This window comes from Nonomuraea harbinensis (assembly GCF_019396385.1).
Lineage (GTDB): Bacteria > Actinomycetota > Actinomycetes > Streptosporangiales > Streptosporangiaceae > Nonomuraea > Nonomuraea ferruginea.
This window is the reverse complement of the sequence record NZ_JAHKRN010000052.1, coordinates 1-56,243: the sequence shown is the minus strand read 5'-3', so window position 1 is coordinate 56,243 and position 56,243 is coordinate 1. Positions and strand designations below refer to the sequence as shown.

Annotated in this window: 55 protein-coding genes (1 of these 55 running past the window's edge); 28 read left to right on the top strand and 27 right to left on the bottom strand. The window is 71.5% G+C overall.

Features of this window, described 5'->3' with window-relative positions:
• On the top strand, nt 1-1,214 hold the 3' end of the coding sequence (locus KME79_RS46670) for a helix-turn-helix transcriptional regulator (RefSeq protein WP_281429602.1). The gene continues 1,771 nt to the left of window position 1, outside the view; only the last 1,214 of its 2,985 coding nucleotides appear in the window; its start codon lies beyond the left edge, outside the window; it ends in the stop codon at nt 1,212-1,214.
• 54 nt (nt 1,215-1,268) lie between these two features.
• Nucleotides 1,269-2,177 carry an alpha/beta fold hydrolase gene (locus KME79_RS36500; protein ID WP_246641017.1) on the top strand — a complete coding sequence of 303 codons (909 nt, stop codon included), beginning with the start codon at nt 1,269-1,271 and terminating at the stop codon, nt 2,175-2,177.
• Between the two features lie 13 nt (nt 2,178-2,190).
• On the opposite strand, the gene KME79_RS36495 is transcribed toward KME79_RS36500, so the two are convergent.
• Entirely contained in the window at nt 2,191-2,775 is a 585-nt protein-coding gene (locus KME79_RS36495; RefSeq protein ID WP_271277287.1) for a TetR/AcrR family transcriptional regulator, read from the bottom strand.
• 61 nt (nt 2,776-2,836) lie between these two features.
• Here KME79_RS36495 and KME79_RS36490 point away from each other — a divergent pair, with 61 nt between their 5' ends.
• Complete coding sequence (locus tag KME79_RS36490) at nt 2,837-4,120, top strand: cytochrome P450 (RefSeq protein ID WP_219549912.1); 1,284 nt, start codon at nt 2,837-2,839, stop codon at nt 4,118-4,120.
• Here the strand turns inward: KME79_RS36490 and KME79_RS47550 are convergent.
• Nucleotides 4,083-4,253 (bottom strand): DUF3073 domain-containing protein, encoded by a 171-nt coding sequence (locus KME79_RS47550; RefSeq protein ID WP_148036040.1) that lies wholly within the window; start codon nt 4,251-4,253, stop codon nt 4,083-4,085. The genes KME79_RS36490 and KME79_RS47550 overlap by 38 nt on opposite strands.
• 89 nt (nt 4,254-4,342) lie before the next feature.
• On the opposite strand from KME79_RS47550, the gene KME79_RS36480 reads away from it, so the two are divergent.
• A complete protein-coding gene (locus KME79_RS36480; RefSeq protein ID WP_148036039.1) occupies nt 4,343-4,675 on the top strand; it encodes an ArsR/SmtB family transcription factor in 333 nt (110 codons plus the stop codon).
• A gap of 42 nt (nt 4,676-4,717) precedes the next feature.
• Nucleotides 4,718-5,596 (top strand): 1,4-dihydroxy-2-naphthoyl-CoA synthase, encoded by an 879-nt coding sequence (locus tag KME79_RS36475; RefSeq protein ID WP_219549910.1) that lies wholly within the window; start codon nt 4,718-4,720, stop codon nt 5,594-5,596.
• Here the strand turns inward: KME79_RS36475 and KME79_RS36470 are convergent, their stop codons facing one another.
• A complete protein-coding gene (locus KME79_RS36470) occupies nt 5,597-7,318 on the bottom strand; it encodes an ABC transporter ATP-binding protein (protein WP_246641016.1) in 1,722 nt (573 codons plus the stop codon).
• Nucleotides 7,319-7,392: 74 nt separating this feature from the next.
• On the opposite strand from KME79_RS36470, the gene KME79_RS36465 reads away from it, so the two are divergent.
• Together KME79_RS36465 and KME79_RS36460 are read left to right on the top strand one after the other, a co-directional pair.
• Nucleotides 7,393-7,947 (top strand): TetR family transcriptional regulator, encoded by a 555-nt coding sequence (locus KME79_RS36465; protein WP_219549908.1) that lies wholly within the window; start codon nt 7,393-7,395, stop codon nt 7,945-7,947.
• A gap of 32 nt (nt 7,948-7,979) precedes the next feature.
• Entirely contained in the window at nt 7,980-8,894 is a 915-nt protein-coding gene (locus tag KME79_RS36460) for an aminoglycoside phosphotransferase family protein (protein WP_219549906.1), read from the top strand.
• Here the strand turns inward: KME79_RS36460 and KME79_RS36455 are convergent.
• Both KME79_RS36455 and KME79_RS36450 read right to left on the bottom strand, forming a co-directional pair.
• A complete protein-coding gene (locus KME79_RS36455; RefSeq protein WP_219549904.1) occupies nt 8,882-9,469 on the bottom strand; it encodes an HPP family protein in 588 nt (195 codons plus the stop codon). The genes KME79_RS36460 and KME79_RS36455 overlap by 13 nt on opposite strands.
• Before the next feature lie 5 nt (nt 9,470-9,474).
• Nucleotides 9,475-10,332, bottom strand: coding sequence for an alpha/beta fold hydrolase (locus tag KME79_RS36450; RefSeq protein WP_219549902.1), 858 nt, complete (start codon nt 10,330-10,332; stop codon nt 9,475-9,477).
• A gap of 93 nt (nt 10,333-10,425) precedes the next feature.
• Here KME79_RS36450 and KME79_RS36445 point away from each other — a divergent pair, with 93 nt between their 5' ends.
• Entirely contained in the window at nt 10,426-10,947 is a 522-nt protein-coding gene (locus tag KME79_RS36445; RefSeq protein WP_219549900.1) for a CGNR zinc finger domain-containing protein, read from the top strand.
• Here KME79_RS36445 and KME79_RS36440 read toward each other — a convergent pair.
• Nucleotides 10,944-11,855: an NADP-dependent oxidoreductase gene (locus KME79_RS36440; protein WP_219549922.1), complete on the bottom strand. Its 912-nt coding sequence runs from the start codon at nt 11,853-11,855 to the stop codon at nt 10,944-10,946. The genes KME79_RS36445 and KME79_RS36440 overlap by 4 nt on opposite strands.
• Before the next feature lie 177 nt (nt 11,856-12,032).
• Here KME79_RS36440 and KME79_RS36435 point away from each other — a divergent pair, with 177 nt between their 5' ends.
• The 3 genes from KME79_RS36435 to KME79_RS36425 are packed head-to-tail and all read left to right on the top strand — an operon-like array spanning nt 12,033 to nt 19,472.
• Nucleotides 12,033-12,572: a YqiJ family protein gene (locus KME79_RS36435; protein ID WP_246641015.1), complete on the top strand. Its 540-nt coding sequence runs from the start codon at nt 12,033-12,035 to the stop codon at nt 12,570-12,572.
• The gene (locus tag KME79_RS36430) at nt 12,573-14,669 is read left to right on the top strand and encodes a flotillin family protein (RefSeq protein WP_219549896.1); all 2,097 of its coding nucleotides are present in this window, start codon (nt 12,573-12,575) and stop codon (nt 14,667-14,669) included.
• Nucleotides 14,670-14,672: 3 nt separating this feature from the next.
• Nucleotides 14,673-19,472: a DNA repair ATPase gene (locus KME79_RS36425; RefSeq protein WP_219549894.1), complete on the top strand. Its 4,800-nt coding sequence runs from the start codon at nt 14,673-14,675 to the stop codon at nt 19,470-19,472.
• Nucleotides 19,473-19,476: 4 nt separating this feature from the next.
• On the opposite strand, the gene KME79_RS36420 is transcribed toward KME79_RS36425, so the two are convergent.
• Nucleotides 19,477-19,923, bottom strand: a complete 447-nt coding sequence (locus KME79_RS36420; protein WP_246641014.1) for a MarR family winged helix-turn-helix transcriptional regulator — start codon at nt 19,921-19,923, stop codon at nt 19,477-19,479.
• Between the two features lie 84 nt (nt 19,924-20,007).
• Between KME79_RS36420 and KME79_RS36415 the strand changes: the two genes are divergently transcribed.
• A complete protein-coding gene (locus tag KME79_RS36415; RefSeq protein ID WP_219549890.1) occupies nt 20,008-21,153 on the top strand; it encodes an FAD-dependent monooxygenase in 1,146 nt (381 codons plus the stop codon).
• Here the strand turns inward: KME79_RS36415 and dapA are convergent.
• Nucleotides 21,115-21,993, bottom strand: a complete 879-nt coding sequence (gene dapA, locus KME79_RS36410; RefSeq protein ID WP_219549888.1) for a 4-hydroxy-tetrahydrodipicolinate synthase — start codon at nt 21,991-21,993, stop codon at nt 21,115-21,117. The genes KME79_RS36415 and dapA overlap by 39 nt on opposite strands.
• A gap of 71 nt (nt 21,994-22,064) precedes the next feature.
• On the opposite strand from dapA, the gene KME79_RS36405 reads away from it, so the two are divergent.
• Nucleotides 22,065-22,934, top strand: coding sequence for a LysR family transcriptional regulator (locus KME79_RS36405; protein ID WP_148036029.1), 870 nt, complete (start codon nt 22,065-22,067; stop codon nt 22,932-22,934).
• Here KME79_RS36405 and KME79_RS36400 read toward each other — a convergent pair.
• Complete coding sequence (locus tag KME79_RS36400) at nt 22,924-23,868, bottom strand: serine hydrolase domain-containing protein (protein WP_246641013.1); 945 nt, start codon at nt 23,866-23,868, stop codon at nt 22,924-22,926. The two genes, KME79_RS36405 and KME79_RS36400, sit on opposite strands and share 11 nt — an antisense overlap.
• A gap of 96 nt (nt 23,869-23,964) precedes the next feature.
• On the opposite strand from KME79_RS36400, the gene KME79_RS36395 reads away from it, so the two are divergent.
• Entirely contained in the window at nt 23,965-24,174 is a 210-nt protein-coding gene (locus tag KME79_RS36395) for a hypothetical protein (RefSeq protein ID WP_219549886.1), read from the top strand.
• Between the two features lie 762 nt (nt 24,175-24,936).
• Here the strand turns inward: KME79_RS36395 and KME79_RS36390 are convergent.
• Nucleotides 24,937-25,890, bottom strand: coding sequence for a hypothetical protein (locus KME79_RS36390; RefSeq protein ID WP_219549884.1), 954 nt, complete (start codon nt 25,888-25,890; stop codon nt 24,937-24,939).
• Between the two features lie 283 nt (nt 25,891-26,173).
• On the opposite strand from KME79_RS36390, the gene KME79_RS36385 reads away from it, so the two are divergent.
• Both KME79_RS36385 and KME79_RS36380 read left to right on the top strand, forming a co-directional pair.
• A complete protein-coding gene (locus KME79_RS36385) occupies nt 26,174-26,527 on the top strand; it encodes a hypothetical protein (RefSeq protein ID WP_148036025.1) in 354 nt (117 codons plus the stop codon).
• A 99-nt stretch (nt 26,528-26,626) separates the two neighbouring features.
• Nucleotides 26,627-27,028 carry a RidA family protein gene (locus KME79_RS36380; RefSeq protein ID WP_219549882.1) on the top strand — a complete coding sequence of 134 codons (402 nt, stop codon included), beginning with the start codon at nt 26,627-26,629 and terminating at the stop codon, nt 27,026-27,028.
• On the opposite strand, the gene KME79_RS36375 is transcribed toward KME79_RS36380, so the two are convergent.
• Both KME79_RS36375 and KME79_RS36370 read right to left on the bottom strand, forming a co-directional pair.
• A complete protein-coding gene (locus KME79_RS36375; protein WP_219549880.1) occupies nt 27,029-28,471 on the bottom strand; it encodes an MFS transporter in 1,443 nt (480 codons plus the stop codon).
• Nucleotides 28,472-28,501: 30 nt separating this feature from the next.
• Nucleotides 28,502-29,152: a class I SAM-dependent methyltransferase gene (locus KME79_RS36370; RefSeq protein WP_246641012.1), complete on the bottom strand. Its 651-nt coding sequence runs from the start codon at nt 29,150-29,152 to the stop codon at nt 28,502-28,504.
• Nucleotides 29,153-29,457: 305 nt separating this feature from the next.
• Here KME79_RS36370 and KME79_RS36365 point away from each other — a divergent pair, with 305 nt between their 5' ends.
• Nucleotides 29,458-30,708 (top strand): LCP family protein, encoded by a 1,251-nt coding sequence (locus tag KME79_RS36365; protein WP_246641011.1) that lies wholly within the window; start codon nt 29,458-29,460, stop codon nt 30,706-30,708.
• Between the two features lie 3 nt (nt 30,709-30,711).
• On the opposite strand, the gene KME79_RS36360 is transcribed toward KME79_RS36365, so the two are convergent.
• Nucleotides 30,712-31,173 carry an ATP-binding protein gene (locus KME79_RS36360; protein WP_219549876.1) on the bottom strand — a complete coding sequence of 154 codons (462 nt, stop codon included), beginning with the start codon at nt 31,171-31,173 and terminating at the stop codon, nt 30,712-30,714.
• 323 nt (nt 31,174-31,496) lie between these two features.
• Here KME79_RS36360 and KME79_RS36355 point away from each other — a divergent pair, with 323 nt between their 5' ends.
• Both KME79_RS36355 and KME79_RS36350 read left to right on the top strand, forming a co-directional pair.
• Nucleotides 31,497-32,426: an ATP-binding protein gene (locus KME79_RS36355; RefSeq protein ID WP_219549874.1), complete on the top strand. Its 930-nt coding sequence runs from the start codon at nt 31,497-31,499 to the stop codon at nt 32,424-32,426.
• An 88-nt stretch (nt 32,427-32,514) separates the two neighbouring features.
• Entirely contained in the window at nt 32,515-32,901 is a 387-nt protein-coding gene (locus KME79_RS36350; protein ID WP_148036017.1) for an SCO5389 family protein, read from the top strand.
• Between the two features lie 28 nt (nt 32,902-32,929).
• Here KME79_RS36350 and KME79_RS36345 read toward each other — a convergent pair whose 3' ends face one another.
• The 3 genes from KME79_RS36345 to KME79_RS36335 are packed head-to-tail and all read right to left on the bottom strand — an operon-like array spanning nt 32,930 to nt 35,557.
• The gene (locus KME79_RS36345) at nt 32,930-33,925 is read right to left on the bottom strand and encodes an LLM class flavin-dependent oxidoreductase (RefSeq protein WP_219549872.1); all 996 of its coding nucleotides are present in this window, start codon (nt 33,923-33,925) and stop codon (nt 32,930-32,932) included.
• A gap of 13 nt (nt 33,926-33,938) precedes the next feature.
• Entirely contained in the window at nt 33,939-34,610 is a 672-nt protein-coding gene (rnhB, locus tag KME79_RS36340) for a ribonuclease HII (protein WP_219549870.1), read from the bottom strand.
• Nucleotides 34,611-34,621: 11 nt separating this feature from the next.
• Nucleotides 34,622-35,557, bottom strand: a complete 936-nt coding sequence (locus KME79_RS36335; protein ID WP_219549868.1) for a LysR family transcriptional regulator — start codon at nt 35,555-35,557, stop codon at nt 34,622-34,624.
• Nucleotides 35,558-35,636: 79 nt separating this feature from the next.
• Here KME79_RS36335 and KME79_RS36330 point away from each other — a divergent pair, with 79 nt between their 5' ends.
• On the top strand, nt 35,637-36,884 hold the full coding sequence (locus KME79_RS36330; RefSeq protein ID WP_219549866.1) for a pyridoxal phosphate-dependent aminotransferase: 1,248 nt from the start codon (nt 35,637-35,639) through the stop codon (nt 36,882-36,884).
• Nucleotides 36,885-37,138: 254 nt separating this feature from the next.
• The gene (locus tag KME79_RS36325) at nt 37,139-40,159 is read left to right on the top strand and encodes an AfsR/SARP family transcriptional regulator (protein ID WP_219549864.1); all 3,021 of its coding nucleotides are present in this window, start codon (nt 37,139-37,141) and stop codon (nt 40,157-40,159) included.
• A 300-nt stretch (nt 40,160-40,459) separates the two neighbouring features.
• On the opposite strand, the gene KME79_RS36320 is transcribed toward KME79_RS36325, so the two are convergent.
• On the bottom strand, nt 40,460-41,857 hold the full coding sequence (locus KME79_RS36320) for a DUF7059 domain-containing protein (RefSeq protein ID WP_219549862.1): 1,398 nt from the start codon (nt 41,855-41,857) through the stop codon (nt 40,460-40,462).
• Between the two features lie 154 nt (nt 41,858-42,011).
• Here KME79_RS36320 and KME79_RS36315 point away from each other — a divergent pair, with 154 nt between their 5' ends.
• A complete protein-coding gene (locus tag KME79_RS36315; protein ID WP_261808992.1) occupies nt 42,012-42,314 on the top strand; it encodes a hypothetical protein in 303 nt (100 codons plus the stop codon).
• Between the two features lie 6 nt (nt 42,315-42,320).
• Here KME79_RS36315 and KME79_RS36310 read toward each other — a convergent pair whose 3' ends face one another.
• Together KME79_RS36310 and KME79_RS36305 are read right to left on the bottom strand one after the other, a co-directional pair.
• Complete coding sequence (locus tag KME79_RS36310) at nt 42,321-42,920, bottom strand: TetR/AcrR family transcriptional regulator (protein WP_219549860.1); 600 nt, start codon at nt 42,918-42,920, stop codon at nt 42,321-42,323.
• Nucleotides 42,917-43,453: a GNAT family N-acetyltransferase gene (locus KME79_RS36305; protein ID WP_148036009.1), complete on the bottom strand. Its 537-nt coding sequence runs from the start codon at nt 43,451-43,453 to the stop codon at nt 42,917-42,919. The genes KME79_RS36310 and KME79_RS36305 overlap by 4 nt, the downstream gene beginning before the upstream one ends.
• Before the next feature lie 60 nt (nt 43,454-43,513).
• On the opposite strand from KME79_RS36305, the gene KME79_RS36300 reads away from it, so the two are divergent.
• The 4 genes from KME79_RS36300 (at nt 43,514) to KME79_RS36285 (ending at nt 46,994) form a co-directional block, all read left to right on the top strand.
• Nucleotides 43,514-43,975 carry a winged helix-turn-helix transcriptional regulator gene (locus KME79_RS36300; protein ID WP_219549858.1) on the top strand — a complete coding sequence of 154 codons (462 nt, stop codon included), beginning with the start codon at nt 43,514-43,516 and terminating at the stop codon, nt 43,973-43,975.
• Nucleotides 43,976-44,017: 42 nt separating this feature from the next.
• The gene (locus tag KME79_RS36295) at nt 44,018-44,803 is read left to right on the top strand and encodes an SURF1 family cytochrome oxidase biogenesis protein (RefSeq protein ID WP_219549856.1); all 786 of its coding nucleotides are present in this window, start codon (nt 44,018-44,020) and stop codon (nt 44,801-44,803) included.
• Nucleotides 44,804-44,813: 10 nt separating this feature from the next.
• Entirely contained in the window at nt 44,814-45,542 is a 729-nt protein-coding gene (locus KME79_RS36290; protein ID WP_219549854.1) for a tyrosine-protein phosphatase, read from the top strand.
• A 252-nt stretch (nt 45,543-45,794) separates the two neighbouring features.
• The gene (locus tag KME79_RS36285) at nt 45,795-46,994 is read left to right on the top strand and encodes an amidohydrolase family protein (RefSeq protein WP_219549852.1); all 1,200 of its coding nucleotides are present in this window, start codon (nt 45,795-45,797) and stop codon (nt 46,992-46,994) included.
• On the opposite strand, the gene KME79_RS36280 is transcribed toward KME79_RS36285, so the two are convergent.
• The 3 genes from KME79_RS36280 to KME79_RS36270 all read right to left on the bottom strand — a co-directional run bounded on the left by KME79_RS36280 (nt 46,991) and on the right by KME79_RS36270 (nt 49,071).
• Nucleotides 46,991-47,350: a YkvA family protein gene (locus KME79_RS36280; RefSeq protein ID WP_219549850.1), complete on the bottom strand. Its 360-nt coding sequence runs from the start codon at nt 47,348-47,350 to the stop codon at nt 46,991-46,993. The genes KME79_RS36285 and KME79_RS36280 overlap by 4 nt on opposite strands.
• A 62-nt stretch (nt 47,351-47,412) precedes the next feature.
• Nucleotides 47,413-48,369: an LLM class F420-dependent oxidoreductase gene (locus tag KME79_RS36275; protein WP_148036003.1), complete on the bottom strand. Its 957-nt coding sequence runs from the start codon at nt 48,367-48,369 to the stop codon at nt 47,413-47,415.
• Between the two features lie 33 nt (nt 48,370-48,402).
• Complete coding sequence (locus KME79_RS36270; protein WP_219549848.1) at nt 48,403-49,071, bottom strand: TetR/AcrR family transcriptional regulator; 669 nt, start codon at nt 49,069-49,071, stop codon at nt 48,403-48,405.
• Nucleotides 49,072-49,355: 284 nt separating this feature from the next.
• On the opposite strand from KME79_RS36270, the gene KME79_RS36265 reads away from it, so the two are divergent.
• A complete protein-coding gene (locus tag KME79_RS36265; RefSeq protein ID WP_148036001.1) occupies nt 49,356-50,078 on the top strand; it encodes a hypothetical protein in 723 nt (240 codons plus the stop codon).
• A gap of 24 nt (nt 50,079-50,102) precedes the next feature.
• Here KME79_RS36265 and KME79_RS36260 read toward each other — a convergent pair whose 3' ends face one another.
• The 5 genes from KME79_RS36260 to KME79_RS36240 form a co-directional block, all read right to left on the bottom strand.
• Complete coding sequence (locus KME79_RS36260) at nt 50,103-51,161, bottom strand: aspartate-semialdehyde dehydrogenase (RefSeq protein ID WP_219549846.1); 1,059 nt, start codon at nt 51,159-51,161, stop codon at nt 50,103-50,105.
• A complete protein-coding gene (locus KME79_RS36255; protein ID WP_148035999.1) occupies nt 51,158-52,432 on the bottom strand; it encodes an aspartate kinase in 1,275 nt (424 codons plus the stop codon). The genes KME79_RS36260 and KME79_RS36255 overlap by 4 nt, the downstream gene beginning before the upstream one ends.
• Before the next feature lie 83 nt (nt 52,433-52,515).
• Nucleotides 52,516-53,046, bottom strand: coding sequence for a DUF5063 domain-containing protein (locus tag KME79_RS36250; RefSeq protein WP_148035998.1), 531 nt, complete (start codon nt 53,044-53,046; stop codon nt 52,516-52,518).
• Nucleotides 53,039-53,638 (bottom strand): recombination mediator RecR, encoded by a 600-nt coding sequence (recR, locus tag KME79_RS36245; RefSeq protein ID WP_148035997.1) that lies wholly within the window; start codon nt 53,636-53,638, stop codon nt 53,039-53,041. Before recR ends, KME79_RS36250 begins: the two co-directional genes overlap by 8 nt.
• 2 nt (nt 53,639-53,640) lie before the next feature.
• The gene (locus KME79_RS36240) at nt 53,641-53,991 is read right to left on the bottom strand and encodes a YbaB/EbfC family nucleoid-associated protein (RefSeq protein WP_187281561.1); all 351 of its coding nucleotides are present in this window, start codon (nt 53,989-53,991) and stop codon (nt 53,641-53,643) included.
• A 340-nt stretch (nt 53,992-54,331) separates the two neighbouring features.
• Between KME79_RS36240 and KME79_RS36235 the strand changes: the two genes are divergently transcribed.
• A complete protein-coding gene (locus KME79_RS36235) occupies nt 54,332-55,771 on the top strand; it encodes a helix-turn-helix domain-containing protein (RefSeq protein WP_187281560.1) in 1,440 nt (479 codons plus the stop codon).
• Nucleotides 55,772-56,243: the final 472 nt, after the last annotated feature.

Sequence of the window (56,243 nt, the reverse complement as noted above, 5' to 3'; positions counted from 1 at the left end):
CGGCGAACTACGTGGGCGACATCCCGGCTCTCGTGGAGATCGGGCGCAGGGCGCTGGCGCATCCGCCGGGGTTCCTGCGGGACGTGGTGGCCGGGATCGGGGCGCGGCTGGACGACGGCGGCGGGGCGGAGCTGCTGCGGGGCGCGCTGGCGAGGACCGGGGAGCTGCGGGAGGCGGCCGAGTTCCTGTGGGCGTCGGCGGCGGCGAGCTATCTGGGCGAGGCGGACGTGTCGGCCGAGCTGGTCGGGCGGGCGGGCCGGGTGGCGCGCGTGTCCGGCATGGTCGGGCAGCTGCCGGTGGTGCTGGAGTTCGTGTCCACGGGCGAGCGGCTCAGGGGCAGGCTGGCCGAGAGCGAGGCCGTCGCCGAGGAAGGGCTGGCGCTGGCCAGGGAGGCCGGATACACCAACAGCGAGGCCGCCCACCTGGCGAACCTGGCCGTGGTGGCGGCGCTGCGCGGCCAGGAGGAGGCCTGCCGGGAGCACGCGAGCCGGGCCCTGGCGATCGCGGTGCCGCACCGGGTGGGGCTGCGCGCGGGCGTGGCCTCGTACGCGCTGGCGATGCTCGATCTGGGGCTGGGCAGGTACGACGCGGCGCATGCCCGTTTCACGGCCCTGGCGGCGGCGGGGCATCCGACGGTGGTGTGGCGGACGGCGCCGGACCGGGTGGAGGCGGCCGTGGCCGCGGGTGAGCCGGAGGCGGCCCGCGAGGCGCTGGACGGACTGGAACGGTGGGCGGCGAACGCCGGCACGCCCGAGTCGCGGGCGTCGCTGCTGCGCTGCCGGGCGCTGGTGGACGGGGACGCGGCGCTGTTCGAGGAGGCGGCGCGGCTGCACGGGGAGCCGTTCGAGGCGGCGCGCACGGCCCTGCTCCACGGCGAGCGGCTGCGCCGTACGCACCGGCCGGGGCAGGCGCGGGGGCGGCTGCGTTCGGCGCTGGAGACGTTCACCCGGTTGCGTGCGGAGCCGTGGGCCCGGCGCGCGAGCGGGGAGCTGCGCACGGCCGGGGAGGCGGCGGGCGACGTGCCGGAGGCCGACCCGGCGGCGGCCCTGACGCCTCAGGAGCTGCGCATCGCGCGCCTGGTGGCCGAGGGGGCGTCGAGCAAGGACGTGGCGGCGCGGTTGTTCCTCAGCCCGCGCACGGTCGAGTATCACCTGTACAAGATCTATCCCAAGCTCGGCATCACCAGTCGTACTGAACTCGCCCGCCTTCTGTAGTGCCCAGTAGTCCTACGGAAGGCACCGGCGCCGGTCGGGGCCAAGCTTGGAGGCATGACAGAGAACCTGATCAACGTGGACGGCGTCGAGCTCTGGACGGAGGAGTTCGGCGACCCCGATCACCCGCCCGTTCTCCTGGTGATGGGGTCGATGTCGCAGGGCGTGCTGTGGCCGGAGGAGTTCGTCGGCAGGCTGGTGGCCGGCGGGCGCAGGGTCATCCGCTACGACCATCGCGACACCGGCAGATCGGGCACCGTCGACTTCGACGCGAACCCGTACACCTGGCTCGACATCAAGGACGACGTGCTGCGCGTGCTCGACGCGTACGGGCTGGAGAGCGCGCACCTGGTGGGCCACTCGGCGGGCGGGCTGCTCGGGCAGCTGGTGGCGGTGGAGCGGCCGGAGCGGGTGCGCACGCTCACCGTGATCGGCTCGTCGCCGCTGGGCGGGCACGAGGGCGAGGTGCTCATGCGGGCGCTCACCGGGCAGCCGCAGCCGGAGGGCAGCCTGCCGCCGCCCAGGCCGGAGTTCACGGCGTTCTACACCGAGGCGATCCAGAGCCCGCCCCCGGCCACCCGGGGCGAGCAGATCGACCGGATGATCGCCGAGGCGCGGGTGCTGAACGGGACGGCGCTGCCGTTCGACGAGGACGCCGAGCGGCGGCTGGCCGAGCGGGTCTTCGAGCGGGCCAGGGACCTGGCGGCGGTGGTCAACCACCGGCGGGCGGCCGCCGCTAACCCCGGCTTCGAGCCCGAGGGCGTGCTCGGCCAGGTCGAGGCGCCGACGCTGGTCATCGAGGGCACGCACGAGCCCGCCAAGCCCGGCCACGGCGCGCTCATCGCCGCGGCCATCCCCGGCGCGGAGCTGCTCATGGTGCGGGACATGGGGCACATGCTGCCTGCTCAGGTCCGCGACGAGGTGGCGGACGCGATCCTGCGACACACGGCCGAGCCCACCGCCTGAGCGCCGGGCCTGGCTAGGTGAGTGCGGAGATCGCGGCGAGGGCGTCGACGATCTGGCGGGAGTCGGGGGTGCTGTCCGGGTCGAGCAGCCATTGGATCATCAGCCCGTCGGAGATCGCGATCAGCACCGAGACCAGGACCTCGGGCGCGACCGGCAGCTCGACGCCCATCTCGGCGGAGGCCCGCCGCAGCATGCCGACCCCCGCCTCGCGGGCGTCGCCGTACGCGGCCGCGAGGCGCTCGCGCAGCGCCTGCTCGCGCAGCGCCGCGGGGTAGCCCTCGACGCAGCCCATCAACGTCGGCCGCATCTCGCCGAACACGTCGACCAGCGCGGCCATGGCGCGTTCGAGCAGCTCGCGGGGCGTGCCGAGGCCGCTGCTGAAGATGGCCTTCTCGACCCGCTCGGTCCACCCCTCGAAGCAGGCGATGATGGCCTCGTTGAGCAGGGCGTCCTTGCCTCCGAAGTGATAACCGATGGAGGCGAGGTTGGTGCCCGACGCCGCGACCAGGTCGCGCGCGGTCGTGCGGGCGTAGCCCTTCTCCTGCAGGCAGCTCACCGCACCGGCGAGCAACCGCTCGCGAACCTCTTTCCGTGACACGGCATCCATGCTATCGATATATACAAGCGTCTATGACATACGTACGTATCGGAGGATTGTGATGCTCCCACCCGGACCGCGACTGCCCGCAGCCGCCCAGACCGCCTGGATCATGCTCGACCCCGCGGGCGCGTTCGACAGGCTGCACCGCGAGTACGGCCCGATCTTCACGGTGCGCTACTTCGGCTTCCCGCCCGAGGTGTACGTCACCACCGCCGAGCTGGCCGAACAGGTCTACCGCACCGACCAGGGCGGCGGCCTGGCCGGCGCCGCGCGGCGCGACTTCCTGGAGCCGATGGTCGGCGCCCACTCGGTGCTGACGCTGGACGGCGACGGCTGGTCACGCCACCGGAAGGCGCTCACCCCGCCGTTAAGAGCCAGGCAGGTGGCCGGCTACCACGACGAGATCGCGGCCATCGCCGCGGAGAAGATCGCGACCTGGCCGCTCGGCGTGCCGATCGCGCTGCGCGACCGCATGCAGGAGATCACCCTGGAAGTGATCATCAGGCTGGTCTTCGGCATCCGCGACGCGGAGCGCCTCGGCCGGCTGCACGCGCTGCTCCCCCGCCTGATCCGGCTCGGCGGCGCGACGTCGGTCGTCATGCTCCCGGCCCGCCTGCGCGAGCGCGCCAAGGGGGTGCCGTTCCTGCCGTACGCGCGCTTCCTGAAGGCACGCGCGGGCGTCGACGCGATCCTGTACGAGGAGATCGCCCGCAGGCGGAGCGCCGGGGCGGACGGCACGGACGTGCTGAGCAGGCTGCTGGAGTCGGGCTTCGACGACCAGGAGATCCGCGACGAGCTGATCACCCTGCTGATCGCCGGTCACGAGACCACGGCGACCAGTCTGGCCTGGGCGTTCGAGCGGCTGCTCCGGCTGCCGCACGTCCTGGAGCGGCTGCCCGACGACGAGCCGTACCTGGACGCGGTGGTGAAGGAGGTGATGCGGGTCAGGCCCGCGGTCTACGAGGCCCCCCGGCTGCTCGACGCCCCGCTCCGGCTGGGTGAGTACGAGATACCGGCCGGATCGTACGCGGGACCGTTCATCCCGCTCGTGCACCGGGACCCGGCGGCTTTCCCTTCACCGGAGGAGTTCAGGCCGGAACGCTTCCTCGATGGTCAGCAGAGCAGGGCCTGGATGCCGTTCGGCGGCGGCCGGCGCTTCTGCGTCGGCGCTCAGCTGGCCCTGCTGGAGATGCGGGTGATCATCAGGGAGGTGTTGCACCGCCTGGATCTCACGGCGCCGGATCCGGCGCCCGAGACCAGGCGGCTCACCAACGTCACCCTGAGTCCCGCACGACTCACCCGCGTTATTGCGCGCGCCCGGTCTCTTGATCGGACGACGTAGCGGGGTGCATGTCGTCACGTCGTTCGTCGGCGCCCAACTCCTCGCGGAGGCGGTCGTAGTCGATGTGATGGCTGGTGTACTTCAGCTGGCGAGCGACCTTCGTCTGCTTCGCCTTGGCTCTTCCTCGGCCCATGGCTCAACTCCCTAGTCCCCGCTGCCCATGCTATCCGACAACGTTACGACTTGAAGAATTATGCAACTGCGCTGGATTAGTCTGTCACTATGCACGTGGAGGTCAACCAGGCCAAGGCGGATTTGTTCCGGACTCTCGGCCACCCCGCTCGCATCAGAGTGTTGGAGCTACTCCAGGAAGGGCCACTTCCCGTCAGGGATCTCCTGGCCCAGATCGACATCGAGGCGTCGAGCCTCTCACAGCAGCTGGCGGTCCTGCGCAGAGCGGGCATCGTGACCGCCATCCGTGAAGGCAGCACCGTGGTCTACACACTGGCCACACCCGAGCTCGCCGACCTGCTGCGGATCGCCCGCCGCATCCTGACCGACATGCTCGCCGACCAGGGCCAGCTGCTCGCCGAGCTCCGGGCGGAGGTCCCCTGACCGGCCCGTGGGCCGGAGCCGCCACCCGGTAGGCTTCGGCCCATGGTCTCCGAGCTGTTCGATCCCAAGGCGTGGCAGGAAGTCGAGGGGTTCGACTTCACCGACATCACCTACCACAGGGCTGTCGACCAGGGCACGGTGCGCATCGCGTTCAACCGCCCGGAGGTGCGCAACGCCTTCCGCCCGCAGACCGTCGACGAGCTCTACCGCGCGTTCGACCATGCCCGGCAGACCACCGACGTCGGGTGCGTGCTGCTGACCGGCAACGGCCCCTCGCCCAAGGACGGCGGCTGGGCCTTCTGCTCCGGCGGCGACCAGCGCATCCGCGGCAAGGACGGCTACCAGTACGCCGACGGCTCGGCCGCGACCGGGCGACTGCACATCCTCGAGGTGCAGCGGCTGATCCGGTTCATGCCCAAGGTGGTCATCTGCGTGGTGCCCGGCTGGGCGGCGGGCGGCGGCCACAGCCTGCACGTGGTGGCCGATCTCACACTCGCCAGCGCCGAGCACGCCCGGTTCAAGCAGACCGACGCCGACGTGGCGAGCTTCGACGGCGGCTTCGGCTCCGCCTATCTCGCGCGCCAGGTGGGCCAGAAGTTCGCCCGCGAGATCTTCTTCCTCGGCGACACCTACAGCGCGGCCGACGCCCACCGGATGGGCATGGTCAACGCGGTCGTGCCGCACGAGGAGCTGGAGGCCACGGCGCTCGACTGGGCCCGCAAGATCAACGCCAAGTCGCCGACCGCGCAGCGGATGCTCAAGTTCTCCTTCAACCTGATCGACGACGGGCTGGTGGGCCAGCAGGTGTTCGCCGGTGAGGCGACCAGGCTGGCCTACATGACCGACGAGGCCGCCGAAGGGCGCGACTCGTTCCTGGAGAAGCGCGACCCCGACTGGTCGCCGTACCCCTATCACTACTGATCACCGGGCCCCGGCCGGCTCGGCGATGCGCAGCGCGGCCACGAACGCGCCGTAGAGCTCGTCGGACGCCAGCAGCTGCTGGTGGGTGCCGCGGGCGCGGATCCGGCCGCCGTCCATCACCACGATCTGGTCGGCGTCGATAACGGTGGACAGCCGGTGCGCGATGGTGACGACGGCGCCTCTGGCGGCCTGGCGGCGCACGCACTCCTGGACCGCGGCCTCGGTGAGTCCGTCGAGCTGCGCGGTGGCCTCGTCCAGCAGGAGCACGTCCGGCGCGCGGAGCAGCGCCCGCGCGAGCGCGATGCGCTGGCGCTCGCCGCCCGACACCTGTCCCGACGACACCGGCCGGTCCAGGTCGGCGAGGTCCAGCCGCACCTCGCGCAGGACCTCGGCGACCTCCTCGGCTGTGGCGGCGGGGTTGGAGAACAGCAGGTTCTCCCGGATCGTGCCCGGCACCAGCGGGGTGTCCTGCTCGACATACGCGAGCCTGGCCCTGATCTCCTCTCTGCTGTACGCGGCGTACGGGCGGCCGTCGAGCAGCAGTTCGCCTTCCCGAGGTTCGAGGAAACCGAGGATCAGTGAGAACAGCGTCGTCTTGCCCGCGCCGGAACCGCCCACGATGGCCAGATGGCCGCGCCTGGGGACGGCCAGCTCGACGTCGCGCACGGCCGGCCCGGCGCCCGGCGCGTACACGGCGGTGACGCCTCGCAGCTCGATCACCGGCCCCGCGGGGTCGCCGCCGGCCGCCGGGGCGAGGGTGCCGGCAGGCTCCGCCGGCATCGCCTCCACCGCCCGGAGCCGCTCGGCCGCGGCGATGCCGGACTGCAGCGCCGTGGTGTTCTGGCTGAGCTCCATGATCGGGTCCATGAGCCCGAACGCGTAGAGCAGGAACGCGATCAGGCTCGACACCTCCATGTGGCCCGCGCCCACCCGCCAGGCGCCGATGCCGAGGATCAGGATGATCGCGAACTGGATGCCGGCCCAGGCGACGGTCCAGGCCGTGGCCTCGGCCCGGACGGCGCGCACGCCCTGCTCCCGTGAGGCGTGCGCCTCGGCCAGGATGCGGTCCGCCTGGCGGTCCTCGGCGCGGCTCGCCTTCACGGTCCGAATGGCCCGCAGGGTGCCCTCCAGCACGCCGCCGAGCCGCCCGACATGCTCCTGCGCCCGTTCCTGCGCCTTCGAGATCGTGGGCATGAGCAGCGCGAACAGCACGATCACCACGAGCACGGCCACCACCGTGACCGCGAGCAGGACCAGGTCGAGCACGCCCATCAGGACGAGCGTGCCGGCCAGCATGACGGTGCCGTTGACCAGGCCGATCACGCTGGAGGTCGCGGCCTCTCTGAGCAGCACGGTGTCGGAGGTCACACGGGTGACCAGCTCACCTGCCGGGTGACGGGTGACGGCGGGCACCGTGGCCCTCAGGAAGCGCCGCACCACCGAGTCGCGCGCCTCCAGGACCACCCGCTCGCCCAGAGAGCCGAGCATGACCCACTGCCAGCGCCCGACCACGATGCCCACCACGAGCAGCGCCAGCAGCGCGCCGACGGGCGCCGCGAGCGAGGCTCCCGTCCCGAGCGCGTCGAGCACCCACTTGGTGATCATCGGCGTGGCGAGGGCCAGCGCCGAGCCCACCAGCGCAAGGAGCAGCCCGGACGCGAGCGTGCGGACGTGCGGCCGGGCGAAGGACCACAGGATGCGCCAAGATTCCGGAACTTTCATACCCATCATGGAACATCAATGTTCCATAATCGGTCAAATGGGTTTCTCTCTGGTGGCCCATGTACCGTAAGCCCATGGACGAGACGGGCACCCGGGCACGCACACGACGCGCCATCCTCGACGCGGCCGTGTCGACCCTCGCCAGAAACCCGTCCGCCTCGCTCGCCGACGTGGCGGCCGCCGCCGGAGTCGGCCGCACGACCGTCCACCGCTACTTCCGCGAGCGCTCCGACCTGCTGAGCGCGATCGGCGCGCACCTCATGGAGCTGGTGGCGACCACCACCGAGCGGGCCCGCCTCGACGACGGCCCCGCCATCGAGGCGCTCGACCGGCTCTGCCAGGAGTACTTCGAGCTGGGCGACGGCTTCCTGTTCGCCTTCGAGAACCCGCAGCTGGCCGACTGGGAGAGCTGGGACTCGGAGACCGAGGCGGATCAGGCGCTGACCCGGCTCATCGAGCGCGGACACGCCGACGGCACCATCGACCCCACGCTGTCGACAGCCTGGGTGGGCAGCCTGCTGTGGGCCATGCTGTACGCGGCCTGGCAGCACACCCGGGAGCAGGGCGTGCCCAAGCACACGGCGCTGCGGCTGTGCCTGCACTCCCTGCGCAAGGCCCTGACCCCGTGAAAACCGGTTGTCCCGGCGGCCAGACTGGTGGCATGGAGATCGTGGTGCCGCCGGCGTTGACCGAGTCGCATGTCAAGTGGGAGGGCGAGGCGGGACGGGCCTGGTCGGCCGGGCTGCCCGCGCTGGCCAGGCGTTATCTGGAGGAGTGGGGGCTGCGCCTCGACGGCGCGTCCATGCACGGCGTGGTCTCCCTGGTGCTGCCCGTGGTGCGGGCCGACGGCACGCCCGCCGCGCTGAAGCTGCAGCCCGTCACCGACGAGAACGCGACCGAGCCCGTGGGCCTGCGCGCCTGGGCCGGCGACGGGTCGGTGCTGCTGCTGGAGCACGACCCGGCCACCGGAACGATGCTGCTGGAGCGGCTGGACGAGAGCCGGTCGCTGTCGGCGGTGGCCGACGACCTGGCGGCGCTGGAGATCCTCGCGGCGCTGCTGGCCCGGTTGGTGGCGCGGCCCGCGCCCGAGGGGCTGCGACGGCTCGGCGACATCGCCGGGCAGATGCTCGCCGACGTGCCCGCGGCGCTGGCGAAGCTCCCCCGGGAGGAGGACCGGTCCTGGCTGCGCCGGTGCGCCGACACGGTGGCCGAGCTGGTCGGCGAGCCCGGCGACCGGCTGCTCCACTGGGACCTGCACTACGACAACGTGCTGGCCGGGGAGCGCGAGCCGTGGCTGGCGATCGACCCGAAGCCGCTGGCCGGCGACCCCGGGTTCGATCTGCTGCCCGCGATCCACAACCGGTGGAGCGAGGTGGTGGCCTCAGGCGACGTGCGCCGCGCGGTGCTGCGCCGCTTCGACCTGATGGTCGAGATCCTGGAGCTGGACCCGGCGCGGGCGGCCGGCTGGACGCTCGGCCGGGTACTGCAGAACTCGCTGTGGGACGTCGAGGACGGCGAGACCCGGCTGCACGACGTCCAGCTCGCCGTCGCCGAGGCGGTGACTCACCGCCAGTAGACCGGGTACCTCGGGCCCGGGAGCACTCTGCCCAGGATCACTCCTCCGGCGATCACCAGCGCGCTGGCGGTCAGCACCGGGTTGAGCAGGTAGACCGGGTCCGGTGCGGTGAGCCCGATCAGCGCCGCCGTGGCCGCGGCGGGCGGGTGCGGGGCGCGCAGCAGGAGCATGGGCCCGATCGACAGGGCGGCGGCCACGGACGCCGTCCACACCGACGGGCCGGCCAGGGCGACGGCTGCCAGGGCGAGCGCCGCCGCGCCGGCGTGCCCGAACGCGATGCTGCGCGGCTGCGCGAACGGCGCCGCCGGGGCCAGCGCCACGATCGCCGCGCTGGCCACGAACGGCAGCGCGAACAGGCCGGGTTCGACGGCTCCGGCGACGGCGGCGAGCAGCAGCAGCCCGGCCAGCGCCGCCACCATGGCGACCACCGCGTCCTTGACCCCGCGGCCCCCGGGCGCCGGGTCAAGAGCGGGCGCCGGTCCAGGAGCGGGCGCCGGTCCAGGATCACGCGCCGGGTGGGGGTCGGGTGCCAGGTGGGGGCCGGGCGTGGTGCGGCGATAGGAGGGGCGGGCCATCGGCGTCAGTCCGACAGGCCGCGGAGGAAATCGCGGGTCAGGGCCGCGATCTGGGTGAGCCTGGTTTCCAGCGGGAAGTGCCCGGCGTCCAGCAGGTGGACGCGGGCGTCCGGCACGTCACGGGCGAAGGCCCGCGCGCCGTCCGGGCCGAAGATCTCGTCGTTGCGGCCCCACACGGCCAGCACCGGCGGGCGGTGCGTGCGCAGATACTCCTGCCACTGCGGATAGAGGGCGACGTTGCCCTCGTAGTCCAGGAAGAGCGCGAGCTGGATGTCGGCGCTGCCCGGCCGGTCCAGCAGCGCCTGGTCGAACAGCGCCTTGTCCGGGTTGACCAGCGTGGTGTCCGGCACGCCGTGGGTGTACTGCCACTGGGTGGCCTCCCAGGTGAAGTACGCCCGCAGCGCCGCCGTATCGGCCTGCGGGTCTGCCCAGGCCTTCTTGAACGGGTCCCAGAACGGGGTCAGCCCTTCCTCGTACGCGTTGCCGTTCTGGGTGACGATGCCGGTGATCCGCTCGGGATGCCGGACGGCGAGCCGGAAGCCGACGGGTGCGCCGTAGTCGTGCACGTAGAGCGCGTAACGCCGCACGCCGATCGTGTCCAGCAGCCGGTCCACCACGTCGGCGAAGCGGTCGAAGGTGTAGCCGAACTCTCCGGCGGCGGGCGCCGAGCTGTGCCCGAAGCCGGGGTAGTCGGGCGCGATCAGGTGGAACTCGTCGCCCAGCTCGCCCATCAGCTCCTGGTAGGCGATGGACGAGGTCGGGAACCCGTGCAGCAGGACGAGCGTGGGCGCGGACGGGTCGCCCGCCTCGCGGTAGAAGACGTCGAGCCCGTCGATCCGGACGGTGCGGTAGCGGATGGTCACGGCGAACCTCTTAACCGTTGAAAGTCTTTTCGGTGGTTAAGTGATAGCATGATGATCTGCAACCGGTCAAATCGACTTCAGAGGTTAATCACTGTGAGACTGCGTCCGCTCAGGACCGAACCCGTGGGGCTGGACCTGGTCGACACCGTGTGGATCGACAACGCCACACAAGTCGACCAGTTCGACGATGTCGACGGCGTGCGGGCCTGGCTGGCGGATCACGATCTGCCAGGCGGCGACGACCCGGAGCGCGCCCGCGACCCGCTGGTCCAGGCCCGCGACGCGATGCGCGCGCTGCTGGAGCGGGGCGAGGCGGCCCCGCTCAACGCGGTGCTGGCCCACGGCGCCCGCCGCCCCCAATTGAGCGGCGCCGAGCCGTACGAGGTCGTCGTCCTGGACGATCCGGCCTGGCACGCGGCCTGGGTGGCGGCCGCCGACCTGGCCCGGGTGCTCGGCGAGCGCCCGGAGCGGGTGCGCAAGTGCGCCAACCCCCGCTGCGTGCTCTGGTTCTACGACGTGAGCAAGAACGGCGGCCGCCGCTGGTGCTCGATGGACGTGTGCGGCAACCGGGCCAAGGTGGGCCGGTTCAACCAGCGGCAGCGCGTCCGTTCCTAGGAGACCGTGATGACGATCTTGCCTGCGCCGTGGCGGGTCTCGATCTCGCGGTGCGCGTCCGCCGCACGCTCCAGCGGGTACGTCCCGCGTACCGGGAACTTGAGCCGGCCCTCGGCGTACAAGGCGGCGTAGCGGGCCAGGCGCTCGGCGCTGCGCGTGCCCCGGGTGACCTTGATGCCCAGCTCGGCGGCCTTGTCGTGCTCGACCAGCGTGAGGATGCGGTCGCGGTCCTTGACCAGCTCCAGCGACACCTCCAGCGCGTCGCCGCCCGCGCCGTCGAGCGCGGCGTCCACGCCGCCGGGGGCGAGGGCGCGCACCCGGTCGGCCAGGCCCGCGCCGTAGGCGACCGGGATGGCGCCGAGGTCGCGCAGGTAGGCGTGGTTCTCCTCGCGGGCGGTGCCGATCACGGTGGCGCCGCGCATCCCGGCGACCTGGACGGCCACCGTGCCGACCGCGCCCGCGGCGGCGTGCACGAGCAGCGTGTCGCCCTCGGTCACGGCGAGCCCGTCGAGGGCCAGCTCGGCCGTCTGCGCTCCGGCGGTCAGCGAGCCGGCCACCTCCCACGGCATCGAGGCCGGCTTGGGGGTCACGTCGCCCGCGTCGACCACCACGTACTCGGCGTAGCAGCGCAGCAGCGAGAACCCGAGCACCTCGGCGCCCGCCGTCACCCCGGTCACCCCCTCCCCCACCTGGTCCACCACGCCGGCGAACTCGTTGCCCGGGATCCGCGGCAGCCCGCCCGTCACCCCCGGCGGGGTCCAGCCGGCCCGGACGGCCGCGTCGAACGGCTGCACCCCGGCGGTCCTCACCCGTACGCGCACCTGGCCGGGGCCGGCCTGCGGAGCCGGCAGCTCCATCACCCGCAGCACCTCGGGGCCGCCGAACTCGGCGAAGGCCGCGGCCCGCATGATCTCGTCGTTCATGCGGCCAGCCTGCTTCCTCAACCGAGGTTGAGGTCAAGCGGGCTAACCGCGCGCAACATATGCCTAACCATTCGGGAACTTTTCGCTTTACTCGTTCTTTATCTGTATATAGTCCGACATGACGAGCACCGGGGGACGGGGCATCGGGTATTGACTGACTTCTTGCGGGTTGCGCTGAGCTTCCCGACGGCCGTTTTCAGCTTCCTTCTGATCGTGGTCGTCGGGTACTGGATCGTCGTGATCACCGGGATTTCCGACCTTGAGGGCGACGCCCCCTGGCTCGGGTTCGGCGGGGTGCCGGCCGGCATCACGATCTCCCTGCTCGTCGCCCTGGCGTGGCTGCTCACGCTGATCGGCAGCCAGTTCGCCGCGGGCCCGCTGCTGTGGGCCGTGCCGGTGCTCGCCCTCGGCGGAGCCTGGCTCGCCACCCGCGTGCTGATCGCCCCCCTGCGGAAGCTGGTGCCGGACGGACCACAGCCCTCACGTGGGGATTTCGTCGGCCGGCGGTGCGTGATCCGCACCGGGCGGGCGACCCCCGACTTCGGCCAGGCCGAGGTCACCGCCGCGGACGGGTCCTCCGCCGTCGTCCAGGTCAGGACGACCGGCCAGGACCGGCTCACCCGCGGCCAGACAGCCCTGATCTTCGAGTACGACGCAGACGGCGAGTTCTTCTGGGTCATGCCTTACGAAAGTGAGCAGTGAATGGATGTGATCTCCACCGGCGTCGGCGTGTTCATCGCCGTCGTCCTTGTGATCCTCATCGGCCTGCTGATTCTCATCAGCCGCCTTTTCCGCAAGGTCGAGCAGGGCAAGGCGCTGATCATCTCGAAGGTCAACAAAGTCGACGTGACCTTCACCGGCGCGGTGGTGCTCCCTGTCGTGCACCGGGCGGAGACGATGGACATCTCGGTGAAGACCATCGAGATCGAACGCACCGGCCGCGAAGGGCTGATCTGCCGCGACAACATCCGGGCCGACATCAAGATCACATTCTTCGTACGGGTGAACAAGACCGCCGAGGACGTCATCAAGGTCGCCCAGGCCATCGGCACCGAGCGGGCCAGCGACGAGAAGACGCTGCAGGAGCTGTTCAACGCGAAGTTCTCCGAGGCGCTCAAGACCGCCGGCAAGCACCTGGACTTCGTGGACCTCTACACCAAGCGCGACGAGTTCCGTGACGAGATCGTCCGGCTCATCGGCACCGACCTCAACGGTTACAGCCTTGAGGACGCGGCCATCGACTACCTGGAGCAGACCGCGCTGCACCAGCTCGACAAGAGCAACATCCTCGACGCGCAGGGCATCCGCAAGATCACCGAGCTGACGGCGATCGAGCACGTGCGCACCAACGAGTTCCAGCGCACCGAGGAGAAGGAGATCACCCGCCAGAACGTGGAGGCCCGCGAGGCCATCCTCGAACTGGAGCGCCGCCAGGCCGACGCCGAGATCAAGCAGAAGCGCGAGATCGAGACGATGAAGGCCCGCGAGGAGGCGGAGACCTACCGGGTGCAGGCGGAGGAGCGGCTGCGCGCCCAGAGCGCCGCCATCAAGACCGACGAGCAGCTCGGCGTGCAGCAGGAGAACCGCAACCGCGAGGTGGCCGTCGCGGAGAAGAACCGCGAGCGCGTCATCGCCATCGAGTCCGAGCGCATCGAGAAGGACCGCCTGCTGGAGGTCATCGCCCGCGAGCGGGAGACCGAGCTGTCGCGCATCGCGAAGGACAAGGAGGTCGAGACCGAGAAGCGGTCGATCGCCGAGGTCATCCGCGAGCGCATCGCCGTCGACAAGACGGTGGCCGAGCAGGAGGAGTCGATCAAGCGGCTGCGCGTGGTCGAGGAGGCCGAGCGGACCCGCCAGTCTGTCATCATCGCCGCCGAGGCCGAGGCGCAGGAGAACCTGGTCAAGGACATCAAGGCGGCCGAGGCCGCCGAGGCCGCGTCGAAGTTCAGGGCCCGCGAGGAGCTGGTGCTGGCCGAGGCCAGGCAGCAGGCCGCCGAGCTGGACGCCCGGGCCAAGATGCGGCTCGCCGAGGGTCTGCAGGCCGAGGCGGCCGCGTCCGGCCTGGCCGAGGTCCAGGTCAAGGAGCGCGACGCCGAGGCGATCGAGAAGGTCGGCAGGGCCGAGGCGCTGGTGCTGAACGAGCGGCTGCAGGCCGAGGCCGAGGGCGCCAGGGCGATGGCGCTGGTCGAGGGCGAGCGGCTCAAGGCGCAGGCGGCGGGCGAGCAGGCGATGGCGCTGGCCAACGCCGCGGCCGTGGGCGAGAAGCTCAAGGCCGAGGCCGAGGGTCTCACCGAGAAGGCCGCCGCGATGGCCGCGCTGGACGAGGCCAGCCGGGCGCACGAGGAGTACCGCCTGCGCCTGGAGGCCGACACGGAAGTGCGGCTCAAGCAGATCGACGTCACCCGCCAGGTGGCCGAGTCGCAGGCGAGCGTGCTGGCCGCGGGCCTGGCCAAGGCCAACATCGACATCGTCGGCGGCGAGACGATGTTCTTCGACAAGGTGGTGGGTTCGATCACCGCCGCCAAGACGGTCGACGGCTTCATGGAGCACTCCGAGGTGGCGGGTTCGCTCGCGGCTCCGTACCTGAACGGGAGCGCCAGCCTGATCGAGGACCTCAGGGGCGTCGTCGGCGGGGTGAGCACCGAGGACCTGAAGAACCTGACCGTCTCTGCGCTGCTCCTGCGGCTCATCCAGCAGGGCGGGCCGGAGTCGGGGCCGCTCGGCGAGCTGCTGGACACGGCCCGGCGGCTGGGCGTGGCCGACCAGCCGGTGGCCGCGCTGGCAGCGGCGAAGGTCTGACGCGTGACGGAGCAGGTCGACCTGGAGGCGGGCACCTACGAGGTGCTGCGGAACCGGCTCGGCGCCCAGGCCAGGGCGCTGGCCGCGGCCGCCGAGGCGGTCAACGCGGCGCGGCTGGAGGTGTTCGGCGGGGCGGAGCTGCGGCTGCTGGGCACCGAGCGGATCCGCACCGAGAACAACTGCGTCCCCAGGGACATCGTGTCCCTGGGTGAGGTGATGCTGTTCGGCTACAACGTCTTCATCGGGCTCAAGCCGGAGACGTCGGTGTCGGACGTGTTCGCGGTGCACCGCTTCGCCCGGGAGGGCGACGGGTTCCGGTTCGAGCAGGGCAAGCTGGAGGCGCTGGACGACCCGGCGTTCAGGAAGGACTTCGCCGAGCTCTACCGCTATTACAAGGAGACCCGGCTGAAGCAGCTCCGGCGGGTCGAGGGCAAGCTGCTGGCGGTGTTCAGGACAGGGCCGGCCGACATCCGGGTGCTGCGCTGGGCAGTCAGCCCCACCGGAGTCACGAAATATCTGGATAACAGGGGGGAGCGCGACCACGTCTTCCCCCCGTCCCACGACTTCGAGTGGACCCCGGCCACCCGCGACGACCACGTGCTCGGCCGGCACCCGCACATCGACATCCAGGGCGAGGTGTTCGTCGAGACGCTCGGCGGCGACCTCACCATCAAGATCGAGAACAACACGGAGACCGGCGAGGGCATCTACGCCGAGCCCGTCGCCGAGCCGCTGCAGAGCCTGGCGGACGCCGACGTCGAGCACGCCCGCGTCGGCCCGCTCATCCTCATGCGGATCAGGCCGTACAAGGAGGACGCCTGGCGGCACCTGGTCTTCAACACCCGCACCAAGGCCGTGACCAGGCTCGACGGCATCGGCCAGGCCTGCCAGCGGCTGCCTGAGGACCAGGGCCTGATCTTCCCCGGCGGCTACTACCTGACCACCGGCGCCAGCAAGACGTTCGACACCGACGTGGCGGACCTGGAGTTCGAGCGGGTCGTGCGCGCGCCCAACGGCGAGGACGCGCTCTACGTCTTCCACGCCAGGGACGACGGCCGCTCGCTGCTGCTGCCGTACAACGTGATCAGGAAGGAGGTGGCCAACCCCATCGTCTGCCACGGGTACTCGCTGTTCGACGACGGCACGATGGTGGTCTTCCGCGCCACCTCCGAGGAGCCGACGCGGGTGCACCCGATGCAGGTGTGGCAGACGCCGTACGTCTCCGACACCTTCGCGGCCGCGCAGCCCGCCGGCACCGGCCCGCTGGAGCGGATCGGCAACGCCGAGCTGGTCCGGGGCATCTCCGACTGCCTGTCGGTCACCCGCATGGTGGAGGAGATGGCGCCGTCGGCCGCCACGTTCGAGGCACTGATCGCCGCCTGCACGCGCTCCTTCGACAGCTACCACTGGCTGGCCGAGCACGGCCTGAGCGAGCCGCTCGCCGACGTGCGCGCCACCGCCGAGCAGGTGCTTGACGAGTACGAGCACGTCGAGCAGCTCACCGCCCAGGCCGCCGCCACGCTCGCCGAGGCCGACGAGGAGGTCACCCAACTGGTCAGGCGGGCCGGGGCGGACGCGCCCGGCACCGCCGACGGGTGGGTGAGCCTGCTGGCCACGCTCCGCCGGGCCCAGGGCCACCTGGTGACGCTCCGCGAGGTGCGCTACATCGACACCGGCCGGCTGGACGAGCTGGCCGCGACCCTGGCCGGCGAGCTGGACGAGGCGGGCAGGCGGGCCGTGGCCTTCCTGGAAGGGGAGGACGCGTTCACCGGCTACCACGCGGCCGTCGAGGCGCTGGCCGCCGACGCGGCGGCGATCGCGACCGCCGCCGAGGCCGAGCCCGTCGCCGGCCGGCTCGCCGAGCAGTCCGAGGGCCTGGAAGTGGTGACCGAGGTGGTCGGCTCCCTGGACATCGCCGACGCCACCGTGCGCACCGCCATCCTGGGCCGCATCGCCGAGGTGCTCGGCGGGGTCAACCGGGCGCGGGCGGTGCTCGACGGCCGCCGCCGCGAGCTGCTGAGCAGTGAGGGCAGGGCCGCGTTCGCCGCCGAGTTCGCGCTGCTCGGCCAGGCCATCACCGGCGCGCTGGCGATGGCCGACACCCCCGACAGGTGCGACGAGCAGCTCGGCCGGCTCATGCTGCAGATCGAGAACCTGGAGTCGCGTTTCGGCGAGATCGACGACTTCGCCGAGCAGCTCGGCGGCAAGCGCGACGACGTGTACGAGGCGTTCTCGTCGCGCAAGCAGGCCCAGCTCGACGCGCTCGCCCGGCGCGCGGACCGGCTGTTCGCCTCCGCCGACCGCATCCTGGCCAGCGTCACCCGCAGGATCGCCACGCTCGGCTCCCCCGACGAGATCAACACGTACTTCGCCACCGACCAGATGGTGACCAAGCTCCGCTCGGTGGCGGCCGAGCTGCGCGAGCTCGGCGACTCCGTACGGGCCGAGGAGCTGGACGGGCGGGTCAAGGCGGCGCAGCAGGAGGCCGGGCGGGCGCTGCGCGACCGGCTCGACCTGTTCGCGGACGGCGGCGAGACGATCAGGCTGGGCCGTCACCGGTTCGCGGTGAACACCCAGCCCGTCGACCTCACGCTGGTGCCTCATGACCAGGAGATGCAGCTGGCCATCACCGGCACCGACTTCCGGTCGCCGGCGCCGGCCTCGTTCGCCGACACCCGGCCCTTCTGGGAACAGCTGCTGGTGTCGGAGACGCCCGAGGTCTACCGGGCCGAGTATCTGGCGGCCTCGCTGCTCGACCGGGTCACGCCGGGCGACGACCTGGACCGCCTGGTCCGGGAGGCCGCCGCGGCCCGCTACGACGAGGGCTACGAGCGGGGCGTGCACGACCACGACGCCGCCGCGATCCTCGACGCGCTGATCCGGCTGCGCGACGGCGCGGGCCTGCTGCGGTACCCGCCCGAGGCGCGGGCCGCGGCCCAGCTCTTCTGGGCGCACGGCGTGGACGAGGTTTCACGTAAAACATTGGCCACCAGGGCCGTGTCGCTGGTGCGGGCCCGCGAGGTGTTCGGCCCCGGGCCCGCGCTCGCCACGCTCTCCGCCGAGCTGGGCGCGCTGATCGCCGCCTTCCTGGCGACGGCCGGTCTGCCCGACACCGACGCCGCGCTCGCCGGTGAGTATCTGGTGGAGGAGCTGGCCGGCAAGCCTGCCGGGTTTGTCACCGGCAAGGCGGCCCGCGACCTGCTGGAGGGGTTCCACCACACGCTCGGGCCGGCCAGGACACGCGAGTTCGAGTCCGACCTCAAGGCGGTCGCCCTGCCGGAGCAGGTGCAGCTCGCCCGTGCCTGGCTCGGCGCGTACGCGCAGGGGCCCGAGCTGGCCGAAGCCGTCGCCGTGCAGCTGTGCGACCTGCCCAGGCACGACTCCGGCGCCACCGTCACCGCCACCGTGGAGGGCCTGCTCGGCTCGCACCCGCGGATCGCCGGCAGGAAGCTGGAGATCCGGCTGGACGAGCTGCTGGCCAGGACCCGGCGGTTCGCGGCCGAGCGGGTGCCGGGCTTTCGCGCGTACCAGAAGCGGCGCACCGAGCTGGTGGCCGCCGAGCGGGAGCGGCTGCGGCTGGAGGAGTACAAGCCCAAGGTGATGAGCGCGTTCGTGCGCAACCGGCTGCTCGACGAGGTGTACCTGCCGCTGATCGGCGACAACCTGGCCAAGCAGCTCGGCTCGACGGGCGAGGGCAAGCGCACCGACCAGATGGGCCTGCTGCTGCTCATCTCGCCGCCCGGCTACGGCAAGACGACGCTGATGGAGTACGTGGCCAGCCGGCTCGGGCTGCTGTTCGTCAAGGTGAACGGGCCCGCGCTGGGGCACGACGTGACCTCGCTGGACCCGGCCGAGGCGCCCAACGCGACCGCCAGGCAGGAGGTGGAGAAGATCTCGTTCGCGCTGGAGGCGGGCAACAACACGCTGCTGTACCTGGACGACATCCAGCACACCTCGCCCGAGCTGCTGCAGAAGTTCATCTCGCTCTGTGACGCGCAGCGGCGCATCGAGGGCGTCTGGAACGGCCGCACCCGCACCTACGACCTGCGCGGCAAGCGGTTCGCCGTGTGCATGGCCGGCAACCCGTACACCGAGTCGGGGCAGCGTTTCCGGATCCCGGACATGCTCGCCAACCGGGCCGACGTGTGGAACCTGGGTGACGTGCTGTCGGGCCGGGACGACCTGTTCGCGCTCAGCTACGTCGACAACGCGCTCACGTCCAACCCGGTGCTCGCGCCGCTGTCGGCCCGCGACCGGTCGGACGTGGAGCTGCTGGTGCGGCTGGCCAGGGGCGACGCCTCGGTACGGCCCGACCAGTTGAAGCACCCGTACACCAAGCCCGAGCTGGACCAGTTGCTCAGCGTGCTGCGCAAGCTGGTGCGGGTGCAGGAGGTGGTGCTGGCCAACAACCGGGCCTACATCGCCTCCGCCGCCCAGGCCGACTCCTCGCGCACCGAGCCGCCGTACCGGCTGCAGGGCTCGTACCGGAACATGAACAAGCTGGCCGAGCGGATCGTCCCGGCGATGAACGACGACGAGCTGGAGGCGCTCGTCGACGACCACTACCTGGGCGAGGCGCAGACGCTCACCGCGGACGCGGAGGCGAACCTGCTCAAGCTGGCGGAGCTGCGCGGCCGCCTCAGCCCTGAGCAGGCGGCCCGCTGGGCTGAGATCAAGGCCGCCTACCTGCGGGACAAGGCGCTGGGCGGCGACGCCGACGACCCGATGGGCCGGGCGGTCGGCGCGCTGGGCCTGCTGGCCGACCAGGTCCGCGACGTGGGCTCGGCGATCAGGAACCGCTGACGGGTCAGGTTTCCTGCCGGGTCAGGGCGGCGGTGGCGTCGCGCTGGATGGCCGTGGCCCGGCCGAGGAAGTCGAGGATGAGCTCCAGCTGCTCGTCGGTGTAGCGCTCGTACAGGCCGGCCAGGCCGGTCACCAGCGGCGCGAACAGCTCGTCGAAGCCGGCCAGCCGCTCCCAGTCGACCTCCACGATGACGCGGCGCCGGTCCATGGGGTGGCGGGCCCGCCGCGCCAGCCCTTTGGCCTCCAGGCGGTCGATCAGGTTGCTGACGGTGGCGGGGGCCAGGCCGGTGTGCCGGCAGATCTCCCCCGCCGTCAGCGGGCCGAGGCGTTGCAGCAGGTCGATGGTCTTCTCTTCGCTCATGCCGAGGCCCAGCCGCTCGCCCATGGCCGTGTGGTACATGACGGCGGCGTTGCTGTTCTCCCGCCCGGCCGTGGTCAGGGCGTCGAGCAATTTCTTTCGGCGATCCGAAACATCTGTGGCCATACGACCCCGCCTCGGCATATATTTCGTTCGGACGAACGAAAGGTTATCACGATGAAGGCTCTCATCACAGGGTGCGGGATCGGCGGCCCCGCCATCGCCATGGCGCTGCGCGAGGTGGGCATCGACGCCGACATCCACGAGGCGTACGACGCCGGCGCCGAGGGCGTGGGCGCGTTCCTCAACGTCGCCTCCAACGGGATGGCCGCGCTGCGCGTGCTCGGGCTGCACCACGAGGTGGCGCGCGCCGGCATCCCCACCCCCGACATGGTCATGTGGAGCGGCACGGGCAAGCGCCTGGGCCGGGTGCCCAACGGGATGGCGCTGGACGACGGCACGGTGAGCCACACGATCCTGCGCTCGGACCTGTACCGGATCCTGCGGGACGCCGCCGCCGCACGGGGCGTCCCGATCGCCTACGGCAGGCGCATGGTCTCCTTCGACGACACCGGCTCCCAGGTGGTGGCCCGGTACGAGGACGGCACGAGCGCGACCGGCGACCTGCTGATCGCGGCCGACGGCGTGCACTCGCGCACCCGGCGGCTGCTCGACCCCGAGGCGCCCGAACCGCGCTACACCGGCCTGTACAACTGCGGCGGCATCATCAAGGACCCGAACATCACCGGCGAACCCGGCGTCTACCACATGATGTTCGGCAGGCGCGCGTTCTTCGGCTACACGGTGACCGGCGACGGCGAGACGTGGTGGTTCGCGAACCTGCCTCGCGCCCTCGGCGACGAGCCGGCGGACTGGCGGCCGGTGCTGGAGGAGGCGTTCGCGGACGACGCCGGCATCGCCGCCGGCCTGGTCCGGCGCGCCGATCTGGGCCAGGTGCTCCCCATCCACGACCTGCCGCCGGTGCCCGTGTGGCACCGCGGCAGGGTGGTGCTCATCGGCGACGCCGCGCACGCCACCTCCCCCAGTTCGGGGCAGGGCGCGTCGCAGGCCATCGAGGACGCCGTGGTGCTCGCCCGCTGCCTGCGCGACTCCGCCGGCCACCGGGAGGCGTTCGGCCGGTACGAGAGCGAGCGGCGCGAGCGCGCCGAGCGGGTGGTCGCCTACGCCAGGAGGATCAGCAACAGCAAGGCCGCCGGGCCGGTCGGCCGCATCTTCAGGGACGCGCTGCTGCCGATCATCCTCAAGCGCCAGGCGAACCAGGAGTCACTCGCCTGGATGTACCGTCACCAGGTCAGCCTGTGACACCGACTCCGCGCTCGCGGGAAGCAGCGGCAGCCGCACGTCGGGGGTGGGGATGAGACCGCGGGCGTGCAGCACGCCCTTGATCACCGTCGGGTTCGGCTCGGCGAACAGCGCGGCCGACAGCCGGGCCAGCCGGTGCCCCAGCGCCCTGGCCCTGGTCACGTCGCCCGCATGCCAGGCCGTGACCAGCTCCGCGAACGCGTCCGTGGCCAGGTGCGCGGAGGCCAGGATGCCGCCGGACGCGCCGAGGGCGAGCAGCGGCGAGATGAACGCGTCGTCCCCGCCCAACACGTCGAACCCGTCCGGCAGGTCCCCGAGCAGGTCCACCGCGTCCTGGTCGACGCCCCCCGCCGCGTACTTGACGGCGGCCACGCGCGGATGGGCGCCGAGCCGCCGCAGGGTCGCCGCGCTCACGGCCTGCCCGGTCCGGTAGGGGATGTGGTAGATGACCAGCGGCACCGGCGTCTCCTCGGCCAGCGCCTCGAAGTGCGCGATCACCCCGCGCTCCGACGGCCGCAGGAAGTACGGCACGGTGACGAGCGCCGCGTCCACCCCGCCGGGCAGCTCCTTCAGCGCCTGCCCGACCGAGCGGGTGTCGTTGCCGGCGACCCCGACGGTCAGCGGCACGCCGCGCTCCCGGCAGGCGGCCGCGCTGGTCTCGATCACCCGGCTCCGCTCGTCCGGCGTCAGGGCCGCGACCTCTCCCGTCGTGCCCAGCGCGACCAGCCCCGAGGCGCCCTGGCCGAGCACGTGGTCGGCCAGCTTGCCGAGCGCGTCGAACGCCACCTCGCCGTCCGGTCCGTACGGAGTGATCAGCGGTACATGGATGCCTGTGAACATGTCTCCAGCCTGGCCCGGAAGGACACGTAAGGTCCAGCGACGTTTCCTAAGCTGCATCGTAAGATGAGCTGATGCTCGACCCTCGCAAGCTCCACCTCCTGCGCGAACTGTCCCGGCGCGGCACCATCGCGGCCGTCGCCGAGGCCGCCGCTTTCACCCCGTCGGCGGTCTCCCAGCAACTCAGCGCGCTGGAGCGGGAGGCGGGCGTGCCGCTGCTCCAACGCACCGGCCGCACCGTGACGCTCACCCCGGCGGGCCGCCTGCTCGTCGAGCACGCCCAGGCCGTGCTCGAACAGCTCGAACGCGCCTCCGCCGCCCTGGCCGCCGTCCGGGGCGGACCGTCCGGCCCGCTGCGCGTCGGCGCGTTCCCCACCGCGGCCCGCGTCCTGCTGCCGCCCGCGCTCGCCACGCTCGCCGCCGCCCACCCGGGGCTGGTGCCGATGATCTCCGAGATCGACCCCGCCGACGTCTCCGCCGCCCTGCGCGCCGGGGAGCTCGACGTCGCGCTCGTGCACGAGTACGACTTCGTGCCGCCGGTCACCGACGACGCCCTGGAGACCGAGCCGCTCTTCGCCGAGCCCATGTACCTCACCGACCGGCCCGCCATCGCCGCGGCCGCCGGCGACCCGTGGATCGCCGGCACGCCCGGCACCCTGTGCCACACGATGACGATCAGGGCCTGCCAGGCGGCCGGGTTCGAGCCGGACGTGCGCCACCACATCGACGACTTCGACACCGTGCTGTCGTTCGCGGCGGCCGGGCAGGGCGTGGCGCTGGTGCCCCGCCTCGCGGCCCTCTCCCCGCCGTCCGGGGTGCGGCTCACCCCGCTCCCCCTGCACCGCCGCACGCTCGCGGCCTTCAGGCGGGGGTACGGAGAGCATCCGGCGATCCAGGCGGCCATCGCCGCCTTCCACGAGGCCCTCGCCGGCCTCAGTCTCTGAGTACGGCGTCCAGCACGGCCGCGGTGCCGGGCCGGTCGAAGACGTCGTAGTCGCCGGCCGTGACCGCCACCACCAGGTCCCGCGACGGGATCACGAGCAGCCGCTGGCCCCCGTTTCCTGAGGCGCTCACGGCCGGCGTCGCGCCCGTCTCCACGTACCAGTGATAGCCGTAGTGGCGGTCCCCGTCGATCGGCACCCGCGGCCGGAGCGCCTCCCGTAGCCAGCCCTCCGGCACCACGCCGTCGCCCCCGCGCAGCACCATCACGCCGATCGCCGCCAGGTCACGGGGCGTCAGGCGCAGCCCCGCCGCCGCCAGCGGCACCCCGTCCGCCCCTTTCGTCCACTCGAACGCGCCGATGCCCAGCGGCTCGAACAACACCTGCCTCGCGTACTCGTCCAGCGGCCTGCCCGCGCCCCGGGCGATGATCCCGCCCAGCAGCGCCGTCGCCCCGCCGCAGTACGACCACCGCGTGCCCGGCTCCTCGACGATCGGGCGCTCCAGGACGTAGCGGTAGCGGTCGGGGGCCTCCTCCATCGCGATCTCGCTGTTGGCGGCGCTGGTGTACGGCACGCTCTCGTCCCATTCGAGGCCGAGGGTCATGGTGAGCGCGTGCTCGACGGTGAGAGCCGCGTCCGCCAGGTCCCTATACGCGGGGAACTGGTCGAGGAGCCGCTCGCCCGGATCCGGCACCAGGCCGCTCTCCAGCGCGATCCCGTACAGCAGCGCCACCACGCTCTTGGTGATGGACCGCACGTCGTGCGGCGTGCCGGCGTCGAACGTGACGTGCCCCAGCGGGTCGCCCAGCCGGAAGTCCTGCCCCGCGCCGTACCGCTCCAGCACCCGCTCGCCGCGCTGGACCACCACGATCCCGTGCAGACCGGGCGCCTCCCCGGCGTTCAGTACGGCGTCCAGCCGATCCACCATGCCCGTCATAGCCTCCATCCTGGTCTAATTCCTGACACCGTGTCAGGCTCGATCGCGTGGGTAGCTGGAGAACGCGCGCGGGCGCCAGCACCCAGGGCAGGTGACATGCACAAGACAGACCCCTTTCCCTTCGAACTTTCGGTGACGGTCACCGAACGGACCCCGGCGGCCATCGAAGCGGCCGCCTATCCCCTGGCGGAACGGTTCTTCGGCAGCGACGCGGAGGTCCACGTCGTCAGCGCCAAGGTCCAACCGGACCCGGACCACCACGACCGCTTCACAGCCACCGTCGTCTTCCGCCGAACCATCACCTAGCGGCGGCTCCAACGGAGCTCCGCCCGTACCAAAGGGCTCGCCCAACCAGGCGCTCCGCGCCCCTCGCAAGCTCGGCGTGCTTCCCGGGCCTCCGGCCCTCTTCGCGCGAGGGCAAGCCCTCGCGCTGTCGTCCGGGAAGACGGCGGCAGTGCGCTTTCACAGTCACCGGCAGAACGCTCACCAACCCATCGGCAGGCCGACCACGTGACCTCCGGCAGAACGCTCACACGTCGGAGTTGGTCACGATGGTCCAGTTGGATGGGACGCGTACCCCGAACGGCTCACGTGACTCGCGCGTCTTGCCCAATCACCCTCCGTAAGGCACGATGGGGGCTGCCGCCCACAGAAGCGGCTCGCTGACGGCTGGCTGCCGTCTGACCACCAAGTCGTGGGGAAGGGTTCGCGCGCGACGCATACCCGTAGGAGGCCCCGATCGAGGTGATCCTGTTCGGCGGAACGAGCTTCGATGACAACCTCGGAGCACCCCGCCAGGCTGACTTCGCCGAGAAGCCGTTCGAGACATCGGCGGCGCGCGCGTTCGGTGCGAACTGCGCGATCGTGGATGTAGATCGTGACGATTCCGTGGATGGGCATCTCTGTGAGCCGCTGGGCTATGGCGAACTGCCGCTTGACGGGCTCGTCACGCCAATGCAGGCGAGGGCTCTTGCCGACCCGGAGCGATTCAAGTGCGACACGGATGTCGTCTTGGTCGACGGAATCGATGTCGTCGCCAGGGCGCCGGGGAAGACTCTCATCAACAGCTCACCGAACGCGCCAGTCCTCCTTGCGGGGCGGGTAGGCGAAGGTCTGGGTGTCGGCCCAGTCCTCGCCGACGTTGCGGTAGGCGTGCTCAGCTTCGCCGGCCGGGTGCTCGCGGCCGATGTCGACCTCGTCACTGATCGACCAGACGCCGTCCACCTGCTGCTCAACGGTGTAGTAGAACTCGTTGAAGCCCGATGAGGACACCGAGGTGTTGACGATGGTGAGCGAGCTCCGCCCGGTGGTCAGCTCCGGTGGCAGCTCGACGACCTGGTCCCGCCACTTGTAGGTGCTCTCGCTGAGCAGTGGCCGCCATTCCGCCGCCGGCCGGCCGTTCACCGTGATGGTGGCGTGCTGCAGGGCGACGCCCACGTCCAGGCGGCGGATCAGCCGTACGGCGGTGTGGTCGGGGTCGACGGTCACGGTGAACCGGCTCCACCCGCCGCGGGGGAACGCGCGGCCGTCGTCGGTGACGAGGTGGCCGGGGTCCATGGTGCGGACGGGCAGGTCTTCGGGCACGCCGTGGCGGGACCTGACCGACAGGGCGATGACGGCGCCCGAGACCACGACCGCCACGAGCGCGGCGAGCAGGACGGCCCGCTGCCGGCTTCCTCCGGACCCGCGAACCGTCACCGCCTCGGCGGTCCCCTGATCCGCGAGCGGCGCGCCGCCGGGAGGTTCGCGGTCCTCCCCGATGGCCATCCGGGTGATCCGCACCCGCTCCCACGCCCGTTCCCACGCCGGGATCTGCTGCTCGGGCACCCGGCAGGCGCGGAGGAACGCCAGCATCACCGCCTTCTTGGGGAAACGCCGCCCGGCCAGCATGTCGGCGCACGTCGCCCGGGGAAGCCGGGCCCCGCCCGCCCGGTCGGCCCGCGACTCCAGCTCGCGCAGCGAAACGTCGGCCCTGGCGAACTGCTCGGCCAGCACCCTCACCAGCTCCGCGTGAGAGCCCACCCGTTCCAGCGCCTGATCGACAGACCGAAGATCTGGGCCCTCTTTGGGGTTCTCGTTCATCGTCGCGCAGAACCTTGCCCTCTCCCGACCAAGGGATGTCCACCAAGTGACTCCAAGTGTACGAGCAATTACCGAGAGCGTCCGATGCCGACCGCCGGACGTCCCGGCGCGATCGAGTCCGGCCGAGTCCGTCCGACGCGCTGTTGGACACCCCCGCCGCCCGGCTTACCTGAGTGCCGAGGCGCCGACCGGCGCCTGACACCACCACACCGGGGAGAACGACATGACACTCCACACCGAGGAAGACAAGAAGGCGGCACTGCGGGAGAACCCGGCCGTGACCGAGGTCCTGGCGCAGTTCGGCGACGGCGCCGAAGCCCTGCTGGACGAGCTGGCGGCCGGGCTCAGCGCCGAGCAGATCGAGGCGATACCCCCGTCACCCGCCGTACCGCGGGACGACGTGGCCATCGCGGCGCTGAACTGCTGGAAGGCCCGGGCCGTGTACGCGGTCTACCAGCTGTTCGGCATGGCGGTCTGCACCATCGTCGGCGGCTACACGGGCGGGCTGGCCGCGATCGCGTGCCGCTTGATCAAGGCCGCCGCCGGCAAGGCGATCGACTGGAACCGTCTCTGCTGACGCGCCCAGCCCCCGCCCGCACCCGCGCCACGCGGGCGGGGGCAGGCGGCGCGATATTGCGGTGCGGACGAGCCGGGATCCGGCCAGACTCAAGCATCTATGATGAAGCGCATCAATCCCGACGAACTACATAAGACCCCCGGCTACCACCACGTCACCATCGTGGAAGCCGGCCGAACGGCGTTCCTCGCGGGCCAGTGCCCGCTCGACCAGACCGGCGCCATCGTCGGCCCCGGAGACCTGGACGCCCAGATCGACCAGGTCGCGGCCAACGCCCTCGCCGCCCTCGCCGCGGCCGGCGCCCGGCCGGAGCACGTCGTACGATCCGTGATCTACGTGGTCAGCGGTGACAGCTCCGTGCTCGGCTCCGCCTGGCGGCGTCTCAACGACTCGGTGATCGCACCGGCCTTCACCACCGCCAGCACCCTCCTCGGCGTCGCCCAGCTCGGCTTCTCAGGGCAGCTCGTCGAGGTGGACCTCACGGCGGCACTGCCGAACTGATCAGGACGGGGAGGCGGTGGAGAGCGGGGCGGCGATGTCTTCGAGGCCGCGCCGTTCCGCCTTCACCCCGAAGATCATCTCCACGATCCCCGCCAGGATCATGAGGATGGCCCCGATGGCGAAGGCCAGCGCCGTGTCCCCCGGCACCCCGCTCGACACCAGCTTGGCGAAGATGAGCGGCCCGGCGATGCCGCCCGCCGCCGTGCCGATGGCGAAGAAGAACGCGATGGCCATCGCCCTGGTCTCCATCGGGAAGATCTCGCTCACCGTCAGATAGGCCGAGCTGGCCCCCGCCGAGGCCACGAAGAGCACCGCCGACCAGCAGGCCGTGAGCGTCACAGCGGTCAGCATCCCCTCGTTGAACAGCCACGCGGTCCCCAGCAGCAGCACCCCCGACCCCACATAGGTCGCCGAGATCATCGGAACCCGGCCGACGGTGTCGAAGAGCCTGCCCAGCAGCAGCGGCCCGAGGAAGTTGCCGACCGCGATGACGGCGAAGTAGTAGCCGGTGTGCGTGTCGATCTCGTAGAACGTCGACAGGATCTGCGCGTACCCGAAGGTGATCGCGTTGTAGAGGAACGCCTGCCCGATGAAGAGCGACAGCCCCAGGACGGTCCGCGTGGGGTAGAGGGCGACCATGGTGTGCGCGATCCGGATGAACCCGATCGACTTGCGCGTGTGGATGGTGATGGCCTGCCGGGGCTCGGGCAAGGCGGCGCCGACCTCCTTCTCGACCTCGCGCTCGACCCCCTGGACGATCTTCTCCGCCTCGTCGCCGCGCCCGTGGATGAAGAGCCAGCGCGGGCTCTCCGGTACGTGCCTGCGCACGAGCAGGATGGCCAGCCCGAGAACCACGCCCAGCCCGAAGGCGACCCGCCAGCCGATGTTGACGGGCAGGTTGTTCAGCAGCGGCACGGTCAGCAGGGCGCCTCCGGCGGCGCCGAGCCAGTAGCTGCCGTTGATGAGGATGTCGATCCGGCCGCGGTGCCTGCTGGGGATGAGCTCGTCGATCGCGGAGTTGATGGCCGCGTACTCGCCCCCGATCCCGAACCCGGTCAGGAAGCGGAACAGGAAGAACCACCACACGCTGAACGAGAACGCGGTGGCCAGCGTGGCCGCCAGGTAGACGAGCAGCGTGATGATGAACAGTTTCTTCCTGCCGAACCTGTCGGTCAGCCATCCGAAGAACAGCGCCCCCGAGCAGGCTCCGGCGACGTAGAGCGCGGCGGCGAGGCCGGCGACCTGTTCCTGGGAGATGTCCAGGCCGCTGCCGGGCTTGGCGAGCTGGGCGGACAGGTTGCCGACGATGGTGACTTCGAGCCCGTCGAGGATCCAGACGGTGCCGAGGCCGATGACGATCATCCAGTGCCAGCGGGACCAGGGCAGCCGGTCCAGGCGCGCCGGAACCTTGGTGGTGATCGTGCCGGTCTCGACATCGCTCATGAGCACCTCGGGTTACCCGGCGACCGGCGCTCAAACCTTCAGCGCCTCCACCATGCGGGTCCTCGCCCACGGCCCGCCGTACCAGTACCGCCGGCCCAGGTCGCGGCTGTGCACGTCGCGCGCGCCGAGCCCGCGCAGGACGGCCTCGTACGCGGGCACGTGCCTGACGTCCGCGACGAGCAGCAGCCCGCCGGGGCGCAGCACCCGGTACGCCTCGCGCAGGGCCTGCTCGCGCCCGGCGGCGCCGGGGACGCGGTGCAGGGCGAGCGCGGACACGACGACGTCGAACCGCTCGTCGCCGAACGGCAGCTCGTGCAGGTCGGCGGTGACCAGGTCGACGCGTTCCGAGACGCCTTCGGCCTCGGCGTTGGCCCTGGTGAGCGGCTCGCTGGTGGAGCGCCACGGGTCCACGCCGGCGGCCCGGCCTGACGACAGCCGCCGGGCGGCGAGCAGGAGCACGGCGCCGCGCCCGCAGCCGAGGTCCAGCACGTCCTCGCCGCCTTCGAGCCGGTCCAGCTCCTCGCCCCACACGGCGAACCTGCCGCGCCGGGTGGTGTAGAGGTGGCTGGCGGCGCTGGCGAGCGTGTAGACGGCGCCGCTGGTGAAGACCACACCAGTGACGAGGATCCCGGTGACGAACGAGACGGCCGCCAGCGCGACCAGCAGGACCGTCCCGAGCATGAGACCGGTCAACGCCCAGGGTGCGTCCAAACCGTACTTTCCGCGTCCATCACCCACATGGACGTTATAACGCAAAGAATCTCTTGACCCCATGTTTGGTGTTTCGTGTCATCAGGTGAGGTCAATCGGCCGCAAAGCTCATTAGCGTTGGAGAGATCTGCGGACACCAGGGGGTTTGACCAGGCATGAGAGGTAGGAAGCGCGGCTTCGGACTCGGTTCCAGCCTCGGGCTGACCCTGGGGTCCGCTCTGTTGTGGGGCGTCGCTCATCTGGCGACGCAGCGGCATCGCACCGCATTCGTGCTCATGTCGGTGCAGATCGTACTGATCGCCGCGATCCTTACGGTGTTCACCGCGTTCAGCACCCAGTTGCTGTCGCTGGCCGTCCAGCCGGGGTGGATGACCGGGCTGGCGCTCATCCTGGCCGCCGTCGCGATCGCCTGGACGGCCGTGATCATCTGGTCGTACATGCTGGTACGGCCCGCCGCGTCGGGCATGCCGGGCCGCGCCCTGGCCGCCGGCCTGGCCGTCTCCCTGTGCGCGCTGGTGCTGGCCCCGACCGCGTACGCGGCGCGGATGGCGTACGTGTCGCGCGACCTGGTGCACCACCTGTTCGCCGGCAACATGGGCCCGGTCGTGGCCGACGACCCGTGGAGCGGCACGCAGCGGGTGAACTTCCTGCTCATCGGGGCCGACTCGGCGCCGAACCGGCCCGGGGTGCGCACCGACAGCATGACCGTGGCCAGCGTGGACACCGCGACCGGCGCGACCACGCTGCTCGGCCTGCCGCGCAACCTGGAGGAGGTGCCGATGCCCGCGGGCCCGGCCCGCGCCAGGTTCCCCTACGGCTTCACCGGCGACGGCCTGGACTCCCACGGCCTGCTCAACGAGGTCTTCCAGTACGCCGAGAACCATCCGGAGGTGGTGCCGGGCGTGCCGGACGGGCAACGCGGCCCAGCCCTGCTGAAGGAGACGGTCGGCGGCGTGCTCGGCATCCCGGTCCGCTACTACGCCATGGTCGACATGAAGGGCTTCGCCGAGATGATCGACGCCGTGGGCGGTGTGCGGATCACCGTCGAGGAGCCGATCGTGTACGGCAAGTACCGCGAGGGCCTGCTACCGGCGGGCACCCGCCGGCTGAGCGGCGAGGAGGCGCTCTGGTACGGCCGCTCCCGCACCGACAGCGACGACTACGTGCGCATGGGCCGCCAGAAGTGCCTGATCAACGCGGTGGCCAGGCAGGCCGACCCGGTCACGCTGCTCAACAGCTTCGACGGCCTGGCCACGGCCACCAAGCGGGCGATCTCCACGGACGTCCCGCAGGACCTGCTCCCCGCCCTGGTCGAGCTGGCGCAGAAGGTCCGCGACAACCCGATCAAGAGTCTCAACTTCGTCCCCCCGCTGATCAACACCGCCTACCCGGACTGGCGGTTCATCAGGCACAAGGTCAACGAGGCGCTCTCCCCGGTGCCGCGCACGCCCGCGCCCGCCGCCCAGGCGGCCCGCCCGACCGCGTCCCCCGAGGGCCCGGTGACCCTCGACAAGACCTGCGGCTGACGGTCAGGCCAGGGGCGCTCCCGGCGGCGCGCCCGCGCCGGCCGTCTTCGTCTCGCCCGCGGCCTCGCGCGGCACGGGGTAGGCGACGTGCATGCGCAGCAGGGAACGGTCGCCGGACCGTTCGACGACGACCTCGTCGCAGAGCCTGCGGATGATCCAGAGACCGTAACCCCGCGACGCCGCCGGAGGCGGGTCGGCGCCCTGCCGGTAGAGGTCGCCGGCCGTCAGCGTGCCCGCCGAGTCGGCCACGTCGATCCAGATGCCCCGGTCGTCGGCCCAGGCGTCCAGCCTGCCGGACCCGCCGCCGTGTTCGAGCACGTTGTCGGCCGCCTCGTTGACGGCGATCACCAGGTCGTCCAGCCGCGAGCCGGACAGCCCTTCCGCGCTGGCGAAGGCGCGCACGTGCTCACGAAGCAGGCCAAGGTCAGCGGTGATGGGGCAGCTCAGCGCTGTCTCCTCGCCCATGCTCAACTCCCGGCATGATTCGGCCCGGCTGCTTGCTGCCCGCTCCTCGTGGACGCATACATCGAGCGATCCTGACCTGGCCTCTTGCGCGTGCGGGCGCGCTCACACCGGGATCCCCCCGGCATCCGGACCACAGCGGAAGTTACACCGTCTGCACCGGCTTTTCCGAGCATTACGCCATATCGCGGTCATATCGACACTCTTTCCGCATGTCACCGGCCCGACATGACGCTCGATCGCCACTCCCGGCACCGGCTCCTGTGGCATGATGAGGACGCGACAGTGGAAACGGTTTTCATAATCGTGATCAGGAGGGACAAACCGTGAGAGTGGCCTTCGTCGGCAAGGGCGGCAGTGGCAAGACCACGCTGTCGGCGCTGTTCGCGAGATACGTGGCGAGCCGGGGAGCCCCGGTGGTCGCCGTCGACGCCGACATCAACCAGCACCTGGCGCTGGTGCTGGGCCTCGACCGGCCGCCCGAGCCGCTGGGCGCCCACCTCGGCGAGATCAAGGATCTGCTGCGCGGCGACAACCCGCGCATCCCGTCGGCCGACGCCATGGTCAAGACCACCCCGCCCGGCCGCGGCTCCCGGCTGCTGCGCTTCCGCGAGCTCGCCGCCTACGAGCACGCGGTCACCACCTCCGAGGGCATCAGGCTCATGGCCACCGGCCCGTTCGAGGAGGACGACCTGGGCGTCGCCTGCTACCACTCCAAGGTCGGCGCGGTCGAGCTGCTGCTCAACCACCTGGTCGACGGCCCCGGCGAGTACGTGGTGGTCGACATGACGGCCGGTTCCGACTCGTTCGCCTCCGGCCTGTTCACCCGCTTCGACCTGACCTTCCTGGTCGCCGAGCCGACCCGCCAGGGCGTGGGCGTCTACCGGCAGTACCGCGACTACGCCGCCGACTACGGCGTGGCGCTGGCCGTCGTCGGCAACAAGGTGCACGGCCCGTCCGACGTCGACTTCCTGCGCGAGCACGTCGGCTCCGGCCTGCTCACCTGGATGGAACACTCCGCGGCCGTGCGCGCGATGGAGCAGGGCCGGCCGTTCGCCCTCGACGACCTGGAGCCGGCCAACTCCGACGCGCTCGCCGTGCTGCTCAAGCACCTCGACGAGCAGGAGAAGGACTGGGCGCGGTTCGGCAGGCAGGCGGCCGAGTTCCACCTGCGCAACGCCAGAGCGTGGGCCAACGCCAAGACCGGCGTCGACCTCACCGGTCAGATCGACCCCGAGTTCGTCTACGGGCCCTGACCACACGACTGTCCCCCTCCAGCCATCTGGAGCGTTTCCAGATGCCCACCTAGCGTCAAAAGGCGATGTTCTTCTGAAAGGAGACAGCATGTCGCTGACCGTTCCGAACGATCTGCTCGACCGGGCCCGCGCGGGCGACGTCGACGACGCGGCCTTCGTGGCCTGCGTGCGCGACTCCCTGCCCTACGCCTGGTCGGTGATCAGCGAGCTGGTCGAGCAGCGAGACAAGACCGGAGCCGAGTTCGCCGACAACCAGGTGCCGCCGCCGGACGAGCAGGCGCGCGGGGAGCTCCTGCGCTGCCTGGCCAGCGATGCCATGCGCGGTGCCCTGGAGCGTCACTTCGGCGTTCGCCTCGCCTTCCAGAACTGCCACCGGGTGGCCGTGTTCGCGCCGTCCGCCGGCGAGGCGCTGCGCGAGTTCGTCACGCCCCGCGCGCAGATCCTCAACCAGAAGCCGGAGCTCGTCGACTGCTAGCTCCGCGCGCCTCCGGTGGGCGACCCGCCTACCGGAGGCGCGGCAGCACCTCAGCGCCCAGCCGCCGGACGTTCTCCACCACCCGCTCCCGGTCTCCCGCGCCCTCCACCATGAGCAGGAACCTCTCGACGCCGGTCGCCTCGGCCGTGCGGGTCAGCCGTTCCACGCAGAGCTCCGGTGAACCGACCGGGTGGATGCGGGTGAGGAGGTCCACGTACGCGCCGACGTCCCTGGGCGGGCGCGGCCGGCCGTCCACCGGCACGTAACCGGCGAGCCCCGGCTCCAGCCAGGCGGGCATCGCCCGCTTCAGCTCCCCGACCGCCTCCGGCGTGCTGTCGGCGACGTGCGCCACCGCCGCCGCCACGTGCCCCTGGCCCGCCCCGGCGTGGCCCGTGCCCTCGGCTCGCCGAGCGTAGTCGCTGACCATGGCGGCCTTCTCCGCGTCCCCGACGTGCATGCCGAGCAGCATCGGCAGGCCCCGGTCGGCCGCCAGCGCGGCCGTCGCCCCGGACGTGCAGGCCACGACGGGCCGCATCCGGGCCGCGGGCACCAGGTTCACCTCGCGGAAGGCGAAGAACTCGCCGCCGGCCTTGACCGGCCCGCCCGACAGCGCGGCGGTGAGCAGGTCCAGCGCCTCGGGGAAGCCGCGCTCGAACCGCGCCGGCCCGGTGCCGAACACCTCCAGGTCCACCCACGGCCCGCCCCTGCCGACGCCCAGCGTGAACCGGCCGCCCGACAGGTGGTGGAGCATCGCCGCCTGCTCGGCCAGCGCGATCGGGTGCTGCGTGGACAGCACGCTCACCGCGGTGCCGAGGCCGATGCGCGAGGTCCTGCCGGTCGCCACCGCCGCCAGCGTGGTGGGCGACGGGCAGACGCCGTAGGACATGAAGTGGTGTTCGGCGATCCACGCCTCGTCGAACCCGGCCCGCTCCGCGGCCACGATCAGGTCGACGGTGTCGGCCAGGACCTGCCCTGGCTCGCGGCCGGGAAAGCCGGCCGCGATGAGGAAGATGCCGATGCGCACCTCTCCGATGATGTCAGCCGAAGAGGCTGACCTGCCCCTCCCCCACGGCTGGATCCCGGTGTCGCTTCAGGTGCCGCCACGCGGGCAGGTCGTCGAGGTACGACCAGGAAAGCCGGTGATGCGGTGTCGGCCCGAGCCGGGCCAGCGCCTCCTGGTGGAGCGGCGACGGGTAGCCGGCGCTCTCCGCGAACCCGTACTCCGCGAACCCGATCGCCGCCATGTGAGCGTCCCTGCGGACCTTGGCCAGCACCGACGCGGCGGCCACCGACACGCTGGCCGCGTCGCCCCTGACCTCCAGCCGCACCCGCCAGGGCGGGCCGATGTAGTCGTGCTTGCCGTCGAGGATCACCGCGTCGGGCCTGACCGGCAGCGCCTCCAGCGCCCGCCTGGCCGCCCTGCGCAGCGCCTCGGTCATGCCCAGCTCGTCGATCTCCAGGTGGGACGCCTCGCCGAAGCCGACGCCCGCCGCCCACGGCTCCAGCTCGGCCGCCACCGCCTCGCGCCTGGCCGCGGTGAGCCGCTTGGAGTCGGTCAGCGCGGCCGGCGGCTCCCCGTCGCCCGCGACCACGGCGCAGACGGTGACCGGGCCCGCCCAGGCGCCCCGGCCCACCTCGTCCACGCCCGCGACCGTGCGGATGCTCGGCTGGGACAGCAGCAGGTGCTCGATGTCGTACGAGGGCGGCATGGCCCCAGAGGCTACCGGGCCGCGAGCCGTACGGCGGCGAGGTCGGCGGCGATGAGCCGGGCCGCGACGTGGATCGCGCGCAGCGTGACCGAGACCGAGGGCCGGTTCACGCTGGAGGCGCGGGCGACGGCGAGCACCTCGCGGGCCACCGGGTTGCCGGGGAAGTCGCGCACCGACAGCCCGCGCACCCCGGCGGCCAGCGCCAGCGCGGGCACGGCGGCGATGCCGATGCCCTTGGCCACCAGCGACAGGATCGTGCCGAGGCCCTCGAACTCCCACGGGACCGGCTTGGTGCCGCCCACGTCCATCAGCAGCCGGTCCATCGCCAGCCTGGACGGCTCGCCGTCGGGGGTGGCCATCCACGGCTCGTCGCGCAGTTCGCGCAGGTCGAGCGGCACTTCCGGGTCGGCGAGCCGGTGCTTGCGCGGCACCACGAGCACGAGCGGGTCGGACAGCAGCGGGAAGACGCGCAGGTTGTCGCTGTCGGCGGCTCGCCCGTACCAGTCGTCGACCAGGGCGATGTCCACCTCACCCGATTGCACCTCGCGCATTCCCCGTCCGGACCGGCTCTGCCGCAGGCGGAGCGTGAGTTCGGTGTGGCGGCGGAGGGAGCGGGCGAGCGCCGGGGCGAATGCCACCGCCGCTGTGGGGAAGGCGGTGACCACGACGCGCCCGGCGGGACTCCCCGCGTGGGCCGACAGGTCTGATTCCGCCTCTTCGACCATGGAAAGGATGCGTTCCGCGTGGGCCACGAGCCGCCGTCCGGCGTCGGTGAGTTCAGCGCTTCTGGCCGTCCGGTCGATGAGGGAGGTGCCCGCCTCGCGTTCCAGCGCCGCCAGCTGCTGGGAGACCGCGGAGGGACTGTAGCCGAGGGATTCGGCGGTCCCGGCGATGCTGCCCCGGCGGGCGAACTCGCAGATCAACATCAAACGCCGCAGATCAAGCATCAGACTTCCTTATGCCTACCCACAACAAGCCTCGCTTGTACTGATGCCTTCATCCAACCACCCTGGGAACGTGACAAACATGGCTGTGACTCTGTCTGCCACCCTGGCGGCGAACGAGGACATCGAGCGAAGACGACGCGCCGGGGAACGCGTGCTGAACCTGGCCTTCGGTGAGGCCGGTCTGCCCGTCCACCCGGCGCTGCGCGAGCAGCTGGCCGCCGCATCCCATCGCAACGGCTACGGGCCGGTCGCGGGGGCGGCCGGACTCCGCGGCGCGGCAGCGGGCTACTGGACTCGACGGGGGCTCATCACCGACCCCGAGCAGGTCGTCTGCGGGCCCGGCAGCAAGTCGCTGCTGTACGGGCTGCTGCTGGCGATCGGCGGTGACGTCGTCCTGACGATGCCCAGCTGGGTCAGCTACGCGGCGCAGGCCGATCTGGTCGGCTCCAGCCCGATCCTGCTGCCCCCGCCGCCGGGCGAGGGCGGCGTGCCGGATCCCGACCTGGTGGCCGAGGCCGTGCGCGGCGCCCGCGCGCGGGGCAGGACCGTACGCTCCGTGCTGGTGACGCTGCCGGACAACCCGACGGGGATGCTCGCGCCGAGGCGGACCATCAGCCGGCTGGTGGAGGTCGCCCGCGAGCTGGACCTCTACGTCATCTCCGACGAGATCTACCGCGATCTGCTGCACGATCCCGGCCAGGAGTACACCTCGCCCGCCGACCTCGCGCCCGAGCGCACGCTGATCACGACCGGGCTCAGCAAGAGCCTGGCGCTGGGCGGCTGGCGGATCGGCGTGGCCAGGCTCCCCGACGGCGCCGACGACCTGCGCGGACGGTTGCTCGCCGTGGCCAGCGAGATCTGGTCCGCGCCGGCCGCGCCGGTGCAGGAGGCGGCCGTCTACGCCTTCACCGATCCGCCCGAGCTGACCGAGCGCATCACGCGCAGCGGGCGCCTGCACGGCACCGTGGCGCACGCCGTCCGCGACCGGTTCCTGGCGATCGGCGCGTCCGTGCCGGCTCCGCAGGGCGGTTTCTACCTCTACCCCGACCTGGGCCACCTGGGCCTCGGCGGCTCGGCGGAGATCACCCGGCTCCTGCTCGACACGCACGGCATCGGCGTGCTGCCGGGCCACGCGTTCGGCGACGACCCGGCCGCCGCGCGGGTCCGCGTCGCGGTCAGCCTCCTGTACGGGGAGACGCACGAGGAGCGCATGGCCGCGCTGGAGAGCTCCGACCCGCTCCGGCTGCCGTGGATCAAGGCCAGCCTGGACCATCTGGCCCTGGGCCTGGCGGAGCTGTCGCTGACGCGCCCCGCCCTGGTCTCCTGACCCCTTCAGACATGCGGAGGCCCCGCCCTGTCCCCCCAGGGCGGGGCCTTCGACGTCTCGGCTGATATGCGCTCCCGATGCGGCCGCCCCCGCGGGCCACACCGTCCTTGTCTGAAGGGTCGCCCGTGAGGCTCAACGGGGAATCAAAGCCGGATCAACGCGAGAATGAAGGAATGGGTTCCTTTCTAGGTGCCGGCTGAGGTTGGATCTATCATTTGGTACCAATTCGTTCCATTGCTGTGGGGACAGGCGGCATGGCTGGTCAGGGAGTCGAGGGCGGGCTGCGGTTCGCCGTGCTGGGTCCCGTCCGTGCCTGGCGCCACGGGCAGGAGCTCGACCTGGGAACCCCGCTGCAGCGCTCCATCCTCGGCATGCTGCTGCTCAAGGAAGGGCGGGCGGTCACCCCCACCGAGATGATCGACGCCATCTGGGGCGAGGAATCACCGCCGCGCGCGCTGGGCGCGCTGCGCACCTACGTCTCCCGGCTGCGTACGGTGCTGGAACCCGACCGGCCCGCCCGCTCGCGCCCGGAGCTGCTGACCTCCGTCGGCAAGGGCTACGCGCTGCGGCTGGCGGCCGACGCCCTGGACCTGACCAGGTTCGAGCGCGGCATCGCGGCGGCCGAATCCGCCCGCAAGAGCGGCCGCCCGCGCGAGGCCGCCGAGAAGATGCGGGCCGCGCTCGCGCTGTTCGAGGGCGAGCCGCTGGCCGGAGCCGTCGGCCCGTACGCCGAGCACCAGCGCGACCGCCTCGTCGAGCGGCGGCTCGGCGTGGTCGAGGCGCTCATGGACGTGGACCTGGAGCTGGGCGACCACGCGGCGGTGGTGGCCGAGCTGATCGCGCTCACCGCCGACCACCCGCTGCGCGAGCGGCTGCGCGCCCAGCTGATGCTGGCCTACTACCGGTGCGGACGGCAGGGCGACGCGCTCAACGTGTTCACCGAGACGCGCGAGGCGCTGATCGACGAGCTGGGCGTCGAGCCGGGGCCGGAGCTGACCGCCCTGCACCAGCGCATCCTGGCCGCCGACCCGACCCTGGCAGCCCCGGCCGCGCCCGCCCACGGGGCCGCCGCCGAGGCCGGGCAGGACGCGCCCGAGCGCGACGAGGAGCCGGCGCCCGAACTTCCCAGGCCCGCCCAGCTCCCGGCGGCCGTCAACGACTTCACCGGGCGCAAGGAGATCGCCGGGCGGCTGCGCTCGCTGCTGTCGGCCCAGTCGTCGGCCGAGGGCGTGCCGGTCGTGGCGATCTGCGGGATAGGCGGCGTGGGCAAGACCACGCTGGCGGTGCACGTGGCGCACGCCACCGGCGACCTGTTCCCCGGCGGCCAGCTCTACGCCGACCTGCGCGGCTACACCGACGAGGCGGCCGACCCCACGTCGGTTCTGGGCTCGTTCCTGCGCGCGCTGGGCATCCCGGCCGACGTGATCCCCGAGAGCCCGGCCGACCGGTCGGCGCTCTACCGGTCGATCCTGGCCGACCGGCGCATCCTCGTGCTGCTCGACAACGCCCGCGACGCCGCCCAGGTCAGCCCGCTGCTGCCGGGCTCACCGGGCTGCGCGGCGATCGTGACCAGCCGGTCCAAGCTCGCCGACCTGCCCTCGGCCAGGCTCGTCGACCTGGACGTGATGGAGCCCGACGAGGCGCTGTCGCTGTTCGCCGCGGTGGCCGGGCCCGAGCGGGTGGCGGCCGAGCACGGCGCCGCCATGGACGTGGTCGCCGCCTGCGGGTTCCTGCCGCTGGCGGTGCGGATCGTCGCGGCCAGGCTGGCCGCCCGCCCGTCGTGGACCGTCGCCTCGCTGGTGCCCCGGCTGGCCGACGAGCAGCGCCGGCTGGACGAGATGCGGGTCGGCAACCTGGCCGTGGAGGCCACGTTCGCGCTCGGCTACGGCCAGCTCGACCAGACGCAGCAGCGCGCCTTCCGGCTGCTGTCGCTGCCCAACGGGCCGGACATCTCGATCGGGGCGGCGGCCGCGCTGCTGTCGATGACCGCGATCGAGGCGGAGGACGTGCTGGAGTCGCTGGTCGACGCGAGCCTGGTGGAGGCGCCCGCGCCCGGCCGCTACCGGTTCCACGACCTGCTCAAGCTGTTCGCCCGGCGGGAGCTGGACAGGGCCGAGCGGCAGCAGGCGCGCACGCTCGCGCTGCGCCGCCTGCTCGGCTTCTACCTGGCCTCGACCCAGTCGGCGCACCGGCTGGCCTACGAGGGCAGCATGATCTCCGACAACCTGGTGGTGGTCGGCAGCGGGCGCACGTTCGGCACCGCCGACGAGGCCGTCGCCTGGCTGATCGTCGAGGGCGACGCGCTGTTCGCCACCATCAACCAGGCCGCCGCCTCCGCCCGCGCGGGCGAGCAGCTGCTGCCCGCCGGCGACCTGCTGGTGGCCATGGAGCCGCTGCTGGAGTCCGGCACCCACACCCGCGAGTTCGACCACGGCACCCGCGCCGTGCTGGCCACCGCGCTCCGGCTCGGCGACCGGGGCAGCGAGCTGCGTGCCCGGTACGTGCTCGGCCGGGTGCTGTTCGCCGGCAACCGGCTGCCGGAGGCCGAGGAGCAGTTCACCCGGGTGCACGAGCTGTCGGCGACCCGCGGAGAGAAGATCGTCACCGGCGAGGTGCTCAACGCGCTGGCGGTCGTGGTGGGCCGGCAGCGCCGCCACACCGAGGCGCTGGCCTGGTTCGAGGCGGCGATGCGCTGGTACCGGGAGAACGGCGTGCCTGCGGGCGAGGCGCTGGTGCTCAGCTACTCGGCCCGCGACCATCTCGGCCTGGGCCGGCCCGAGGACGCCATCGCGGCGGCGGAGAAGGGCCTGGCCATCTTCACCGAGATCGGCAGCGGCGCCGGCACCGCCAGGGCCCGCTACCACCTCGGCATCGTGCTGTCCCGGGTCGGCCGGCTGACCGAGGCCGTCCACCACCACGCCGAATGCCTGGCCTTCTTCCGGGCCGGCAAGCAGCGGGTGTGGGAGCAGCGGGTGTGCTCGCGGCTGGCCGAGACGTTCATCGCCGCCGAACGCTACGAGGACGCGGTGCGCCACGCCGAGCAGGCGCTGGTCGTCTCCCGCGAGATCGGTCATCCGTACGGGGAAGCGCTGTCGCTCACGGTGCTGGGCCGCGCGCTCAAAGGGCTGGGCAGCGCGGCCAGGAGCGCCGAGTGCCTACGTGGGGCCCTCGCCATCTTCACCCGGCTCGGCGCTCCCGAGGCCGGCGACGTCAGGAGCCTGCTCGACAGCGTCCCCGTCGCCGGGAAGGCCGGCGGGAAGGTCGTCGAGTCCTGAGTACAGCTCGTCGTCCAGACGTGTCATCCACACATGGTTAAACAAGGCTGTCCTTTGGGAGTCACGAACCCCCGTGGTCCGTACAGGTGGATCGGCGGCCCGGCCGGCCGCCTGACCACCGCGCGTCGCTAGGGGGCCCGGTCATCCGGATGCTCCGCGCGGCGGCTAGCCGCCTCACAACGGCGACCGGCCGGACCCGACACGGTCCTCGAACCCCCCAGGGCCGCGTCGTGGTCAGAAGTTTCCACGGCGCCGGTCAACAGCCGATCAACGCCGGATCGCAGCCCTCCGGCGGAGCGGTCAGAGGAGGAAGTAGCCCTCGGCGATGAGGGGGCGGATGGCCTCGGTCTGCGGGGCGCCGCCGTCGCCGACCAGTTCGGCGATGACGTTGAGCAGGGGCCCGAGCGCCAGCTCGCCGTCGCACACGCCGGCCAGCGCCGCCTCGACCGTGCCGACCTCGCGGGTGCGGCGCAGCCCGGTGGTCTGGCGCAGCACGATGCGCATCGGGTCCTCCGCGCCGGGCAGCCCGACGCGCTCGTCCAGCAGGCCGTCGGCGGTGCGCAGCCGGACCGACGGCAGGTCCCGCACGCGGTGGGCGGCCGCGATCGCGTCGAGCACGCCGTCCACGTAGTCGCCGACCGGCAGCGCCACCTGGTGGGTGAGCTGCTCGACGCGGACCACCGGGTCGAGGGTGCCGGAGTTGCGCATGCTGATCCAGCCGAAGCCGACCGCCTCGACCTTGTGCTCCTCGAACCAGGCCAGCCACCGGTCGTAGCGCTCGGTGTAACCGGGGGTGCCCTGCTCGGCGGCGTCGCGCAGCCACAGCTCGACGTACTCGGCCGGGTCCTGCACGTCGCGCTGCACCACCCAGGCGTCGCAGCCGCCCTCGCGCAGCCAGCCGCCCACCCGCTCGCGCCAGTCTTCCCCCTCCACGTGCAGCCAGCTGGCCAGGAAGTGGGCCTGGCCGCCGGGGCTGAGATGGCGCGGCGTCTCCCGTACGAGATCGCGGCAGAACGCGTCGCCGCCGGCGCCGGTCTCGCGGTAGGTCAGCGTGCCGCCCGGAGAGATCACGAACGGCGGGTTGGCCACGATCAGGTCGTAGTGCTCGTCCGCGACCGGCTCGAACAGCGAGCCGACGCGGGCGTCCACGCCGGACACGCCCGAGAGCCGCCAGCTCAGCCGGGCCAGCTCGATCGCCCGCGGGTTGACGTCGGTGGCCGTCACGTGAGAGGCCCGGCCGTCGAGCGACACCACCTGCACGCCGCAGCCGGTGCCGAGGTCGAGCGCCCGGTCGGCGGGGCGGCGGGTGACGAGCTGGGCGAGGTTGGCGGACGCGCCGCCCGCGCCGACCACGTGGTCGGGGCGGAGCGCCGGGTCGCCGGGGCGCACCTTGCGGTCGGAGACCACGTAGCCGTCGCTCTCCCAGGGCTGCAGGTGCACGTCGGCGCGGACCGTGTCGCCGTCGGCGCTGACCAGCCCGGACTCCAGGACCACCGCCGGCAGGCTCGCGGCCTCGACGGGAACGCCGAGCCACCAGAGCCGGATCAGCGCGCCGAGCGGGTCGCCGTCGGCGGTGGCGCGCAGGGCCGGGACCAGCTCTTCGCGGGCGAGCGCGGAGGCCGCGACGTCGCCCAGCCGGTCGCGCACGCCGTCCACTGTGTAACCGGTCTCCAGGAGATGATCGCGCAGTCGTTCCACGACACCATCCTTTCACCGTGAACCAACACGCATGATCCGATACTGTCAGTGATCATACTGTTACGAGATACCGCAGCATTCTCCAAGCGAGGCACAAGTGTGGCGGGGTATCTCTTGGATGCTCTCCCCCGCCGTTCGAAGAGGAGCGGATCCCGTGCTCATCCCCTGTCTGGCCTGCGAGGCGCGTTTCGTGCCCGACGACTACTTCGCCGCCTGTTCCGACTACAACCGCGGCCTGGACCTGGTGTCGTGGACGTGCCCGCACTGCGGCAACCGCGACGACCTCCGGGTGCTGCCCGGCGAGCTCGGGTTCGGCTACTCGCGCGGCGGGCGCTTCGACGTCCAGGACCGCGTGCGCGTGCCGGGGCTGCGCCGGCAGCGGGGAGAGCTGCGGCTGGACATCTCGCTCGACGCGGCGAGCTGGAGGGTGCGGACGCGGGTGCGGCAGCCCGCCTGACCGCTGCTAGTCCTCGTCGCGCTGGCGCAGGCTGTGCCAGGCGGCCTCGCCCAGGCCCTTGACCTCTTCGTCGGTCGGGGTGTGCGCGCCGGCGAACCACAGCCGGCAGATCTCCTGCGCCGGCCCGAGCCACAGCACGTAGCACATGGTCGGGGAGACGGGCTGGAGCATGCCGTTCCTCATGTGCGGCCGCCACCAGTCGGACACCTGGCGGAAGAACTCGCGCCGGGCCTCGGCCACCTCGGCGCCGCCCGGCTCCTGCTTGCGCGGCGGGCGCTCGCTGACGAGCAGCCTGGCCCGCTCGGGGTGCTCGCCCGACCAGCGCATGTGGAAGGCGACCACGGCCTCCACACCGTCGCGGGCGTCGTCGTGGCGCCTCAGCTCGGCGACGAACTCCTGCTGGTAGGCCCGGAGCGTCTCGGCGTAGAGCACGCCGAAGACGTGCTCCTTGCTCGCGAAGTGGTGGTAGAAGCTGCCTACGCTCACACCACTCTCGTCACGGAGGCTGGCCAGGGTGGTGGCCGACACCCCATCCTGGCTGAATCGGCGGAGGGCCCCCTCGATGATCCGGGTCCGGCCGTCGCGTCCGTTCTTGGCACTCTTCACACTGTCAATGGTGAGCCACCAGAACCTTGTTCCGCAAATATCTGGGCCTCTCGGATCATAGCGGTCACCTCCACCGATCCGGCGGATACTTTCATCTGCGCACCCGGCCAGATTCTGCGGATCATGCCCAGCACCTTGCGGTTGTCACCGAGCACGTCCATGCCGACGGTGCTGGCCCCGCGCACGGTCGCCCTGGCCAGCAGCGTGTCGATCAGGGCGGGGCCGAGCCCGAACCCCTGCCACTGGTCGGCCACCACCACCGCGATCTCCACGTCGGTCTGGCCGCCCCGGTAGCTCATGGCGTGGCCGACGACCTCTCCCTCCAGCACGGCGACGAGCGCGTCCCTGGTCTCGTTCACCTCGATGAGCGCGCGCACCAGGCTCGCCGCCGGACGGCTGACGCCGGCGAAGAAGCGCAGGGTCTGCGTGTGCAGGGATAGGCCCGTCAGGAAGCGCCGGACGCGCTCGGCGTCGTCGCTCACGGCCGGACGGATCAGCACGCCGCACGGAGGTTCCCCCTGAGTTCCAGACATGAACTCAGCTTGCTTCAGCAGACCTGAGTCTGTCAATTGAACTCAGGTAGAATGTGCGGCATGAACGTGCCTTTCCGGGTGAACAACTGCTCGATCGAGAGCACCCTGGACGTCGTCGGGGAGAAATGGACCTTCCTGGTGCTGCGTGAGGCGTTCAGCGGCGTGAGACGGTTCGCCGACATGCAGTCCAACACCGGCGCGCCGCGCCAGGTGCTCAGCGCCCGGCTGACGCGCCTGGTCGACGAGGGGCTGCTGCGCAAGGTGCCCTACCGCGAGCCGGGCCAGCGGCAACGCGACGAGTACCGGCTGACCGAGAAGGGGCGCGACCTCTATCCGCTGCTGGTCGCGCTCATGCACTGGGGCGACAAGTACCTCACGGGCGAGGAGGGGCCGCCCGTGCTGCTCTCCCACCGCGGCTGCGGCGCCCTCGTCGAGCAGCACTTCCGGTGCGCCGAAGGCCACGAGGTGGGCGGCCCGGGCGAGGTCACCCCGCTGCCGGGAGCTGCGCGGAAGACCGCCTGAGCCGCGTGCGGGACCACCCGCCGCGGTGCCTACCCTTGAAGCGTGTACCGGTTCCTGCTCACACCCCGGTGGATCGCGCTCCACGTCGTCGTGCTGCTCGTGATCCCCGCCTTCGTGCTGCTGGGGCAGTGGCAGTTCGGGCGCTTCGAGGAACGCTCGGCCAACAGCGACCTGGTCACCCGCAACATCGAGAGCGCCCCGGTGCCCCTGGAGACCCTCGTCCAGCCGGGCCGGCCGGCCAAGGAGTCCGACCGGTTCAAGAACGTCACGGTCACCGGCACGTACGACCCCCAGCAGGAGCTCGTCGTGCGCCGTCGGCCGCAGGGCGGGCGGCCGGGCTACTACGTGCTCACTCCCCTGTCCATCGGCGGCGGCCACGCCGTTCTGGTCAACCGGGGCTGGGTCAAGGCGGGCGCCACCGCCGACGAGTATCCCGCGGTGCCGCCGCCGCCCACGGGTGAGGTAACTGTCACCGGGAGGCTACGCCCGAGCGAGACCGAGGCCGGCAGCGGCATCAGGGAGCGGTCCGGGCTGCCGCCCCGGCAGGTGCTGCTCATCAACCCGGCCTCGATCGGCCGGTCCCTGCCGTATCCCCTGCTCGACGGGTACGTCGAGCTGACCGGGCAGGAGCCCGCGGGCGCCGCCGCCCCCGAACCGGTGACCGAGCCCGACGTGGGCGCGGGCGGCGGGCTCAACCTCGCCTACGGCGTGCAGTGGTGGCTCTTCATCGGCATCGCGATCGGCGGCTGGGTGCTGCTCATCAGGCGCGAGGTGGCCGACAGGGCGCAGGAGTCCGTACCCGAGCCGGAGGAAGTCCGCGCCGATTAAGGTGTTGGACGTGATCCGGCACATCAAATTCGCCAACATCCACAATTTTCGTGACGTTGGCGGATATGCCACCGCCGACGGCCGGTCCGTCCGCTGGCAGCGCCTCTACCGCGCCGACTCCCTCGGCTGGCTGGCCGGCGAGGACCTCGACACGTTCCGGGCGCTGCGCGTGCGCACCGTCATCGACCTGCGCCACCCCTTCGAGGCGGAGAAGTACGGCCGGGTCCCCGAGGAGCACGGGCTGGCCTACCACAACCTGCCCATCGAGGGCCGCCGCTGGGACTTCGCCCTCTACGAAGAGGACCGGGGCGTCGCCCGCTACCTGGCGGACCGCTACCTGAAGGTGACCGAGAACGGGGTCGCCAACCTGCGCACCGCCATGGAGACGATCTGCCGCGCCGACAGCGCGCCCGTCGTCGTCCACTGCGCCGCGGGCAAGGACCGCACCGGCCTCCTCCTGGCGATCGTGCTGTCCCTCCTGGGCGTCGCCGAGGACGACATCGTCGCCGACTACGCCCTGACCGGCCTGGCCACCGACCGCTTCATCGCCGACTGGACGGCCCGCCATCCGGACGGAACACTCTGGCCCGGCTTCGGCCTGGCCCCCGCGGAAGCCATGCGCCTGTTCCTCACCGACTTACGCGCCCGCCACAACTCCATAGAGTCATACGCGACGAAAACCCTCGGCCTCGGCGCCGACCCCATCACCGAACTCCGCCAACACCTCCTCACCAACTGACGGGTAGTGCCAGTGCCTGGACTGAGGAGGGAGGGAGCCCCGCGAGGAGCGCCGGTGTCTGGACTGAGGAGGGAGGGAGCGCAGCGACCGAGCGACGAGGGAAGACGCCGGATCTGAGCGACGAGCCGCGATCCGCAGGATCGCAGTCAGCACAGCGCCGCGATCCGAAGGATCGCCAATCAAACACAGCAGATCGCAATTAGAGACCTCGCAGCTTGTTCCACGTTATCCAGCCGTCGTACGGTTACCTGCGTGACTACGCCGCTGCTTCCCGACCCAGAGCCGAGGCGGCGCGACTACGTGATCATTTCCGCCGACGATCATCTGATCGAGCCCCCCGACCTTTTCGAGGACCGGGTGCCGGAGAAATTCGCCGACGTCGCGCCGAAGGTGGTGGAGACCGAGGCCGGTCACCAGGTGTGGCGCTATGGAGGCGCCACCTATCCCTGCGCGGGGCTCGACGTCGGCGCCGGCCTGCCGCGCGAGCAGTGGACGCTCGACCCGGTCAGGTTCGAGAACATGCGCCCCGGCTGCTACGACATCGAGGCCCGCGTCAAGGACATGGACACCGCGGGCGTCTGGGCCGCGCTCTGCTTCCCCGGCATGGTGGCGGGCCAGTCCGGCATGGCCTTCGCCAGGACCCGTGACCAGGAGCTCGGCCTGGCCCTGGTCAAGGCCTACAACGACTGGCACATCGACGTCTGGGCCGGCACCTTCCCCGAGCGGATCATCGGCCTGCAGCTGCCCTGGCTGCCCGACCCCGACGTGGCCGCCAAGGAGATCAGGGCCAACTCGGCGCGCGGTTTCAAGGCCGTGGTGTTCCCCGAGTTCCCGACGCGGCTGCGGCTGCCGTCCATCCACAGCGGCCACTGGGATCCGTTCTTCGCGGCCTGCGAGGAGACCGGCACCGTGGTCGCCCTCCACACCGGCGCGTCGAGCTGGTCGCCGGTGCCGTCGCCCGACACCCCGATCGAGGCGATCACCACGCTGATGCCGACCGGCGCGATGTTCGCGTGCGCCGACTGGCTGTGGTCCGGGCTGCCGCTGCGCTTCCCCAACCTGCGCATCCTCATCGTCGAGGGCGGGGTGGGCTGGCTGCCGATGCTGGCCGATCGGGCCGACTACGCGCTCGACCACCCGGTGACGGGCGGCGAGACGTCGTGGGAGGGCGGGCTGAAGCCCAGCGAGGTGCTGCGCCGCAACTTCTTCTTCGGCACGCTCAACGACCACGCGCTCTCGGGGGTGCGGCTGGCGGTCGGCCTCGACCACGTGCTGCAGGAGAGCGGCTACCCGCACTCCGACTCGACGTGGCCCGACACGCAGAAGGCCGTGGCGCGCAACCTCGGCCCGCTGCCGCCGGCCGACATCGCCAGGGTCGCGTACGGGAACGCCGCGCGGTTGTTCGGCCACCCGCTCCCGTCACGCGCCTGGCTGCGCATGGAGGAGATCTAGCCTTCCTGCGGCCGGGCCTCCACGTGCCCGGTGACGACCTTGCGCTCCCAGTCGACGTAGCGGCCGCTCTCCCCGAGCAGCGACGCCATCAGCCACAGGAACACCCCGAAGTCGTCGGCGACCCCGATCAGGACGAGGAAGTCGGGCACCAGGTCGATGGGCGAGATCATGTAGACCACGCCCATCGCCATGAGCCCCAGCTTGCCCTTGCCCAGCCCGTCGTACCGGCCGCGCATCACGTCGCCGATCATGCGCGGGATCGCCCGCACCCTCGTCATGAAGGACGGGGAGCCCGGCTTGCTCACTTCGCGGTACGTCCGATAGACCGCGGCGGCGCGTGCTGGTTTCGGCTTCATGTGATCCCCTTACCCCGGTTTCACGACATAACGTGTTACCCACGGGGATTGGTTCCTAACGATCAGGCTTTCGGCGCGAGGTCCCGGACGGCCTGGGCGATCGGGGTCTCGCCGGGGATGGGCGCGAGCACGGGCGTGTCGAGGCCGTTGTCCACGTACTCCTGGATCCTGGCCCGGCAGGTGGCCGCGTCGCCGTGCACGATGAGCGCGTCGACGACCTCGTCCGGGATGGCCTGGAGCGCGGCCTTGCGGTCGCCGGCGGCCCACGCCTCGTGCAGCGGCCGCAGCTGCTCGCCGCGGCCCAGCCAGTCGTGGAAGGCCGCGTAGGCGGGCACCGTAAGGTAGCTGGCCAGCATCCAGCGCCCGCGTTCGCGTACCGCGTCCGCGTCCTCGCTGACGCAGACGAACAAGCGGGCGATCAGCTCGGTCTCCGGCCGGACCTCCGCGCGGACCTTGCGCACGTCGTCGGGCGAGAGCCAGTTCGTGATCGCGCCGTCGGCCTCCTCGGCGGCCAGCCGGAGCATCCGGGGCCGGAGGGCGGCGAGCACGATCTTCGGCGCGACCTTCGGCGCCCGCTCCAGCTTGAACCCCTTGACCGCGAACGTCTCGTACGTCTCCGACACCTTCTCGCCGGCCAGGGCGGCCCGCAGGAAGCGCAGGGTGTCGCGGGTGCGCGCGTACGGCTTGGTGAACTCCATCGCGTTCCAGCGCTCCACGATGGCCGGCGAGGACGAGCCGATGCCCAGCACGAACCGCTCCGGCGCCAGGTCGGCCAGCGTCGCGGCGGACATCGCCAGCAGGCCGGGGCCGCGCGTCGAGACGGGCACGATCGCGCTGCCGAGCCGCGTTCCCGGGGCCCACTGCGAGGCCAGGGCCAGGGGCGTGAACCCGTCGGCGCCGTTCACCTCCGCGGACCACAGATCGGTGTAACCGAGCGACGGCAGCTCCTCGATCAGCTCCTTCGACGCGGCGAGCGAACGGTCGTAGAAGGGAATGGTCATGCCCCAGTTCTGCGTCATGCACCGCACCATACCAATCGGTATGTGGTACGCCTATGCCCTGAGCTCGTGCATCGCGGCGATGAAGTCCTTGGTGATGCCGCGCAGCCCCGGCAGGTGCGACATCCCCACCAGCCGGTCGACCAGCGGCACGGTCACCTCGATCAGCCGGTACGTGCGCGCGCACCCCGGCGAGGTGTCGTGCACCCAGAACAGCACCATGCCCATCGACAGCAACCAGAGCAGCTCGGGCAGCTCCTCGCGCAGCTCTGCGTCCATGCGGTCGGCCGCGCCCTCGACCACCTGACGGTAGATGGCGATCGACGCCTCCCTGGCCGGGGAGGACTGGGCGCTGAACGGGCTGAGCGGGTTGGCCGGCTCGGCCGCGTGCTTGAAAAACTTGACGGCGAACGCGTGGTACGGCTCCGAGACCCGTACCCACTCCCGCAGCACGCCACTCAGGCGGGCCGCGAAGGCGCGCTCGGTGGCCAGCAACTCCGCGCAGGCCTCCTCGTGCTCGGCCTGGGCGCGGTCGTAGTACGCCTGGACCAGCGCTTCCTTGCTGTCGAAGTAGTAGTAGGCGTTGCCCACCGACACCCCGGCCTCGGCGGCGATGGCCCGCATCGTCGTCGCCTCGAAGCCACGCTCCCGGAACAGCCTGAGGGCCGTCGCGACGATGACCTCCCGGGTGCTCTCCGATCCTCGGTTTCGGGCTTCGGCCACGTTCGTCACTTTACGGCTTGATGCCGGGTTAGGTCATGAACCCGCACGGTGATCGCAGACACAGGGCAAAGATGCCGCTGAGACAGGGGTCATCTCGTGTGAAGCGTGGGATTGATGATTCCAGCGGAAGGGCTATTCCGCGAAAAGGCACAGACATGTGGATACGTAGGACAGTGCGGCTCTGCGTGGTCGCGCTCTTTGCTATAGAAACTTCCATAATCGCCATGGCCACCGCCGCCTCAGCCACTCCGATCCCTCCCGGTAAGGACCTGGGAGAGGAGCTGGTGCCGATCATTCGCATCGAGGACGCGTTCAAGGCTCCCCGCTGGATCGACTCACTCGAGAGCAGAAACGACGGCCTGGACTGGACGTACGGCGGCGCCCGCTCGCTGGCCCCTCGCCACGAGCATGCCGCGCACCGGATCCGCGAAGCCGGACGGCACGTCCGGGACATCGGCTGGTCCGGCTACCGCGCGGGCCCACCGGCCCACAGGACCAGGTGGCACGACTACGAAGCAGACTGGCGGTCCCGGGCCCACGAGGCGCTGGAGGGCACCGACAGCCGCGGCAAACGGCGCGTGAAGCTGGCCCGGGTCAAGCCCAGGTACGCGACCATGCACCTGTCGCACAGCCACGCCACCCGCTGGCTCAAGCAGGCCGGCCTGCGCTGGACCTCGTCGGGCGGCTGCGCGAACCGGCACGTCCGCCACTGCACCTCGCTCGAATCCGTACGCACCGCGACCGTGCAGCGGATGGTACAGCTCAAGAAGCGCAGCGGCTGCTCCGTCACCGTCACCGGCGGCACCGAGACCGGGCACGCGCCCGGCCGCTTCAGCCACGGCAGCGGCCACAAGCTCGACATCGGGCACAACAAGTGCATCGACCGCTACATCAAGAAGACCGCCGAACCGGCCGGGGTGCGGGGTGACGGCGCCCGGTTGTACCGTTCGCCGTCAGGCACCGTCTTCGCCGACGAGGGCGACCACTGGGACATCCTCTTCAGGTGACGGGCCCGTACCCCGGCCGCTCGGTCAGAACTCGGCGGCGACCAGCTCCGCGATCTCGGCCGCGTTCAGCGCGGCGCCCTTGCGGAGGTTGTCACCGCAGACGAACAGGTCGAGCGTGTTGGGGAAGTCGACCGCCTGGCGGACCCGGCCGACATAGGTCGGGTCGGTGCCGACGACGTCGGCCGGAGTGGGGAAGACGCCGTTGGCGGGGTCGTCCATGAGGACCACCGTCGGCGCCGCCTCCAGCACCCGGTGCGCGTCGGCCACCGTGATCTCGCGCTCGAAGCGCGCGTGCACCGCCAGCGAGTGGGTGGTGATCACCGGCACCCGGACGCAGGTCGCGGAGACCTTCAGGCCGGGGATGCCGAGGATCTTGCGGGACTCGTTGCGGAGCTTGAGCTCCTCCGAGGCCCAGCCACCGTCCTTGTAGGAGCCCGCCCACGGCACCACGTTGAACGCGACGGGCGCGGGGAACGGCGAGTCGTCAGGCAGCTTGTTGGCCAGCGCCTTGCGCACGTCGCCCGCCGCCTGGCCGATCGACCGGTCGCCGGCCAGCGCCTCGACCTCGTCGTAGAGCCTTGCCGAGCCCGCCACGCCGGCGCCGGACACCGCCTGGTAGGAGGCCACCACGAGCTCCTGGAGGCCGTACTCGGCGTGCAGGGCGCCCATGGCCGCCATCATCGACAGCGTGGTGCAGTTGGGCGTCGAGATGATGTTGCGCGGGCGCTGGCGCGCGTCGTGCGGGTTGACCTCCGGCACCACCAGCGGGACGTCGGGGTCCATCCGGAACGTGCCGGACTTGTCGATCACGATCGCGCCCCGCTCCGCGGCGATCGGCACCCACTCGGCCGACACCTCGTCGGGCACGTCGAAGATGGCGATGTCGATGCCGTCGAACACCTCGGGCGCGAGCGCCCGCACGACGACGTCCTCGCCGCGGACCCGAAGCACCTTGCCCGCCGAGCGCGGGGAGGCGACCAGGCGGACCTCGCCCCAGACGTCGTCACGCGACGAGACGATGTCGCGCATGACGGTGCCCACGGCACCGGTCGCGCCGATCAGGGCCAGATTGGGTCTGCTCATCGTCCGGTACCTCCATACACAACGGCTTCGACCTGGTCGACGTCGAGGTCGAAGGCGTGGTGGGCGGCGGCGACCGCCGAGTCCACGTCGTCCTGCCCGACGACCACGGAAATCCGGATCTCCGAGGTGGAGATCATCTCGATGTTGACCCCCGCGTCCGCGAGAGCCGCGAAGAACGTGGCCGTGACGCCGGGGTGGGAACGCATGCCCGCGCCGATCAGCGAGACCTTGCCGATCTGGTCGTCGAACAGCAGCGACTCGAACCCTATCCGGGCCTGGATCTTCTTCAGCGCCGTGAGCGCCGTCTGGCTGTCGGCCGTCGGCAGCGTGAAGGAGATGTCGGTGCGGCCCGTCGCAGCGGCCGAGACGTTCTGCACGATCATGTCGATGTTGACCTCGGCGTCGGCCAGGGTTTTGAAGATCGCGGCAGCCTCACCGACCTTGTCGGGGACCCCGACAACAGTGATCTTGGCCTCGCTCCGGTCGTGTGCCACGCCGGAGATGATCGGCTGCTCCATCTCGGTTCCTTCGGAGTAGGGGTCGGAGACGACCCACGTGCCTTCCTTGTTGCTGTACGAGCTGCGTACGTGGATCGGCAGGTCGAAACGGCGAGCGTACTCGACGCAGCGCAGGTGGAGGATCTTCGCGCCGCAGGCCGCCATCTCCATCATCTCGTCGTAGGAGATGCGCGGGATCCGGCGGGCGGCCGGCACGATGCGCGGGTCGGCGGTGAAGATGCCGTCGACGTCGGTGTAGATCTCGCACACGTCGGCCTCGAGCGCCGCCGCCAGCGCGACCGCGGTGGTGTCGGAGCCGCCGCGGCCGAGCGTGGTGATGTCCTTGGTGTCCTGCGAGACGCCCTGGAAGCCGGCCACGATCGCGATGTGGCCCTGGTCGATGGCCTCCTGGATGCGGCTCGGCGTCACGTCTATGATGCGCGCCTTGCCGTGGGTGGAATTGGTGATCACACCCGCCTGCGAGCCGGTGAACGAGCGCGCCTCGTGGCCGAGGTTGGCGATCGCCATCGCCAGCAGCGCCATCGAGATGCGCTCGCCCGCGGTCAGGAGCATGTCGAGCTCGCGGCCCTGCGGCAGCGGCGACACCTGCTCGGCCAGGTCGAGCAGCTCGTCGGTGGTGTCACCCATGGCGGAGACGATGACGGCGACGTCGTTGCCGGCTTTTTTCGTCGTGACGATACGCTGCGCCACCCTTTTGATGGAGGACGCGTCGGCAACGGACGAACCACCGTACTTCTGCACAACGAGTGCCACGAGAGTCTCCCGATCTGGACTGTGAAAGCCCAGTCTACTTGGGACGTCTCATGCCACTGATGTGCCAGCCACTATGTGGACACCTACCCGGTCGTGACCTCTTCCGCCACGTCGAGCCGCGAGTGCGCGGCCAGGGCCTGCAGCGCGCGCATGGCCGCGCCCGCGTGGTTGCCCCAGGTGTTGAAGTAGGAGTATTGCCACCACCACAGCGCCTCGTGCGGCCGGCCCGCCTGATAGTGGCGCAGTCCGTGGATGAGATCGGCGGCCACCGCCGTCAGGTCGTCGGACAGACGGTAGGGAGTCACCCCGGTGTCCTTGTACGGGTCGAACACCTCGGCGTAGTCGTCGACCGGGCCGAGCCGCTCGGCCAGGGCCGTGCGCACCCCGTCGATGTCGGGATCCTCGCTCAGCGGCGGTTCGTAGTTGCCCGAGAGGATCACGTCGCGGTTGGCGCCGAGCTTGGCGCCCGCCAGGCTCACCTGGGCGACCTCGACCAGGAGCAGCGACCAGATGGCGTCGCCCCCCTCGCCGCCCGCGACCCTCGCCAGGCCGTCGACGTAGTTCTGCGCGTGACCGGCGATCTCCTCCGCCAGCGCTCCCCACTCGTCAGACATCCAGCAGCCTCCGTCCTTCGAACGCGCGGCCCAAGGTCACCTCGTCGGCGTACTCGAGATCACCGCCCACGGGCAGACCGCTGGCCAGTCGTGTCACTTTCACACCCATCGGCTTGACCAGACGGGCAAGGTAGGTAGCCGTCGCCTCACCCTCGAGATTGGGGTCTGTGGCGAGGATGAGCTCCGTCACCCGGCCGTCGGCCAGCCGGGTCATAAGCTCGCGAATCCGCAGGTCGTCGGGGCCGACACCGTCGATCGGGCTGATGGCACCGCCGAGCACGTGGTAGGTGCCGCGGAACTCGCGCGTCTTCTCGATCGCGACGACGTCCTTCGACTCCTCCACCACGCAGATCACGTGAGTGTCGCGGCGCGGGTCGCGGCAGATGCGGCACTCCTCCTCGGAGGCCACGTTGCCGCACACCCGGCAGAACCGGACCTTCTCCTTGACCTCCAGCAACGCGTGCGCCAGCCGCTTGACGTCGGCCGGGTCGGCCGCCAGCAGGTGGAAGGCGATGCGCTGCGCGCTCTTGGGACCTACGCCGGGCAGCAGGCCCAGCTCGTCGATCAGGTTCTGGACGACCCCTTCGTACATCGCTAGAACCCTGGCAGCTGGCCGAGGCCGCCGCCGCCCAGCCCTTGGGCCAGCGGCCCGAGCTTCTCCTGCTGCAGGTCGCCGGCCGCCCTGACGGCGTCGCGCACGGCGGCGATCACCAGGTCGGCGATCGTGTCGGCAGTGTCCTGCGCGTCTCCGGCGTCGATGACACTCGGATCGATCTTGAGCTCCAGCAGCTCGCCCGAGCCGTTGACGACGGCGGTGACCATCCCGCCGCCGGCCGAGCCCTCGATCTGCGCGTCGTTGAGCTCCTGCTGGGCGCTCACGAGCTGCTGCTGCATGAGCTGGGCCTGCTCCAGCAGCTGCTGCAGGTTGACATCCCCTGGGTTCACCGTCGTGCGCTCCTCGTGGCTCCGCGTTCTTGACTGCCACGAGCCTACGGTGTTTGGGCCTCGGCATGTACTGGAGGCTTGCAGGTGTTTCGCTCCCGGGCCGTGAATCCGGACATCTTCTTGGCCGGGTCCCGGCCCCCCTCCAGCGTCCGGGACCCGGCCAATCGCGTCGACCGGAGCGGCCGCACCACGCCGACGCGGTACGCCGGAACGCTAGCGGCAGTGACGTTGCACACACGTTGCTATCGTTCAATCACCCTCGGCAATCCCCTGAACTGCTTGCGCGGGCGGCACCCCAACGCGGATGCTCCCCCTAGGGGACGATTACTTGGAGTGGCTGATGAGTTACGCTCACCTTGACGCATACTCCCGCCGTCTGCAGGCCGCGCACGAGGTGGTGACCGCTGCCGCCCCGGTTCCCGCAGGCCCGCGCAAGCTGATCCGCGACTCCTGGCGCCGCTCGCTCGCCGCCGGCATCGACCCCGACGCCCCCGGCGCGCCCGCCGCCCACGACCCCGGGCAGGTGAAGAACGCGTTCGAGACCCACCCCCTGCGGCCCCTGCTCCCGCTCATCAAGCAGACCCTGCGCACGGTCGCGGACGAGGGCGAGCACATCATGGTCCTCACCGACCGCGAGGGCCGCGTGCTGTGGCGCGACGGCCACACCGCCACCATGCGCCGCGCCGACGAGGTCGGCCTCGCCGGCGGCTACCGCTGGGCCGAGGAGGCCGCCGGCACCAACGGCATCGGCACCGCGCTCGCGCTCAGGCGGCCTGTTCACGTCTACTCCGAAGAGCACCTCATGCGCGTGCTGCGCGTCTGGTCCTGCAGCGCCGCCCCCATCACCGACCCGGAGACCGGGCAGCTCCTCGGCTGCGTCGACGTCAGCGGCACCGCGCCCAGCCTCCACCCCGCCACCGTCGCCCTCGTGGCCGCCACCGCGAAGCTGGCCGAGACCCAGCTCGCGCTCCGCATGCGCGACCACGACGATTCCCTGCGCCGCCGCTACGAGTCGCTCCGCGCCCGCCCCGCCGTGCTGCTCTCCGCCGGCGGCCGGGTCATCGCCGGCGACCCCGGCGGCCAGCTCGGGCCGCGCCTCCAGCTTCCCGTCACCGGCGAGCGCATGATCCTGCGCGACGGGCGGATCGCGCTCCTGGAGCCGTTCTCCGACGGATACCTGCTGCGCGCCACCTCCAACACCGCCTCCACACCCGCCGCGCTCGCCCTCACCTTCCTCGGCGACGGCCCGCCGACGGCCATCGTCGGCGGCCGCAAGGTGCTGCTCTCCCTCCGCCACGCCGAGATCCTCGCCATCCTGGCGCTCCACCCGCGCGGCCTCACGGCCGAGCAGCTCTCCTTCCACCTGTACGGCGACCTCGGCAACCCGGTCACCATCCGCGCCGAGATCCACCGGCTGCGCACCCAGTTGGACGTCCCCATCGACGCCAAGCCCTACCACCTGGCCTGCCCCGTCGAGGCCGACTTCCTGGACCTGCGCCGCCTCCTGGCCGCCGACCACCCCGCCTCCCTGGTGGCCCGCGCCTACCCCGGCCCCCTGCTGGCCCGCTCCGAGTCCCCCGAGATCCGCCGCGAGCGCGACGAACTGGAGGTCCTGGTACGCACCTGCCTCCTCCAGCGCGGCGCCCCCGAGGACCTGTGGACATACGCCCAGACGATGAACGGCCGCGAGGACTTCCAGCTCCTCGAACGCCTCACCTCCAGCCTCCCCCAGGCAGACCCCCGCGCCGCCGCCGCCCGCGCCCGCCTGCGCGCCCCTTGACCCCTCACACACCGCGAAACCCCTACGGCGCTCACTGAAGGCACACCCCGCCGCCCGCCCCCCGCACGGCCGTCACCCACCTCAGACCTGAGAACCCCCGCGGCACTCACCCCACGACCCCCCGCGCGGCCCCATTTGCCGTCTCCGCCCGCACGGCAAGCCCCGCGCCGAATCACAAACACGCCGCGCCCGTACGACCGGGAGTACAAGCATCCCGAAGCCCGACCTGCGGCCATGTGAAAGGTGGGACCGATTACCGGCTCCGACGTGCCGCCCGTACAGCTACCGACCCTTCCGTACGACCGCGCGCGAGTATCAGGAAGACGCACCCGAAGCGGCCCTCTTAGAGGACGATCCGTGAGCCTATGCCCGTGATGTCGTAGTGTGATCGAGTGAATCTGTAGCGTTATGCCCGGCTGGTGAGCGTGGACGTGTTGAGATAGCCGGGTGAGTGAACGCAAGCCGTACGCGA

Coding starts and splice junctions, on each gene's coding strand:
- KME79_RS36360 (WP_219549876.1), bottom strand. CDS start 31,173: ATGGGCGAGGAGACAGCGCTGAGCTGCCCCATCACCGCTGACCTTGGC.
- KME79_RS36375 (WP_219549880.1), bottom strand. CDS start 28,471: ATGAGCGATGTCGAGACCGGCACGATCACCACCAAGGTTCCGGCGCGC.
- KME79_RS36470 (WP_246641016.1), bottom strand. CDS start 7,318: ATGAAAGTTCCGGAATCTTGGCGCATCCTGTGGTCCTTCGCCCGGCCG.
- KME79_RS36260 (WP_219549846.1), bottom strand. CDS start 51,161: ATGAGCAGACCCAATCTGGCCCTGATCGGCGCGACCGGTGCCGTGGGC.
- KME79_RS36325 (WP_219549864.1), top strand. CDS start 37,139: ATGGCTGGTCAGGGAGTCGAGGGCGGGCTGCGGTTCGCCGTGCTGGGT.
- KME79_RS36455 (WP_219549904.1), bottom strand. CDS start 9,469: ATGGCCCGCCCCTCCTATCGCCGCACCACGCCCGGCCCCCACCTGGCA.
- KME79_RS36250 (WP_148035998.1), bottom strand. CDS start 53,046: ATGTCTGACGAGTGGGGAGCGCTGGCGGAGGAGATCGCCGGTCACGCG.
- KME79_RS36365 (WP_246641011.1), top strand. CDS start 29,458: ATGTCGGTGCAGATCGTACTGATCGCCGCGATCCTTACGGTGTTCACC.
- KME79_RS36475 (WP_219549910.1), top strand. CDS start 4,718: ATGGTCTCCGAGCTGTTCGATCCCAAGGCGTGGCAGGAAGTCGAGGGG.
- rnhB (WP_219549870.1), bottom strand. CDS start 34,610: ATGCCGCCCTCGTACGACATCGAGCACCTGCTGCTGTCCCAGCCGAGC.
- KME79_RS36370 (WP_246641012.1), bottom strand. CDS start 29,152: ATGCTCGGGACGGTCCTGCTGGTCGCGCTGGCGGCCGTCTCGTTCGTC.
- KME79_RS36300 (WP_219549858.1), top strand. CDS start 43,514: ATGAACGTGCCTTTCCGGGTGAACAACTGCTCGATCGAGAGCACCCTG.
- KME79_RS36305 (WP_148036009.1), bottom strand. CDS start 43,453: ATGTCTGGAACTCAGGGGGAACCTCCGTGCGGCGTGCTGATCCGTCCG.
- KME79_RS36380 (WP_219549882.1), top strand. CDS start 26,627: ATGATGAAGCGCATCAATCCCGACGAACTACATAAGACCCCCGGCTAC.
- KME79_RS36235 (WP_187281560.1), top strand. CDS start 54,332: ATGAGTTACGCTCACCTTGACGCATACTCCCGCCGTCTGCAGGCCGCG.
- KME79_RS36500 (WP_246641017.1), top strand. CDS start 1,269: ATGACAGAGAACCTGATCAACGTGGACGGCGTCGAGCTCTGGACGGAG.
- KME79_RS36465 (WP_219549908.1), top strand. CDS start 7,393: ATGGACGAGACGGGCACCCGGGCACGCACACGACGCGCCATCCTCGAC.
- KME79_RS36460 (WP_219549906.1), top strand. CDS start 7,980: ATGGAGATCGTGGTGCCGCCGGCGTTGACCGAGTCGCATGTCAAGTGG.
- KME79_RS47550 (WP_148036040.1), bottom strand. CDS start 4,253: ATGGGCCGAGGAAGAGCCAAGGCGAAGCAGACGAAGGTCGCTCGCCAG.
- KME79_RS36275 (WP_148036003.1), bottom strand. CDS start 48,369: ATGACGCAGAACTGGGGCATGACCATTCCCTTCTACGACCGTTCGCTC.
- KME79_RS36480 (WP_148036039.1), top strand. CDS start 4,343: ATGCACGTGGAGGTCAACCAGGCCAAGGCGGATTTGTTCCGGACTCTC.
- KME79_RS36280 (WP_219549850.1), bottom strand. CDS start 47,350: ATGAAGCCGAAACCAGCACGCGCCGCCGCGGTCTATCGGACGTACCGC.
- KME79_RS36440 (WP_219549922.1), bottom strand. CDS start 11,855: ATGCGGGCCGCGGCCTTCGCCGAGTTCGGCGGCCCCGAGGTGCTGCGG.
- KME79_RS36385 (WP_148036025.1), top strand. CDS start 26,174: ATGACACTCCACACCGAGGAAGACAAGAAGGCGGCACTGCGGGAGAAC.
- recR (WP_148035997.1), bottom strand. CDS start 53,638: ATGTACGAAGGGGTCGTCCAGAACCTGATCGACGAGCTGGGCCTGCTG.
- KME79_RS36405 (WP_148036029.1), top strand. CDS start 22,065: ATGCTCGACCCTCGCAAGCTCCACCTCCTGCGCGAACTGTCCCGGCGC.
- KME79_RS36330 (WP_219549866.1), top strand. CDS start 35,637: ATGGCTGTGACTCTGTCTGCCACCCTGGCGGCGAACGAGGACATCGAG.
- KME79_RS36430 (WP_219549896.1), top strand. CDS start 12,573: ATGGATGTGATCTCCACCGGCGTCGGCGTGTTCATCGCCGTCGTCCTT.
- KME79_RS36400 (WP_246641013.1), bottom strand. CDS start 23,868: ATGACGGGCATGGTGGATCGGCTGGACGCCGTACTGAACGCCGGGGAG.
- KME79_RS36395 (WP_219549886.1), top strand. CDS start 23,965: ATGCACAAGACAGACCCCTTTCCCTTCGAACTTTCGGTGACGGTCACC.
- KME79_RS36490 (WP_219549912.1), top strand. CDS start 2,837: ATGCTCCCACCCGGACCGCGACTGCCCGCAGCCGCCCAGACCGCCTGG.
- KME79_RS36335 (WP_219549868.1), bottom strand. CDS start 35,557: ATGCTTGATCTGCGGCGTTTGATGTTGATCTGCGAGTTCGCCCGCCGG.
- dapA (WP_219549888.1), bottom strand. CDS start 21,993: ATGTTCACAGGCATCCATGTACCGCTGATCACTCCGTACGGACCGGAC.
- KME79_RS36350 (WP_148036017.1), top strand. CDS start 32,515: ATGTCGCTGACCGTTCCGAACGATCTGCTCGACCGGGCCCGCGCGGGC.
- KME79_RS36415 (WP_219549890.1), top strand. CDS start 20,008: ATGAAGGCTCTCATCACAGGGTGCGGGATCGGCGGCCCCGCCATCGCC.